Annotated in this window: 58 protein-coding genes and 7 pseudogenes; 27 read left to right on the forward strand and 38 right to left on the reverse strand. The window is 56.2% G+C overall.

Annotated elements, in window-relative coordinates:
• Nucleotides 1–124: 124 nt before the first annotated feature.
• A complete protein-coding gene (locus tag UB23_RS17670; RefSeq protein ID WP_045060596.1) occupies nt 125–1771 on the forward strand; it encodes an acetolactate synthase large subunit in 1647 nt (548 codons plus the stop codon).
• A gap of 398 nt (nt 1772–2169) precedes the next feature.
• Nucleotides 2170–2937: pseudogene (locus UB23_RS17675) on the forward strand (IS5 family transposase); the annotation flags it as partial.
• Nucleotides 2938–3123: 186 nt separating this feature from the next.
• Here UB23_RS17675 and hisC read toward each other — a convergent pair.
• The 12 genes from hisC to hutU all read right to left on the reverse strand — a co-directional run bounded on the left by hisC (nt 3124) and on the right by hutU (nt 17717).
• Nucleotides 3124–4251 carry a histidinol-phosphate transaminase gene (hisC, locus tag UB23_RS17680; RefSeq protein ID WP_045060597.1) on the reverse strand — a complete coding sequence of 376 codons (1128 nt, stop codon included), beginning with the start codon at nt 4249–4251 and terminating at the stop codon, nt 3124–3126.
• The gene (locus tag UB23_RS17685; RefSeq protein ID WP_045060598.1) at nt 4248–5072 is read right to left on the reverse strand and encodes an amino acid ABC transporter ATP-binding protein; all 825 of its coding nucleotides are present in this window, start codon (nt 5070–5072) and stop codon (nt 4248–4250) included. Before UB23_RS17685 ends, hisC begins: the two co-directional genes overlap by 4 nt.
• Before the next feature lie 83 nt (nt 5073–5155).
• Nucleotides 5156–5827, reverse strand: a complete 672-nt coding sequence (locus UB23_RS17690; protein WP_045060599.1) for an amino acid ABC transporter permease — start codon at nt 5825–5827, stop codon at nt 5156–5158.
• Nucleotides 5824–6486 (reverse strand): amino acid ABC transporter permease, encoded by a 663-nt coding sequence (locus tag UB23_RS17695; protein WP_045060600.1) that lies wholly within the window; start codon nt 6484–6486, stop codon nt 5824–5826. Before UB23_RS17695 ends, UB23_RS17690 begins: the two co-directional genes overlap by 4 nt.
• A gap of 100 nt (nt 6487–6586) precedes the next feature.
• Entirely contained in the window at nt 6587–7423 is an 837-nt protein-coding gene (locus UB23_RS17700) for a transporter substrate-binding domain-containing protein (protein ID WP_082069203.1), read from the reverse strand.
• A gap of 96 nt (nt 7424–7519) precedes the next feature.
• Entirely contained in the window at nt 7520–8896 is a 1377-nt protein-coding gene (locus UB23_RS17705; RefSeq protein ID WP_045060601.1) for an FAD-binding oxidoreductase, read from the reverse strand.
• A 55-nt stretch (nt 8897–8951) separates the two neighbouring features.
• Entirely contained in the window at nt 8952–10025 is a 1074-nt protein-coding gene (locus UB23_RS17710; RefSeq protein ID WP_045060602.1) for an aromatic ring-hydroxylating dioxygenase subunit alpha, read from the reverse strand.
• 727 nt (nt 10026–10752) lie between these two features.
• Nucleotides 10753–11556: an N-formylglutamate deformylase gene (gene hutG / locus UB23_RS17715; RefSeq protein WP_045060603.1), complete on the reverse strand. Its 804-nt coding sequence runs from the start codon at nt 11554–11556 to the stop codon at nt 10753–10755.
• 10 nt (nt 11557–11566) lie between these two features.
• Nucleotides 11567–12772 (reverse strand): imidazolonepropionase, encoded by a 1206-nt coding sequence (hutI, locus tag UB23_RS17720; protein WP_045060604.1) that lies wholly within the window; start codon nt 12770–12772, stop codon nt 11567–11569.
• Nucleotides 12769–14199, reverse strand: coding sequence for an amino acid permease (locus UB23_RS17725; protein ID WP_045060605.1), 1431 nt, complete (start codon nt 14197–14199; stop codon nt 12769–12771). The genes hutI and UB23_RS17725 overlap by 4 nt, the downstream gene beginning before the upstream one ends.
• Nucleotides 14200–14320: 121 nt before the next feature.
• Nucleotides 14321–15859 carry a histidine ammonia-lyase gene (gene hutH / locus UB23_RS17730; protein WP_138726074.1) on the reverse strand — a complete coding sequence of 513 codons (1539 nt, stop codon included), beginning with the start codon at nt 15857–15859 and terminating at the stop codon, nt 14321–14323.
• A gap of 184 nt (nt 15860–16043) precedes the next feature.
• On the reverse strand, nt 16044–17717 hold the full coding sequence (gene hutU / locus UB23_RS17735) for a urocanate hydratase (protein WP_045060606.1): 1674 nt from the start codon (nt 17715–17717) through the stop codon (nt 16044–16046).
• 227 nt (nt 17718–17944) lie between these two features.
• On the opposite strand from hutU, the pseudogene UB23_RS17740 reads away from it, so the two are divergent.
• Together UB23_RS17740 and UB23_RS17745 are read left to right on the forward strand one after the other, a co-directional pair.
• Nucleotides 17945–19483 (forward strand): annotated as a pseudogene (locus UB23_RS17740) (IS3 family transposase).
• Between the two features lie 204 nt (nt 19484–19687).
• A complete protein-coding gene (locus tag UB23_RS17745; RefSeq protein ID WP_269082906.1) occupies nt 19688–20179 on the forward strand; it encodes a GGDEF domain-containing protein in 492 nt (163 codons plus the stop codon).
• A gap of 62 nt (nt 20180–20241) precedes the next feature.
• Here the strand turns inward: UB23_RS17745 and UB23_RS17750 are convergent, their stop codons facing one another.
• Both UB23_RS17750 and hutC read right to left on the reverse strand, forming a co-directional pair.
• The gene (locus tag UB23_RS17750; RefSeq protein WP_045060607.1) at nt 20242–21039 is read right to left on the reverse strand and encodes a substrate-binding periplasmic protein; all 798 of its coding nucleotides are present in this window, start codon (nt 21037–21039) and stop codon (nt 20242–20244) included.
• Between the two features lie 514 nt (nt 21040–21553).
• Nucleotides 21554–22306 carry a histidine utilization repressor gene (gene hutC, locus UB23_RS17755; protein ID WP_045060608.1) on the reverse strand — a complete coding sequence of 251 codons (753 nt, stop codon included), beginning with the start codon at nt 22304–22306 and terminating at the stop codon, nt 21554–21556.
• A gap of 94 nt (nt 22307–22400) precedes the next feature.
• On the opposite strand from hutC, the gene UB23_RS17760 reads away from it, so the two are divergent.
• Entirely contained in the window at nt 22401–23765 is a 1365-nt protein-coding gene (locus UB23_RS17760; protein WP_045060609.1) for a formimidoylglutamate deiminase, read from the forward strand.
• Between the two features lie 395 nt (nt 23766–24160).
• On the opposite strand, the pseudogene UB23_RS17765 reads toward UB23_RS17760, so the two are convergent.
• Nucleotides 24161–25093, reverse strand: a pseudogene (locus UB23_RS17765) (tyrosine-type recombinase/integrase); the annotation flags it as partial.
• Nucleotides 25094–25163: 70 nt separating this feature from the next.
• On the opposite strand from UB23_RS17765, the pseudogene UB23_RS17770 reads away from it, so the two are divergent.
• A pseudogene (locus UB23_RS17770) lies at nt 25164–26140 on the forward strand (IS5 family transposase).
• Nucleotides 26141–26273: 133 nt separating this feature from the next.
• Here UB23_RS17770 and UB23_RS30585 read toward each other — a convergent pair.
• Nucleotides 26274–26621, reverse strand: coding sequence for an integrase arm-type DNA-binding domain-containing protein (locus UB23_RS30585; protein WP_330218107.1), 348 nt, complete (start codon nt 26619–26621; stop codon nt 26274–26276).
• 75 nt (nt 26622–26696) lie between these two features.
• On the opposite strand from UB23_RS30585, the gene UB23_RS17780 reads away from it, so the two are divergent.
• Nucleotides 26697–26939 (forward strand): hypothetical protein, encoded by a 243-nt coding sequence (locus UB23_RS17780; protein ID WP_045060611.1) that lies wholly within the window; start codon nt 26697–26699, stop codon nt 26937–26939.
• A 3-nt stretch (nt 26940–26942) separates the two neighbouring features.
• Here the strand turns inward: UB23_RS17780 and UB23_RS17785 are convergent, their stop codons facing one another.
• Complete coding sequence (locus tag UB23_RS17785) at nt 26943–27164, reverse strand: hypothetical protein (protein WP_045060612.1); 222 nt, start codon at nt 27162–27164, stop codon at nt 26943–26945.
• A 283-nt stretch (nt 27165–27447) separates the two neighbouring features.
• Here UB23_RS17785 and UB23_RS17790 point away from each other — a divergent pair, with 283 nt between their 5' ends.
• On the forward strand, nt 27448–27669 hold the full coding sequence (locus UB23_RS17790; protein ID WP_045060613.1) for a hypothetical protein: 222 nt from the start codon (nt 27448–27450) through the stop codon (nt 27667–27669).
• 524 nt (nt 27670–28193) lie between these two features.
• On the opposite strand, the pseudogene UB23_RS30315 reads toward UB23_RS17790, so the two are convergent.
• Nucleotides 28194–28364 (reverse strand): annotated as a pseudogene (locus UB23_RS30315) (nucleoid-associated protein); the annotation flags it as partial.
• A 120-nt stretch (nt 28365–28484) separates the two neighbouring features.
• On the opposite strand from UB23_RS30315, the gene UB23_RS17800 reads away from it, so the two are divergent.
• From UB23_RS17800 to UB23_RS17810, 3 genes are all read left to right on the forward strand, one after another.
• Nucleotides 28485–28703 (forward strand): hypothetical protein, encoded by a 219-nt coding sequence (locus tag UB23_RS17800; protein ID WP_045060615.1) that lies wholly within the window; start codon nt 28485–28487, stop codon nt 28701–28703.
• 586 nt (nt 28704–29289) lie between these two features.
• The gene (gene tnpA, locus UB23_RS17805) at nt 29290–29613 is read left to right on the forward strand and encodes an IS66-like element accessory protein TnpA (RefSeq protein WP_045060712.1); all 324 of its coding nucleotides are present in this window, start codon (nt 29290–29292) and stop codon (nt 29611–29613) included.
• 533 nt (nt 29614–30146) lie between these two features.
• Nucleotides 30147–31070 (forward strand): sensor domain-containing diguanylate cyclase, encoded by a 924-nt coding sequence (locus UB23_RS17810; RefSeq protein ID WP_045060616.1) that lies wholly within the window; start codon nt 30147–30149, stop codon nt 31068–31070.
• Between the two features lie 163 nt (nt 31071–31233).
• Here the strand turns inward: UB23_RS17810 and UB23_RS17815 are convergent, their stop codons facing one another.
• Nucleotides 31234–31398, reverse strand: a complete 165-nt coding sequence (locus UB23_RS17815; protein WP_330218108.1) for a hypothetical protein — start codon at nt 31396–31398, stop codon at nt 31234–31236.
• A 193-nt stretch (nt 31399–31591) separates the two neighbouring features.
• On the opposite strand from UB23_RS17815, the gene UB23_RS28655 reads away from it, so the two are divergent.
• On the forward strand, nt 31592–31807 hold the full coding sequence (locus UB23_RS28655; RefSeq protein ID WP_082069205.1) for a transposase: 216 nt from the start codon (nt 31592–31594) through the stop codon (nt 31805–31807).
• 296 nt (nt 31808–32103) lie between these two features.
• On the opposite strand, the pseudogene UB23_RS28660 reads toward UB23_RS28655, so the two are convergent.
• The 5 genes and pseudogenes from UB23_RS28660 to UB23_RS17840 form a co-directional block, all read right to left on the reverse strand.
• A pseudogene (locus UB23_RS28660) lies at nt 32104–32561 on the reverse strand (transposase); the annotation flags it as partial.
• A 218-nt stretch (nt 32562–32779) separates the two neighbouring features.
• Nucleotides 32780–34225 (reverse strand): tyrosine-type recombinase/integrase, encoded by a 1446-nt coding sequence (locus UB23_RS17825; RefSeq protein WP_045060618.1) that lies wholly within the window; start codon nt 34223–34225, stop codon nt 32780–32782.
• A gap of 297 nt (nt 34226–34522) precedes the next feature.
• Entirely contained in the window at nt 34523–35635 is a 1113-nt protein-coding gene (locus UB23_RS17830) for a phage integrase Arm DNA-binding domain-containing protein (protein ID WP_045060619.1), read from the reverse strand.
• Nucleotides 35635–35847, reverse strand: a complete 213-nt coding sequence (locus UB23_RS17835; RefSeq protein WP_045060620.1) for a hypothetical protein — start codon at nt 35845–35847, stop codon at nt 35635–35637. The genes UB23_RS17830 and UB23_RS17835 overlap by 1 nt, the downstream gene beginning before the upstream one ends.
• Before the next feature lie 36 nt (nt 35848–35883).
• Nucleotides 35884–36267: a hypothetical protein gene (locus UB23_RS17840; RefSeq protein WP_045060621.1), complete on the reverse strand. Its 384-nt coding sequence runs from the start codon at nt 36265–36267 to the stop codon at nt 35884–35886.
• Nucleotides 36268–36397: 130 nt separating this feature from the next.
• Here UB23_RS17840 and UB23_RS17845 point away from each other — a divergent pair, with 130 nt between their 5' ends.
• Complete coding sequence (locus UB23_RS17845) at nt 36398–36640, forward strand: hypothetical protein (RefSeq protein ID WP_045060622.1); 243 nt, start codon at nt 36398–36400, stop codon at nt 36638–36640.
• Between the two features lie 224 nt (nt 36641–36864).
• Here UB23_RS17845 and UB23_RS17850 read toward each other — a convergent pair whose 3' ends face one another.
• The 3 genes from UB23_RS17850 to UB23_RS17860 all read right to left on the reverse strand — a co-directional run bounded on the left by UB23_RS17850 (nt 36865) and on the right by UB23_RS17860 (nt 40137).
• The gene (locus UB23_RS17850) at nt 36865–37296 is read right to left on the reverse strand and encodes a hypothetical protein (RefSeq protein ID WP_045060623.1); all 432 of its coding nucleotides are present in this window, start codon (nt 37294–37296) and stop codon (nt 36865–36867) included.
• Between the two features lie 115 nt (nt 37297–37411).
• Nucleotides 37412–38095 carry a hypothetical protein gene (locus UB23_RS17855; RefSeq protein WP_152644286.1) on the reverse strand — a complete coding sequence of 228 codons (684 nt, stop codon included), beginning with the start codon at nt 38093–38095 and terminating at the stop codon, nt 37412–37414.
• Complete coding sequence (locus UB23_RS17860) at nt 38092–40137, reverse strand: DNA cytosine methyltransferase (protein WP_045060625.1); 2046 nt, start codon at nt 40135–40137, stop codon at nt 38092–38094. The genes UB23_RS17855 and UB23_RS17860 overlap by 4 nt, the downstream gene beginning before the upstream one ends.
• An 82-nt stretch (nt 40138–40219) precedes the next feature.
• Here UB23_RS17860 and UB23_RS17865 point away from each other — a divergent pair, with 82 nt between their 5' ends.
• Entirely contained in the window at nt 40220–41122 is a 903-nt protein-coding gene (locus UB23_RS17865) for a hypothetical protein (RefSeq protein WP_045060626.1), read from the forward strand.
• 19 nt (nt 41123–41141) lie between these two features.
• On the opposite strand, the gene UB23_RS17870 is transcribed toward UB23_RS17865, so the two are convergent.
• From UB23_RS17870 to UB23_RS17900, 8 genes and pseudogenes are all read right to left on the reverse strand, one after another.
• Nucleotides 41142–41957: a DUF2303 family protein gene (locus UB23_RS17870; protein WP_045060627.1), complete on the reverse strand. Its 816-nt coding sequence runs from the start codon at nt 41955–41957 to the stop codon at nt 41142–41144.
• A 26-nt stretch (nt 41958–41983) separates the two neighbouring features.
• Nucleotides 41984–42331 (reverse strand): hypothetical protein, encoded by a 348-nt coding sequence (locus UB23_RS17875; protein WP_045060628.1) that lies wholly within the window; start codon nt 42329–42331, stop codon nt 41984–41986.
• Nucleotides 42332–42422: 91 nt separating this feature from the next.
• Nucleotides 42423–42883: pseudogene (locus UB23_RS17880) on the reverse strand (hypothetical protein).
• Nucleotides 42880–43113, reverse strand: coding sequence for a hypothetical protein (locus tag UB23_RS17885; protein ID WP_052673001.1), 234 nt, complete (start codon nt 43111–43113; stop codon nt 42880–42882). The pseudogene UB23_RS17880 and the gene UB23_RS17885 overlap by 4 nt, the downstream one beginning before the upstream one ends.
• On the reverse strand, nt 43110–43472 hold the full coding sequence (locus UB23_RS17890; protein WP_045060629.1) for a hypothetical protein: 363 nt from the start codon (nt 43470–43472) through the stop codon (nt 43110–43112). Before UB23_RS17890 ends, UB23_RS17885 begins: the two co-directional genes overlap by 4 nt.
• 639 nt (nt 43473–44111) lie before the next feature.
• Nucleotides 44112–44402: a hypothetical protein gene (locus UB23_RS17895; RefSeq protein ID WP_152644287.1), complete on the reverse strand. Its 291-nt coding sequence runs from the start codon at nt 44400–44402 to the stop codon at nt 44112–44114.
• A 57-nt stretch (nt 44403–44459) separates the two neighbouring features.
• A complete protein-coding gene (locus UB23_RS29945) occupies nt 44460–44630 on the reverse strand; it encodes a hypothetical protein (protein ID WP_177328571.1) in 171 nt (56 codons plus the stop codon).
• Between the two features lie 2 nt (nt 44631–44632).
• Nucleotides 44633–45070, reverse strand: coding sequence for a tellurite resistance TerB family protein (locus UB23_RS17900; protein ID WP_045060631.1), 438 nt, complete (start codon nt 45068–45070; stop codon nt 44633–44635).
• A gap of 381 nt (nt 45071–45451) precedes the next feature.
• Here UB23_RS17900 and UB23_RS17905 point away from each other — a divergent pair, with 381 nt between their 5' ends.
• Nucleotides 45452–45763 carry a DUF1654 domain-containing protein gene (locus UB23_RS17905; RefSeq protein WP_045060714.1) on the forward strand — a complete coding sequence of 104 codons (312 nt, stop codon included), beginning with the start codon at nt 45452–45454 and terminating at the stop codon, nt 45761–45763.
• Nucleotides 45764–45810: 47 nt separating this feature from the next.
• On the opposite strand, the gene UB23_RS17910 is transcribed toward UB23_RS17905, so the two are convergent.
• The 3 genes from UB23_RS17910 to UB23_RS17920 are packed head-to-tail and all read right to left on the reverse strand — an operon-like array spanning nt 45811 to nt 47448.
• Nucleotides 45811–46260 (reverse strand): hypothetical protein, encoded by a 450-nt coding sequence (locus tag UB23_RS17910; RefSeq protein ID WP_152644288.1) that lies wholly within the window; start codon nt 46258–46260, stop codon nt 45811–45813.
• Entirely contained in the window at nt 46250–46603 is a 354-nt protein-coding gene (locus UB23_RS17915) for a hypothetical protein (protein WP_152644289.1), read from the reverse strand. Before UB23_RS17915 ends, UB23_RS17910 begins: the two co-directional genes overlap by 11 nt.
• A complete protein-coding gene (locus tag UB23_RS17920) occupies nt 46582–47448 on the reverse strand; it encodes a LexA family transcriptional regulator (RefSeq protein WP_045060634.1) in 867 nt (288 codons plus the stop codon). Before UB23_RS17920 ends, UB23_RS17915 begins: the two co-directional genes overlap by 22 nt.
• An 83-nt stretch (nt 47449–47531) precedes the next feature.
• Here UB23_RS17920 and UB23_RS17925 point away from each other — a divergent pair, with 83 nt between their 5' ends.
• The 12 genes from UB23_RS17925 (at nt 47532) to UB23_RS17980 (ending at nt 54016) form a co-directional block, all read left to right on the forward strand.
• Nucleotides 47532–47771: a hypothetical protein gene (locus UB23_RS17925; RefSeq protein ID WP_045060635.1), complete on the forward strand. Its 240-nt coding sequence runs from the start codon at nt 47532–47534 to the stop codon at nt 47769–47771.
• 66 nt (nt 47772–47837) lie between these two features.
• Nucleotides 47838–48260, forward strand: coding sequence for a phage regulatory CII family protein (locus tag UB23_RS17930; protein ID WP_045060636.1), 423 nt, complete (start codon nt 47838–47840; stop codon nt 48258–48260).
• 204 nt (nt 48261–48464) lie between these two features.
• A complete protein-coding gene (locus UB23_RS17935; RefSeq protein WP_045060637.1) occupies nt 48465–49388 on the forward strand; it encodes a DnaT-like ssDNA-binding domain-containing protein in 924 nt (307 codons plus the stop codon).
• A complete protein-coding gene (locus UB23_RS17940; RefSeq protein ID WP_045060638.1) occupies nt 49378–50172 on the forward strand; it encodes an ATP-binding protein in 795 nt (264 codons plus the stop codon). The genes UB23_RS17935 and UB23_RS17940 overlap by 11 nt, the downstream gene beginning before the upstream one ends.
• The gene (locus tag UB23_RS17945) at nt 50172–50381 is read left to right on the forward strand and encodes a hypothetical protein (RefSeq protein ID WP_045060639.1); all 210 of its coding nucleotides are present in this window, start codon (nt 50172–50174) and stop codon (nt 50379–50381) included. The genes UB23_RS17940 and UB23_RS17945 overlap by 1 nt, the downstream gene beginning before the upstream one ends.
• Nucleotides 50372–50674, forward strand: coding sequence for a nuclease domain-containing protein (locus tag UB23_RS17950; protein ID WP_045060640.1), 303 nt, complete (start codon nt 50372–50374; stop codon nt 50672–50674). The genes UB23_RS17945 and UB23_RS17950 overlap by 10 nt, the downstream gene beginning before the upstream one ends.
• 106 nt (nt 50675–50780) lie before the next feature.
• Nucleotides 50781–51209: a VRR-NUC domain-containing protein gene (locus tag UB23_RS17955; protein ID WP_045060641.1), complete on the forward strand. Its 429-nt coding sequence runs from the start codon at nt 50781–50783 to the stop codon at nt 51207–51209.
• On the forward strand, nt 51206–51511 hold the full coding sequence (locus UB23_RS17960) for a hypothetical protein (protein WP_045060642.1): 306 nt from the start codon (nt 51206–51208) through the stop codon (nt 51509–51511). The genes UB23_RS17955 and UB23_RS17960 overlap by 4 nt, the downstream gene beginning before the upstream one ends.
• A complete protein-coding gene (locus UB23_RS17965; protein WP_045060643.1) occupies nt 51508–52788 on the forward strand; it encodes a tyrosine-type recombinase/integrase in 1281 nt (426 codons plus the stop codon). The genes UB23_RS17960 and UB23_RS17965 overlap by 4 nt, the downstream gene beginning before the upstream one ends.
• 2 nt (nt 52789–52790) lie before the next feature.
• Nucleotides 52791–53012 (forward strand): hypothetical protein, encoded by a 222-nt coding sequence (locus UB23_RS17970; protein ID WP_045060644.1) that lies wholly within the window; start codon nt 52791–52793, stop codon nt 53010–53012.
• Nucleotides 53009–53326 carry a hypothetical protein gene (locus UB23_RS17975; protein WP_045060645.1) on the forward strand — a complete coding sequence of 106 codons (318 nt, stop codon included), beginning with the start codon at nt 53009–53011 and terminating at the stop codon, nt 53324–53326. The genes UB23_RS17970 and UB23_RS17975 overlap by 4 nt, the downstream gene beginning before the upstream one ends.
• 3 nt (nt 53327–53329) lie before the next feature.
• The gene (locus tag UB23_RS17980; protein WP_045060646.1) at nt 53330–54016 is read left to right on the forward strand and encodes a hypothetical protein; all 687 of its coding nucleotides are present in this window, start codon (nt 53330–53332) and stop codon (nt 54014–54016) included.
• Nucleotides 54017–54065 lie beyond the last annotated feature (49 nt).

Genomic DNA, 54065 nt, shown 5'->3' on the forward strand with positions numbered 1-54065 from the left:
TATTTAATACATTGCCGGTATTGTTGCTGGCGAAAAATTTAAGTTTTGCCTGTGAGAGCGCGAGATGAAGTTTAATTTCGTGTAAATGCGCGCCTGCGCGAACTAAAAGTACAAAGGTGATGTAATGGCTAAGGCCGCTGATGTTGTCGTGCAATGCTTGGAAACTGAAGGTGTCGAGTACGTATTTGGTATCCCAGGTGAGGAAAACCTTGATTTACTTGAGTCGCTACGGCGCTCCAAACAGATAAAGCTTGTTCTTACAAGGCATGAACAATCAGCTGGCTTCATGGCTGCTACTTACGGTCGTCTGACAGGCAAGACAGGAGTCAGTTTATCGACCCTTGGCCCTGGCGCTACAAACCTGGTGACGGCAGGAGCCTATGCTTACCTCGGCGGTATGCCGATGCTGATGATCACCGGACAAAAACCAATCAAAAAATCTAAGCAAGGTCGTTTTCAGATTTTGGACATTGTGGGCATGATGGCGCCCCTGACCAAATACACCCACCAATTAGCTTCAGCGGACAACATTCCCTCTCGTATCCGGGAGGCTATTCGCTTAGCTGAAGAGGAAAAGCCGGGGGCAGTCCACCTGGAACTCCCAGAAGATGTGGCTGCAGAGCATACAGACAGCACACCTATTCCGCCTAACCTGACTCGACGGCCACTGGCAGAGTGCAAATCCATACAAGCAGCAGTAGCGAAGCTCAAGGAAGCGAAAAGTCCAATTATTGTCATTGGTGCTGGTGCCAACCGCAAAATGACCGCAAGCGTGCTTCTTCAGCTTGTCGAGAAAACAGGGATTCCCTTCATTACCACGCAAATGGGGAAGGGGGTTGTCGATGAGCGCCACTCAAAGTTTCTTGGTAATGCTGCGTTGTCGTCGGGAGACTTTGTACATCGCGCACTGGATTCGGCTGACCTTATTGTTAACGTAGGCCATGACGTTATCGAAAAACCACCGTTTTTTATGGTGCGTGGTGGAACTGAGGTTATCCATGTGAATTTTCGGTCTGCTGAGGTGGATCCGGTCTACTTCCCGCAGATTGAAGTCGTCGGTGATATTGCCAATTCCATTTGGCAGATCAGTCAAGCGCTCACTGACCAGGAACAATGGAATTTTACTCGAATTCTTGCAATACGTGAGGCAAACGAGGCTCAGATTATCGAAGGGGCGGATGATGGACGCTTCCCGATGTATCCACAGCGTGTTGTGGCGGATCTGCGCAGAGCTATACCCTCTGAAGGTATTGTAGCGTTGGACAATGGCATTTATAAAATCTGGTTCGCCCGTAACTACAAAGCGCACATGTCTAACACCGTTCTGCTCGATAACGCGCTTGCGACGATGGGCGCAGGTCTACCCTCCGCTATGGCTGCTCGTTTGGTTTATCCAGACAAGCCAATCGTCGCGGTATGCGGTGATGGTGGATTTATGATGAACAGCCAAGAGCTTGAAACTGCGGTTCGAATGAAGATGAACTTGGTTGTGGTTATTTTGCGTGATGACGGTTACGGTATGATTCGCTGGAAGCAAGCTCAAATGGGCTTTGAGAATTTTGGTCTGGACTACGGTAATCCTGACTTTGTTTTGTATGCGCAAAGTTACGGCGCCACGGGACATCGCGTAGAAAGTGCGGAAGAGTTTCTACCTCTAATTAAACGTTGTATTGATTTGCCAGGAGTGCATGTCATTGACTGTGCTGTCGATTATTCGGAGAACGACTTCATCCTCAATAGTGCCTTGAAGGAGCGTAGCGCTGCGCTATAGGTGATTTATAATAGCCGCAACAAGTGGTGGGTGAGAGCGAAAACTCTCCAGGCTGATATAGCTTAGGATAAATAGCCGAAAAATTTCAAGCGTAGGTTGGCTAAACTTAGACAGTTGGTTAAAACGCCATGGCTAAGGGGTTTTTAAACTAAGTACACTGGCTATCCAATTGCCTCGGTTGTGTATACAGACTTTTTGTGTTGGCGCGTTTCCCATCGTTGAGTAATCATCGATGGGTTTTTTTTAGTCTTTATCTAGTCTGGATGCAGTTTGAGTGAAGTCTGGATTGCGACTTAATTAACGAACGGCTTTCGGCACAAATGGACTGGCGGACGGCGTTTCGAACAGTGTTTCAAATTTTACCTAACGGTAACTCTAAGATTTCAGTTCGAAGGTGCAACTTCTCCGATGAAGGTACCGAAGATGCCGTCTACGACAGCCAGGCTATTCGTGGTTTTATCGGCATCGACCTGGGCCGTGAGTCGGCACCGGATGCCACCACTTTGCTGCGATTTCGCCGCTTGATGGAAATCCATCAGCTGACGCGGGTGCGGTTTGAAACGATTAACCAGCATCTGGCCAGCCGGGGTCTGCTGCTCAGGGAAGGCGCTATCGTCGACGCGACCCTGATCGCCGCGCCGCCTTCGGTCAAGAACCGAGAAGGCAAGCGTGATCCTGAGATGCATCAGTCCAAAAAAGGCCATCAGTGGCACTTCGGGATGAAGGCCCACATTGGTGTCGACGCTACGTCGAGACTGGTGCACAGCGTGGTAGGGACGGCCGCCAACGTGGCGGATATCACCCAGGTCGACCAGTTACTGCACGGTGCCGAAACCTAAGTTTCGGGTGACGCTGGATACACCGGTGCGGCCACGCGACCGGAGCATGCTGAACGGGACGTTTTCTGGTCGATTGCAGCACGGCCAAGCAGTTACAAGCACCACGGCAAAGGCAGCGTGCTGTTCCGGGTCAAGCACAAGATAGAATACGCCAAGGCGCAACTGCGCGCCAAGATCGAGCATCCCTTCCAGGTAATCAAGGTGCGTTTCAATCATCGAAAGGTTCGCTACCGTGGACTGGAAAAGAATACGGCGCAGTTGTTCAGTCTGTTTGGGTTGGCCAATCTGATGCTGGCCAAGCGGTATTTGCAACGGGCGGCGGGATAAATCCGTCTGAAAGGCGAGGCTGGCCCGAAAATCAACAAAATGAGGGCAGAAATCGGCCCCAGAAACGCAGAATAAGGCCGATGGGTTGAAAATACGGCTTGAAAATGGAGGACGGCGCAAACGGGTTAATTGTTCAGCGTCTCCCTAAGAAATTGGTATAGGCCGCTAATGCGGCCCTACTTGAGTTCAGGCCAGTTCAGCCAGGGTCCTGCAGAGGGCTTCGAGGAACATATCGTTGTCTTCCGGGCTGCCCACTGATACCCGCAAGTAGCCAGTGTAGCCAGCATCTCGCCAGGGTTTGACGATCACCCCAAACTGCAGCAAGCGTTCATTGACGACTTCAGCTTCGTGCGAGGTTTCAAAGAACAGGAAGTTGGTCCATGACGGCGCCACCTTCAAACCCATCTCGTGCAGGGCAGCACACATGCGCCGGCGTTCGCTGGCCACTAGTTCTAGCCCTCGTTGCAGGTGCTGGTTGTCGGCAAGGGCGGCGACCGCGGCGGCCTGGGCGACCCGGTTGACGTTGAATGGGGTGCGCATACGATCGATCAGCTCGCTCAGCAACGGATCGCTAGTGATCCCGTAACCGACGCGCAGACCAGCCAGGGCGTAGGCCTTGGAGAATGTGCGCAACAGCACGAAGGGCTTGCCGCTAGCCTGCAGCAGAGCCAGGCAGTCAGGGTATTCGGCCTCTACCTGGGCATATTCGAAATAGGCTTCGTCGAACACCAGCAGCGTATGCTCAGGCAGGGCATCAAGTAGGCGCTGCAGTTCGGCCGTGAAGAGGATACTGCCGACTGGGTTGGATGGGCAGGAAAACATCAGCAAGCGGGTACGAGGTCCAAGGGCGGTGATCATACCGTCCACATCAAAGCTGCCGTCAGCTAGCAACGGCACACCGCGGACCTCGGCGCCGACCGCTTGCGGGTAGATCAGATGCAGGCCGAACGCCGGCAGCACAGTGACCACTTCATCGCCGTGATCAAGGAAAGTGCGCGCCAGGATGCCCAATAAGTCTTCCGACCCGTTGCCGAACACCAGATAAGCTGGATCAACATTCAGCTCGATGGCCAGGGCGGAGCGAAGCTCAGCGCATTGCGGGTCGCAATAAATCGCGCAGTCAGCACCGGCACTGGCGATCGCTGCCGCCACAGCGGGCGCTGCGCCGAGGGGATTTTCGTTGCTGCCAAGCTTGGCGATGCGGGTTAACCCGTAGCGCTGGCGCACTGTCTCGCTTGACAGGCCGGCGTTGTAATTGGGCAGGGCGCGTACTTCGCAGCGGGCCAGGGCTTTCAGTATATGTGGCGCGGTCATATGATCTGTTCCTCTTTCTTGTCCTGCCAGAAGGCATTGCGGTCCAGGTAGTTCTGCAGAAACTGCTGCAGGCGCGGGTGTTCGTTGTTGTGAAAAATTTTCTCCGGCGAGCCACAAACGGCGATCTTGCCTTGGTCGAGGAATGCCACTCGGTCGGCGACCTGGGCGGCAAAGCCCATTTCGTGGGTGACCACCACCATGGTCATGCCATCGGCAGCGAGGGATTTCATGACCTGCAGTACCTCGCCGACCAGCTCCGGGTCGAGCGCGGAAGTGGGTTCGTCGAACAGCATAATCTTCGGCTCCATGGCCAGGGCGCGGGCAATCGCCACGCGCTGCTGCTGACCGCCGGAGAGCTGCGCTGGATAGGCATCGGCCTTGTGCACTAGACCGACCCTGTCGAGCATGGTCAGACCCTTGGCGCGCGCCTCGGTCTGAGGCAGCTTGCGCACTTGCACCAAGGCCTCGATGACGTTGCCGAGCACGCTCATGTGCGGCCACAGGTTGAATTGCTGGAACACCATGCCGACGTTACGTCGCACCTGGTTCAGCTGGCTGCGGCTGGTGAGTCGGCGTAACGGGCCGGGTTGCCAGCCGAGCAATTGGCCCTCGATATAGATCTCACCTTCGTCGTATTGCTCAAGGAAGGCCATGCTGCGCAACAGTGTGCTCTTGCCTGAACCGGAGGGACCGATCAGGCAGATCACCTCGCTGTGGTGGATGTCCAGGTCGACGCCTTTGATCACCTGCAGGCTGCCGAAGTGTTTGACCACCCCACGCAGTTTTAGGATGGGGTCGACGTTTTTGGTGGAAGTGTGCATGCGCTTACCTCATTGAGCAGCGGGTAGATAGCCGCCGCCGTCATGGCAGTTTCGTGCCGCTGCGCCGGGCAGCGGCGCCTGTCTCAAAGCACTTCGCGGGCGATGAAACGGCCTACGCGTTTTTCCATCCACATGCCGGTGCGCGAGCACAGCTCGACCAGCAGCAGGTAGCTGATACAGAGCACCAGCAGGGTTTCAACGAATGCGAAGGTGGAGGAGCCGATGCCGGTCAGGACCATGGTCAGTTCTGGAATGGTGATGATCGACAGCACGGCGGTTTCCTTACACATGATGGTGATCAGGTTGATCAGTGCCGGCAGGATGATCACCAGCATCTGCGGAACCTCGATGCGCAGGATACATTTCCAGCGGCTGATGCCCAGGCAGTTGGCAGCCTCCAGGTGACCCTGAGGGATGGAGAGGAAGCCGCCGCGGAAGATCTCGGCGAAGTACACACTGCCGTAAATGCCCAGGGCGATTACGCCGGCCGGTACCGGCGCAAGCTCCAGGCCCAGGCTTGGGCCGCCGTAGTAGAGCAGGAACAACTGCACCAGAAACGGCGTGCTGCGGATCAGCTCGATATAGACCCGCAGCACACCGCGCAGGAACCGACCACCGAACAGCTGAAGAAGCGCGACCAGCAGGCCCAATGCAAGGGCGAGCGCCACACCGCTGGCCCAGGTGGCGAGAGTGATACCGAAGCCGCTGGCGATTTCTGGTAGGCGATTGGTGATGATCGAAAGGTCGAAATTCATGTGGTCTTACCTCCCATGCGCCGTTCCAGCCAACTGCCGCAATAGGCCAGGGGCAGGTTGATCAGGCAATAAAAGCTCGCTAGCAGCAGGTAGTTCTGCAGGAACAGGTAATCGCTGGCGGCCAGGTTCTGTGCCGTGCGGGTCAGGTCGGCGATACCTACCACGGAAATCAGCGAGGAGGCCTTGATCAACAGGATCATCTCGTTGATCAGCGCAGGCAGCGTTAGTCGCACCGCTTGTGGCAGCTTGATTCGGAACAGCATCCGCAGGGGACTCAGCCCCAGCATCCCTGCCGCTTCAAGCTGACCTTCAGGAATGGCGAGAAAGCCGCCACGCAGGATTTCCGCGATATAGGCACCGGCTGCGAGTGACAGGCCGATGATTGCCGCGGTCATGGGGGCAATGTTCGGCAGGCCAATACGTGGCAGGAAGTAGTAAATGAACAGCAGTTGGACCAGCAGCGGAATACCGCGGAAAACAAAGATATAGGCGCCGCCGAGCCGAGTGAATAGCGGCCGGCGCGATAGGCGCAGGCTACAGATGCCGACGCCAATGACGAAGCCGAAACCCAGGCCGGCCAAGGCAGCTTCCAATGTCACGATCAGGCTCGCTGCAAGCAGCGGCACGTTCTGGATCAAGATTTGCCAATCAAAAAGCATGACTCTCACTCCAAGCGTTCAAGACCATCCGACAGCAGCCCTCAAGCCCGGCGGGTACGGCGCGGGCTCAAGGAAATGTTTTTACTGCGTGTGCGGGGTCTTACAAGCTTGGGTCAACTTCGACCGTCGGTACCTTCATCTCGGCACCCAGCCATTGCTTCTGCAGGCTGGCCAGACGACCGTCGGTATTGAGCTGGAGGATTGCCTGATTGACTGCGGCGATTAGACTTGCGGAGTCTTCACCCTTGCGGCCGACGAAGGCGAAGTAGGAGGGTTTGCCGAACGGTGGCTGCACCACCTTGAAGGCCTGCGAGCGCTGGGAGGCGACGAAGGAAATGTTCGGCAGCGAATTGGCGACCGCTGCGATGCGACCGGCGCTGAGGTCGGCGTAGGCCTGGTTGTTGTCGACGTATTCGCGGATGGTTACAGGTTTGGGTAGGGTGGCAGCGTAAGCCTTCAGCTCGTCCAGTTGCGCTGAGCCCTTACTAGCGCCGACGGCCTTGCCGGCGATGTCGGCAGGTTGGTTGATGCTGTTATCATTGGCGCGCACCATCAGCGCCACGGTGGCTTCGGCCATTGGCAGGGTGAAATTGTAACGCTCCTTGCGTGCCTTGGTGACGATCAGTGGGCCGCCGACCAGGTCGAATTTGTTCGCTTCCAGACCGGGCAGTACGCTTGCCCAAGGCAGGTCGAGAAATCGCACCTTTACCCCTAATTGCTCGCCGATCAGCTTGAACAGGGCGGGATTAAGCCCTTGCTGCTGGCCTTTTTCTAGATAGTCAAAGGGGGCAAACTGCATTTCTGTGCCTATCACCAGCTCGCCGGCCTTTTTCACTTCGGCCAATTGGTCGGCTTGGGCGGCGAAGGGCAGCAGAGTCATCAATGTGGTGATGCACAGGCCACGCAGGATTTTACGGTGTTGGCTCTTGCTTTGCATCGAGTAGCTCCTCAGAGGATTGTCAGGTTGTGACTATTGTTGTTATCGCTTCGATGAATCAGCAGTAAGGCGGTTGTGGGTGGATCCGGTGTTGGCTTAAGGCAGCACTTTGCCGGGGTTGAGTAAGTTGTAGGGGTCGAAGCTCTGTTTGAGTTGGCGCATGACCGCAAGCGTCTGTGGGTCGACCGAGTGATGTAGAAAGTCGCGTTTGAGCAGACCGATGCCATGCTCGGCTGAGATCGAGCCGCCCATGTCGCCGACGGCGCTATACACCAATTCTTCCACGGCAAGTAGCGGTGCTGGTTGTGGCAGCGAGTTACAGTCGAGGGTCAGGTGCAGGTTACTGTCGCCGATATGGCCGAAGTAGTAGCTACGCTGGCCCGGCCACTGTGCCTCCAGGCGCTGGCAGATGTCGTCGACGAACTCGCCGATCCGGCCGATCGGCAGGCTGACATCGAAACTCAGTGGGCGCATGCGGGTGGGGAACTCGCCGGAGGCTTCGCGGATTTTCCACAGATGACGGGCCTGGGATTCAGAGCTGGCAAGGACCGCATCGAGGACCTGCTCACCTTCCATGGCCCGATCCAGGAAACTTTCCAGGGCCTCACGCGTGGCGCAAGTGTCGAGCAGGACATAGAGCGGGTAGTTGTCATTGAGCGGGGCATGGGGGTTTTCCAGCCAGCTCACTCCCAATTGGTAGTAGTCCGGCCACATGAGTTCGTAGGCTTCTGGGGTGCCCAGTTCCCGTTGCAGGCAGCGCAGCAGGCTGACGGCGCTGGCATAGTCTGGCAAGGCGCACAGGGCGGTGGCCATGCTGCTGCGGGCAGGCGCCAGCTTGAGTACGGCGCGGGTGATTACACCCAGGGTGCCTTCGGAGCCGATGAAGCATTGCTTGAGGTCATAGCCGGTGTTGTTCTTGATCATTTTGTTCATCAGGTTGAGCACCCGACCATCGCCGAGCACCACCTCTAGGCCCAGCACCTGGTCGCGGGTCATGCCGTAGCGGATCACGCTGTTGCCGCCAGCGTTGGTGGCGATGTTGCCGCCGATATGGCAGGAGCCGCGTGCGCCGAGGTCCAGCGGGAACAGGAAGCCGGCTTCGGCCGCGGCCTGCTGGATTTTTTCCAGCCGAGTGCCGGCGCGCACGGTGATAGTGGCTGCCGCGCTGTCGATTTCCTCGATCCCTTCCAGGCGCTCAAGCGACAGGGCGATATCGTAGGCGCGGGGCTCTGCGCCAGCCGCCAGCCCGGTCAGGCCACCCTGCGGTACCAGGCTCTGGCGCGCTGCGTGGCAGATGCGCAGTGCACTGGCCACCTGCTCGGTGTTGCGCGGCAGCAATAGGGCGGCCGGGCGTGCCGGCGCATTGTTGGTCCAGTCGCTGTGGTGCTGTGGGCTGATTGCCTCTCCCGTGAGTACGGCAGCCTCGCCCAGCGCTCCACGTAATTGGGTGAGGGTCTGTTGCAGTTCGCTCATAGGACTCTCTCTGACAAGAAGGTTGGCGTGCCGGTGGTGTTGCTTGAGGTTTACTTCAGGCTTGTACCTTGGAGGGGTCGGCGTGTTGTTGGGTCAGTGGAATCAAACGATCAGACTGTTCTTCGACAATCAACTTGGCCAGGTGACGACGAAAGCGCAACGGGCCTGAGTCAGTGGCTAGATCAATGTTGGGCGTCTGCTTGTTGGCCATACCTAGGTGCACGGCACTGAGAACGACCCGATCTTCGGCAAAAGCATGACGCACGTCCTCGTCGAACTGGCGTGAGATCTCTTCATTGTCCTGGTCGAAATTTCGTACTTGGAACCAGTAGTAGCGAGTGCTTGCTTCGTCGATGGGGGTCATGAAGTTATAGGAGTTCATCAGGAATACCTGCTCGTGCAGCTCTCCCTCATCGGAGCCAGTCCCTGCCGGGGTGAACAGCGCCTTGATAATGGCCTGTGCAGGGTAGTGCACCTCATAGTGCTGTTTGCGATCGCAGTTACCGCTGAATTTGACGAATTTTGCATAGAAGGGCGCCACTTCGACATCGCGCATCCAGCGAGACACGACCACACCGACATCACTGACGGTGGTCTGTAACGGTTCTTCAGCACAAGCCGCGTTACCAAAGGAGGATTGATGCACCCAGGCCACATGAGAGGGGTCAAGCAAGTTGTCGGTCATGTACAGATAGTTACAGGGGATAACCATGCTATCGCCACGATTGAGTCCCCATGCAGGATCACCCCATTCCGGCACATGGCAGATTTTTGCTTCGTCAGCCAGATCGACATCACCCATCCAGATCCAGATGAGCCCGTAGCGCACGGCAAGGGGATAACTGCGTACCTTGGCACCTTGTGGAATGCGCTGGCTACCGGGGGCGCGGACACAGCTGCCGGAGCAGTCAAAGGTCAGGCCATGGTAACCACACTCAAGGTTATCGCCCTGGCGACGACCCAGTGACAAGGGAAGCTTGCGGTGCGGACAGGCATCCTCGAGGGCTACCGGGGTGCCGTCGCTCTTGCGGTACAGCACCACCGATTCACTGAGCAGAGTGACGGGGTACAGATCTTCGCCCAGTTCGGCTTCGCTGGCGGCGACATACCACGCGTTTCGCAAAAACATAGAACCATCCTCATTATTCTTATTTTTTCGCCCTGTTCAGCAGGGGCGACTGTTATGCAGAATACGGGAATGGATTGTTGCGAACAGATCAGAAAATCTGTCGAGTTGTTTAGATAAATTAAACTGATGTGATATTTGATCAGGCTAGTACGGCTGTGTGGAACCCTCTAACGTCGCCCGAGCCGGCATCTTGCGAATGGGAAAGCGTATCGCTTGATACTAATATCCGTGCAACTGCACCTGTGGGTAGCAAAAAACCGGATGATAATAGTTGGCCACCAAAGGACGAAAATGGCGTTAAGCGACACTAGCTCGTGCGCGCAGCACCTATGGCAGAATAAGCAGATTGGGCGGATGGCTGTAGCACTGCAGGTATCATTTTTACAGGGTGAACAATGAAGTTCGGTAATAAACGCCAACGAGGCGCCGAGCAAGAAAATTGTGAATGCCATTCATTGAAGGATTGTAAGTCTCTCTTCAAGCCGTATTGTTAAGCCAGTTTAGGTTGGTTTAAAAGTTGCACTTCAAGCCATTAGGTGGAATGGTAATCCACCTGACTGGCCGGTAGCAATTTTTCTAGGAATAGCTCATCGCTAGTTGAGCATGTAGGTCTAATAAATAACAGGTAAGCTGAGCAGCCAATCCTTTTGGGTGTGGCTGGTTTTTCACGCGCATACATAGGTAATATATGCACTCGATTGTAGGCTTTGTAGTGCTTCAAGACAGCTTACTTTCGATATTGCTCAATTCCCCAAGAAAGCATACGTTCTAACAGAACTGTTAACACTGCCTGGGTCGGAGTCGCCAGGTCTTCGCGGTAGCAGAACGGCTCAAACTCTTCCATATACGTGCACTGGCCCAACTCCAGTTGCACGGCATGGATGTTTTGCGCCGGGTTGCCGTAATGCCGGGTGATGTGGCCGCCCTTGAAGCGTCCGTTCAGCACATGGCTGTAGTCCGGGTGTGCGGCGCAGATCGCTTCCAATTGAGTCGCAAGCTGTGGATCGCAACTGGCGCCATTGAAGGTGCCGAGGTTGAAGTCCGGCAGTTTGCCGTCGAACAGGTGCGGGATGATCGAGCGAATCGAGTGGGCATCGAACAGCAGCGCATAGCCGAATTCGGCTTTGAGGCGCGCCAGCTCCTGCTGCAAGGTGCTGTGGTAGGGCGTCCAGATCTGCTCCAGATAAGTCGTACGCTCTTCTTTCGAAGGCTCCAGACCTTCACGGAACAACGGCACACCGTCAAACAGCGTCGCCGGGTACAGACCGGTGGTCGCACCCACGTACAACGGTTTGTCGTCGGACGGCCGGTTCAGGTCGATGACGAACCGCGAATACTCGGCGGCCAGGGTGCTGGCGCCCAGTTCGGCGGCGAAATCGTAGAGCTGCGGGATGTGCCAGTCGGTGTCCGGCAGGCTTTTCGCGGCCGGGATCAACCCGGCCTCGACCGCCGGGGTCAGGCGCACACCGGCGTGGGGCATGCTGATCAGCAGTGGCACGCGGCCTTGTTTGAAGTTCAGAACCTTATCCACAACTGCTCTCCTACAGACTCGTTTCGACGCCGTGACGCACGACGCGTTTTTCCAGATCACCACCCAGCCAATACGACAGGTCGGCCGGACGATCGATTTGCCAGGCGACGAAATCCGCGACCTTGCCCACCTCCAGCGAACCGTGAGTGTCGGCCATGCCCAGAGCAGTGGCGGCGTGAATCGTGGCGCCGGCCAGGGCTTCTTCCGGGGTCATACGGAAACAGGTGCACGCCATGTTCAGCATCAGGCGCAACGACAGTGCCGGAGAGGTGCCGGGGTTGAGGTCACTGGCGATGGCGATTTTCACCCCGTGCTTGCGCAGGGCGTCCATCGGCGGCAATTGAGTCTCGCGCAGGAAGTAGAAAGCGCCAGGCAACAGCACCGCGACCGTGCCGGACTTGGCCATGGCGATGGCGTCGTCTTCGGTCATGAACTCCAGATGATCGGCGGACAATGCGTGGTAACGCGCCGCCAGGGTCGAACCGTGCAGGGACGACAATTGCTCGGCATGCAGTTTCACCGGCAACCCCAGTTCCTGAGCGGTGATGAACACCCGCTCGACCTGCGCCGGGGAAAACGCCAGGTATTCGCAAAACGCATCCACCGCATCCACCAGCCCTTCGGCGGCCAGGGCCGGGAGCATCTCGGCGCAGATGTGATCGATGTAGTCGTCGGCGCGATCCACGTACTCCGGCGGTAATGCATGGGCGGCCAGGCAAGTGCTGCGCACGCTGATCGGCAGCTCGGCGCCGAGGCGACGGGCCACCCGCAGCATCTTGCGTTCGTTGGCCAGGTCGAGGCCGTAACCGGATTTGATTTCGATGCTGGTGACGCCATCGCGCATCAGGCTTTTCAGACGCTTGGCGGCGCTGGCGAACAGCTCATCTTCGCTGGCCGCGCGGGTGGCGCGTACGGTGCTGGCGATGCCACCACCGCTTGCTGCGATTTCCGCGTAGCTGACGCCTTGCAGGCGCTTCTCGAACTCACCGCTGCGGTTCCCGCCGAACACCGTGTGGGTGTGGCAGTCGATCAAGCCCGGCGTCACCCAGGCCCCGTTCAAATCAGTGACCGTCGAGTACTCGCCCGTCGGCAGTTCAGCGCGCGGGCCAACCCACTCAATGTGCGCACCGGACGTCACGATGGCCGCATCCTCGATGATCGAGTAGACGCCTTGCGCCATGGTTGCAACGTTACAGTGTTGCCATAGAGTTTTCATCCGTGGTCTCCGTTAGGGTATTGACGGGGCATAGAAAGATCACGGGACCCCTGGACCTTACGTCCTGACGCCGGTTTCACCCACACTAAATAGGCGACTGCGAGTAAGGCAATCCAAATTACTCCGACGATTAATGCTGGTTGTGTATCCGAGAAATATCCCAGTACACCAATGATAAACAACATGAAGGTAATGGCTGCTAGAGGGGCAAAAGGCCAGAACGGCACCGGGAATTGCAACTGGGCGACTTGTTCGCTGCTCATGGAGCGACGCATGGCCACCTGAGTGACTAGAATCATCAACCAAACCAAGACCGTGGCAAATGTGGCAATCGAGGCGATCACCAGGAAAACCTTTTCCGGGATCAAGTAGTTCAATGCCACGCCACCGAGCAAGGCTGCGCCCATGACTAACACAGTCATCCAGGGCACGCCATGTCGAGATAGTTTGCCAAAGACTTTTGGTGCATGACCTTGCTGCGCTAGGCCGTACATCATCCGACCGGCCCCGAATATCTCGCTATTGATCGCTGAGACTGCTGCGGAAATCACAACGATATTGAGGATGGTTGCCGCCGAACTGATCCCCAGATTGTCGAAAATCTGCACGAAGGGACTGCCCTGACTGCCGATCTGCGGCCAAGGGAAAATTGCCATCAATACAAACAAGGTCAGGACATAAAATAGCAGTATTCGTATTGGTACCGCGTTGATCGCCTTCGGCAACACCCGTTGCGGGTCTTTGGCTTCACCGGCAGTCACACCGATGATTTCGATACCGCCGAAGGCAAACATCACCACCGCAAACGAGGCGATCAGGCCACTGAAACCGTTGGGCATGAAACCGCCGTGTATCCAGAGATTGTTGATACCAATGTCCGTCGAAGGGTTCGCACTGTACATACCAAACAGAATGATGCCGAATCCACCAAGTATCATCGCGATAATGGCCCCGACTTTGAGCAACGACAACCAGAATTCCATTTCCCCGAAAACTTTCACCGTGCACAGGTTCAGTCCACCAATCAGGCATACAATGCCAAGTACCCAGATCCAGCGTGCAACCTCCGGAAACCAAAAGCCCATATAAATACCGAAGGCGGTGACGTCGGCCAAACCAACGATTATCGTTCCAAAAGCGTAAGTCCAGCCGAGGATAAAGCCGGCCATTGGCCCCAGATAAGTACTGGCATACTGCCCGAACGAGCCAGCCACCGGGTCGCGTACTGACATTTCACCCAGTGCGCGCATCACTATAAACACCGCCGCACCACCAACCAGGTACGCTAGCAGTACCGCTGGGCCGGCCATCTGGATGGCCGAGGCAGAACCGTAAAACAGCCCGGTGCCGATAGCTGACCCCAGAGCCATGAATCGAATATGTCGAGCCGAGAGCCCGCGTTTCAAGCCTGTTGCTTGCTGTTGCATTGCGCATCTCTATTTATTTTTATGAGCGTAAATTGACTTAAGTGAAAACCCGCTCCTTGATGGGAGCGGGTAGGACTTCTATCAGCTTGTCTGCGCAAAGGAGCCAAAGGCCCCTCCCTAATTACAGGCTGGGCAGCAGCTGGACCGGTACCAGCTCATTCAGGCAACGCGAAGCCAGCAACTCGGTGGCCGCGTTGATGTCCGGCGCGAAGAAACGGTCTTTCTCATAAAACGGCACTTCTTTACGCAGAATCGCCCGGGCCTGCTCCAGTTTCGGCGAGGTCTTTAGACCGTTGCGCAGGTCCAGGCCTTGAACCGCTGCCAGCCATTCAACGGCGAGAATCCCGCGGGTGTTTTCGGCCATTTCCCATAGACGCTTGCCAGCAGCCGGGGCCATGGAAACGTGGTCTTCCTGGTTGGCGGAAGTCGGCAGGCTGTCCACCGAGTGCGGATGCGCCAGTGCCTTGTTTTCGCTGGCCAGTGCCGCTGCGGTCACCTGGGCGATCATGAAGCCGGAGTTCACGCCGCCGTTGGCCACCAGGAACGGTGGCAGTTGCGACATATGTTTGTCCATCATCAGCGAGATACGACGCTCGCTCAGGGAACCGATTTCAGCAATGGCCAATGCCATGTTGTCCGCGGCCATGGCCACCGGTTCCGCGTGGAAGTTACCGCCGGAGATCACGTCGCCTTCAGCGGCGAACACCAACGGGTTGTCGGACACCGCGTTGGCTTCGACAGCCAGCACTTCGGCAGCCTGGCGGAACTGGGTCAGGCAGGCGCCCATGACTTGCGGCTGGCAGCGCAGGGAGTACGGATCTTGAACCTTTTCGCAGTTCTTGTGCGAATCGGAGACTTGACTGCGCTCGCCCAGCAGGTCGCGATAGGCGGCTGCGGCGTCGATCTGGCCTTTCTGGCCACGGGCAGCGTGGATACGTGCGTCGAACGGAGAGCGCGAACCCAATACCGCTTCGACAGTCAGGCCACCAACAGCCACAGCACCAGCGAACAGATCTTCACCTTCGAACAGACCACGCAGCGCGTAAGCAGTGGAAACCTGAGTGCCATTGAGCAGCGCCAGACCTTCTTTCGCAGCCAGGGTCAGCGGCGTCAGACCAGCAACTTTCAGTGCTTCGGTCGCTTCCATCCACTCGCCTTTGTAACGCGCCTTGCCTTCACCCAGCAGCACCAGCGACATGTGCGCCAAAGGCGCCAGGTCACCAGACGCGCCCACTGAACCTTTCAGCGGAATGTGCGGGTAAACCTCAGCGTTGATCAGGGCAATCAGCGCATCGATCACCACACGGCGAATACCGGAGAAACCACGGCTCAGGCTGTTGACCTTGAGCACCATGATTAAGCGCACCAGGTCGTCGCTGATCGGTTGGCCGACACCGGCGGCGTGGGACAGCACCAGCGAGCGCTGGAGGTTTTCCAGGTCTTCGCTGGCGATGCGGGTCGAGGCCAGCAGGCCGAAACCGGTGTTGATGCCGTAAGCGGTGCGGTTCTCGGTGAGGATTTGTTCCACGCAAGCGACACTGGCTTCGATCTGGGCCGAAGCGCTGTAGTCGAGCGTCAGTTTCACCGGCTGCTGATAGACATCACGCAGTTGGGCCAAGCTCAGTTGACCGGGAATCAAGTTAAGCGCAGTCACATTCATGCTCCTTTCGAGGGTTCTTTAAATCACTAACCAGACGTTCCGGGTGATTCCGTTATCAATCGCTGCCCGCATTTGCGGTGTAGCGCGTTGGCACGCTGGTTTATTTTGAAATCAAGTAGTGGTTAGCTGCGTATTTACAGCGATGCGTGGCCGTGGACCGCTATTACATTGCGGTCCGCTTTTATCAACCGGTAATCATTGGCAGGTTCAGGCCCTGTTCCTTGGCGCAATCAATGGCGATCTGGTAACCGGCATCGGCGTGACGCATGACACCGGTGGCCGGGTCGTTATGCAGCACGCGAGCGATACGCTCGGCCGCTTCGTCGGTACCGTCGCAGACAATCACCATGCCCGAGTGCTGGGAGAAGCCCATGCCGACGCCGCCGCCGTGATGCAGGGACACCCAGGTCGCACCGCTCGCGGTGTTCAGCAGGGCGTTGAGCAGTGGCCAGTCGGACACAGCATCGGAACCATCCTGCATCGATTCGGTTTCACGGTTCGGGCTGGCAACCGAGCCGGAATCGAGGTGGTCGCGACCGATCACGATCGGCGCCGACAGCTCGCCGCTGCGTACCATTTCGTTGAACGCCAGGCCGAGTTTGGCGCGCAAGCCCAGGCCGACCCAGCAGATACGTGCCGGCAGGCCCTGGAAGCTGATGCGCTCGCGGGCCATGTCCAGCCAGTTGTGCAGGTGCGCGTCGTCCGGGATCAGTTCCTTGACCTTGGCGTCGGTCTTGTAGATGTCTTGCGGATCGCCCGACAGGGCCGCCCAACGGAACGGGCCGATGCCACGGCAGAACAGCGGACGGATGTACGCCGGTACGAAACCCGGGAAGTCGAATGCGTTTTCAACGCCTTCTTCCTGGGCCATCTGACGGATGTTGTTGCCGTAGTCGAAGGTCGGGATGCCTTGCTTCTGGAAGTCGAGCATCGCTTTGACGTGCACCGCCATCGATTGCTTGGCGGCCTTGATCACGGCAGCAGGTTCGGTCTTGGCGCGAGCGCGGTATTGCTCCCAGGTCCAGCCGGCCGGCAGATAACCGTTGAGCGGGTCGTGGGCGCTGGTCTGGTCGGTGACCATGTCTGGACGCACACCGCGACGGACCAGTTCCGGCAGGATTTCCGCCGCGTTGCCCAGCAGCGCGATGGAGATGGCCTTGCCTTCGGCGGTGTACTTGGCGATACGGGCCAGCGCGTCGTCGAGGTCTTTGGCTTGCTCATCGACATAGCGGCTTTTCAGACGGAAATCGATGCTCACCTGTTGGCATTCGATGTTCAGAGAGCAAGCGCCAGCCAGAGTTGCAGCCAGAGGTTGAGCGCCACCCATGCCACCCAGACCTGCAGTCAGGACCCAACGGCCTTTCAGATCATCGTTGTAGTGCTGGCGACCGGCTTCGACGAAGGTTTCGTAGGTGCCCTGGACGATGCCCTGGCTGCCGATGTAGATCCAGCTGCCGGCGGTCATCTGGCCGTACATGGCCAGGCCTTTGGCGTCCAGTTCGTTGAAGTGTTCCCAGTTCGCCCAGTGCGGCACCAGGTTGGAGTTGGCGATCAATACGCGCGGAGCGTTGGTGTGGGTCTTGAACACGCCGACCGGCTTGCCGGATTGCACCAGCAGGGTCTCGTCGTCGTTCAGGTGGGTCAGGCTCTCGACGATTTTGTCGTAGCACTCCCAGTTACGCGCCGCACGACCGATACCACCGTAAACCACTAGTTCTTTAGGGTTCTCGGCGACTTCCGGATCGAGGTTGTTCATCAGCATGCGCAGAGGTGCTTCAGTCAGCCAGCTTTTGGCGGTCAGCTTGTTACCACGCGCAGCGCGGATTTCGACATTACGGAAATTGGATGGCTTGCTCACCAGGAATCCTCTTGAAATGGCCGAATAGCCCTATTTTTTTGGTTTGTCACCAGATTGCCTATACATGTAATCATGTATATACAAGCGTAATCAAGAGAAATCTATGTTGCTTGTTCTTGTTTCTGGGGGGGGGGCAGCAGATTCAAAAACCGACCTAAGCCCGTTGCCGCTTACCGAAAACTGACCCAGGGGGGCGGTAGAAATCTTGGACTACCTGAAGGTAGTTCATGTATTCATACGAAGATCGCATCCGAGCAGTCAAGCTCTACATCAAACTGGGAAAGCACACCGGGGCAAATATTCGTCAGTTGGGCTACCCGACGAAAAGCTCTCTGAATAGCTGGTATGAAGAGTAGGAGCGATGCCACGACCTGTTGCGTGGCTACGTGCTCTCGAAGCTGAAGTACTCATCGGCCCAAAGGGAAAAGGCTGTCGGGTACTATCTCGACCACGGGCGCTGTATCGCCTCCACCATCAAGGCTTTGGGCTACCCTGCACGGGATTCGTTGCGTGCCTGGATTCACAAATTGCACCCCGAACTGCACGCGCGCGTCGTCGGTCAATCTGACGGGCTAGCGCGCCCGCCAGTGATGAAGCAGGCCGCGGTCATCGCGCTGTGCACGCGACAAGAAAGTGCGAACGCCGTGGCTCAAAAGCTGGGCGTGTGCAGGCCGCGTTGTACAACTGGAAAAATCAGCTATTCGGCCCAGAGGCATCCGCATCCATGAAGCGGCGACAAGAAACTCCATCGTCACCGGAGCGAGAAGAGTTGGAGCGGCAACTTGAATCTCTTCGGCTCGACGTGCGCCGTCTGCAGCTTGAGCACGACCTGTTGATGAAAGCGAATGAACTCATAAAAAAAGAGACGGGCATCGACCTGCAAGTCCTGACCAATCGGGAGAAGACATTGCTGGCTGCCGCCCTGAGGCAGGCATGCTCGTTGTCAGAGCTGCTTGAAGCGCTGGGCTTGCCCCGAAGCTCCTATTTCTATCATCGAGCCCGAATGCAGGTCGCGGAAAAATACACCGAAGTGGGTTGTGCCATGGCGGACATTTTCGAGCGCAATCATCGCTGCTATGGCTACCGCCGGATGCGGGCTTCGTTGATTCAGGCAGCGTGTGCGTCTGTCAGAGAAGGTGGTGCAGCGCTAGATGAAGCAGGAGTGCCTAGTCGTCGCCAAGCCGAAACGGCGTCGATACGGTTCCTACCTCGGGGAAATCACTCCATCGCCGGAAAACCTCCTCAGCCGCGACTTCAAGGCTGTTGCTCCGAATAATAAATGGCTCATTGGCATCACGGAGTTCCAGATCCCGGCCGGCAAGGGGTACCTGTCCCCCATGATTGACTGCTTCGATGAAAAGGTCATCAGTTGGTCGATCGGCACGCGCCCGGACGCCGGGCTTGTGAACACGATGCTGGATGCCGCCGTCGAAACGGTGGCCCGCAACAGCAAACGGCCTGTAGTTCACTCCGATCGCGGCGCCCACTACCGCTGGCCCGGCTGGTTATCGCGCATCGCTGATGCGAAGCTGGTTCGTTCGGTGTCGCGGAAGGGATGCTCACCTGACAACGAGGATTATGAAGGCTTCTTCGGCCGGCTGAAAACGGAACTGTTCTATCCTCGCAACTCGCAGTCAACGAGCATCGAGCAGTTCATTCAGGCCCTGGATTCATACATTCGCTGGTACAACGAGAAACGAATCAAGATTTCTCTCGGCGCTCTCAGTCCTGTTGAGCATCGTGAGAGCCTGGGCCTCGCGGCATAACCAGTCCAAGTTTTTTGCCGCACCCCCGGTGGGTCAATCAGCGCCAACAGTTTAGGGGATATTCTGACTGCGGAAGCATTGATAATCCTTGCGATTCTCGCAGGTGCATTCGTACTAATGCCGGTGGTATTGGTTCGACATTTCAACGTGATCTAAAGAGCAGAGGTCGATCACGAACGCTCGGCCTATCTCGAACCCCGTGATATTCTAACCAAATTGCCGAAACACTACCTCTTCGCCGATCGTTTTGATCAGGCCCTTTCAAACTGGACAGTGAGTGGTACTGCGTTTGCCGTACTGTTGTTCGATCTGGATCATTTCAAGGAAATTAACGACAAGCATGGCCATGAGGTCGGTGACCAGGTTCTCAAGGCAGTCGCCAATCGCATGCTTCAGGTCACTCGTTTTTGTGACACCGTCGCGCGTTACGGTGGCGATGAATTCGTGATTCTGATCACCGATCTAATCAGCCCGGAGAGTGCTGAACTGGATGCTGAGAGGGTGCTGCAAGCCATCGCACAGACCGTGGCGACAAGCGCAGGAAAGCTATTACTGTCGTGCAGTCTCGGAGTCTATCTGTGCCCTAATCATGGCCAAAGTCTGGGCTCGTTGCTGAAAGCGGCGGATCAGGCAATGTACGGCGTTAAACAACTGGGATGCAAAGGAGTTGCGATGATTGAGTCCTCAGGAGCTTGAGATGCTTACAAGCACTACGTTTTTCCCGAACACCGCAGTCGGATAGTCAAGGCCACATGAGGCTAAGGAAACCAGCGCATGTGAATATCCTTGAGGGAGCCGTTGGCCTCGATGCGGCGATAGCCCTCGTCATACATTTCCAGCGCTCGCAATCCGTCTGGATGGGCCAGGCTAAAGCCTATCGTCAAGGTTGCCACTCCGCAATTGAAGGCAAAGCGCACTACATCCTCTGTGCCTGACTGTATGGCTTTTTGATTCCTGACCTCCAGGTCATTGCTCATTATCAATGCTGCCTGAAAACGCCGAGCTGCGAGTTTTTGCAGGCTTATCAAGTCCGAGAGGGAATTCTCGAATACCACCCCTGAGGTTTGGAGTGCCATTGCTTGGGTTGAGTATTCGTAATCTCTGGTGATTCCAACGACAGTGCTAGGCGGCAAAATACATTGCCCATCTGGCGGCTTCGGCAATGGAGCATTGATATGTTCAAAGATGTCGTTCCTCACTTTGAAGATTGGTCGCGCAGCCAGCTTGATCCTGGCTTCGAATTCTGGTTGCCAGCTCATGTTGAAGCAGGCGGTGACTTGGCCGCTGAGCACCAAGTATTTGCAGCGTGAGTAAGGCACTACTCTTAGTTGAATCTCTACACCCATCTCTTTGAAGGCGGCAACAACCACGTCATTAGCGTAACCGGTGCCATCGCTCCTTGACCATGGTGCGGCAGCATCTTCCACCATGATTGTCAGTGTCTCGCGCACCTCCTGTGCGATGCAGGCGCTTACTGCCAGCAGCTGGAGTGTGCATGCCATAAGGGTCGGCGCAACATGTGGCCACATTCGGTAGTGAGTCTTTTTATTATACATGCGGGCTTCGTTTAATCGTTGATTTCACCTTAGGTGAATAGAGTATTTAACTACAGTCTAAAATCGAGCGGCTATTTGCACGGTAAAATACAAACAGTACTGCGAGTGCTAGTGGTTATATTCGAAAGCGATTGATCAAGGGTTTAACCGGCATCGATCCGCAGCTTGGGCAGTGACGAATTCCGGCGGCAAAGCAGTGGAGACATAAGCAGTTCCAACACAAATGCTATGCGCCAAGCGACTCATCGGCCAGCGAGCGTAGCTAATCGCCGACAATGTCAGTGATTCCGGCGATGCGGACATTGAACAGTATCAACAGCGCTGCGCCAGTGCCGATCTGTAAACTACCCGGCGGTTCATGTTGGTGACTTGGCTATACGCATCTTCAATTCCATCGCCTTTCAGGATGGCTTTGATGCGTTCATTGAGTGTAGAGATAGCATCCAGGGCAATGTCGAGAGTACTGCTCGAGTCGGAATATGCGCAGATATCCGGCGGCACGATTCGGAACTGATCATGAACTGAAGCGCCCCTCAAGGCGATGTCGTGAGCCCGGATGTATCAGTCGCGCAGAGGTGACGGCCTGATTGCCGGACCAAGTACGCCGACGAATCAACAGGCAGGGCTCATTGTGATCAATCTGCAATAGCCTGCACTCTTCCGCCTCAGCGAGGATCGCTTCGACCACATGCTCACCCTCGGTCAGGGGGGCGACCCTTGACAGGTAGGCATAGGGAGTCTGCACGACGAAATCCTGCTGGAGATAATCCGGAGCCAGTACAGCATTCACGTAGCGATCTTCAAGTTGCACCGCCACGTCGTCCTCATAGTGTACGAGCAAAGAATGAAACACCCTCTGCCCTTCGCGCATGTTCAATGCGAAGGCCCGCTCAGGGCTAGCCGACTCCTCGGTTAGGAGAATCACCTTGCAATGATGGCGATGGTCGCGTGACTTTATTTCATCGGCAATGTTGTTGACCTCAAATAGAGCCGAATGACCCTTGCGTTCCGCGACGAAAGTACCCACCCCTTGCATGCGCATCAACAATCCATCAGCTGTGAGTTCACGAAGGGCGCGATTGATCGTCATACGACTAAATCCTAGTGCGTCCACCAGTTCGCTTTCCGAGGGTATCCGTTGATGGGCCAGCCAAGTGCCACTCTGTATCTGTTGAGTGATCATCCGTTTGACTTGCGCATAGAGCGGCGCTGGCACATCGCTGATTTGATCTGCCAACGAGGATGAGTTTTGTGGCTGCTTCGACATGTGGTTCTCCTTGTCATGCTGAGTAGTAGTTTACTCTTATCTCAAACATCTGTATATGTATATACAATCTAATTCCGTCTCATAGGTTGTCTTTATGCCTGCATTCATAGCTCCCTGCGCATTGTTACCCGAAGGCTGGGCGCACGACGTACATTTTGAGGTTTCCACCTCCGGCCACTTGGAAAAAATCACCATTGGCGGCTCATCTGAAGGGGCTGAACGCTTACGGGGACCTGTGCTACCAGGTATGCCAAACGTTCATTCGCACGCATTCCAACGCGCGATGGCGGGGCTTGCCGAAGTTGCCGGTAACCCAAACGACAGCTTCTGGACTTGGCGTGACCTGATGTACCGAATGGTGGGTCGCCTTTCTCCCGAGCAAATGCAGATTATTGCGCGGCAGCTTTACATAGAAATGCTCAAGGCCGGCTACACGAGCGTGGCTGAGTTTCACTATGTGCATCATGATGTCAACGGCATTCCCTATGCCGATCCAGCCGAGTTAGCTTGGCGTATCAGTGAAGCCGCTAGTGAGGCGGGTATAGGCCTAACTTTGCTCCCTGTATTATACAGTTACTCTGGTTTTGGCTCTCAGGAACCGAATCAGAGTCAACGACGCTTCGTAAACACCACCGATAGCTATCTTGACTTGCTGGAGCGTTTAAAACCACATCTGGCTCTAAAAACGGCACAGCGTCTCGGTATCTGTTTTCATTCCCTCCGAGCGGTCTCACCCGAGCAAATCAACGTCGTGCTAAACGCGGTGCATCTTGATCAGCCGATCCATATCCATATTGCCGAACAGTTGAAAGAAGTAAGCGATTGCCTGGCCTGGGCTGGTCGCCGTCCGCTGCAATGGCTTTATGAAAATGTTTCTATCGATAAACATTGGTGTTTAGTACATGCAACACATGCTAACAGCAATGAGATTGCTGCCATGGCACACAGCGGAGCTGTGGCAGGACTATGCTTAACTACAGAAGCTAATTTGGGAGACGGTATATTTCCGGCCGTTGACTATTTCAGGCAGGGAGGGCGCTTCGGAATCGGGTCAGACAGTCACGTATCGCTTAGCGTGGTTGAGGAATTACGTTGGCTGGAGTATGGACAGCGCTTGCGCGACCAACGACGTAATCGACTTTACTGTGACGACCAACCAATGATCGGTCGCAATCTCTATGACGCAGCTTTGAGTGGTGGCGCTCAGGCGCTTGGGCAGTGCGTCGGGACGCTCGAGGTAGGCAAACGGGCCGATTTATTGGTTCTGAACGGTGATAACCCGTATATAGCAACTGCCAAGGGCAATGAAATTCTCAACCGTTGGTTGTTCGCTGGCAGCGACTCTCAAATATGTGATGTCATGGTCAATGGTCAGTGGGTGATCAAGAATGGTCACCATGCTGAGGAAGAGCGTAGCGCTCGAGATTTCACCAACGTGCTGAAAAGTCTTTTGGCTTAAATAGGTGTGGTTGGCCAAAAAACGCGGAACTAATAAGTTGGAAGGCATGATAGTGCGTAAACAAGATGTCAGCTCGATACCAGAAATATTTAATTTAAAGAGAAAGCGGTGAGCGCTCAGCTGGAATCTGTTGGATTACTAAGGCGGAATCGCAGTCAGTTCAATTGACTGACTGCTTTTGGCTATTGGATGCTGACTGAGAGTGCTATCGATTCCAAATTGCTAATCGATATGGATCTCAGCGGCTCACAGTGCCAGAACAATCCGAGCTTTCGTTCTAATTAGATTGGCTTTCTCAAGGCTGACTTGCGCCAAATATTCGGTTAAGCGTGTTTAATTGGCACCACTTCCTCGGCATCGGGATTGGTCAACATTTCCAAGCGTTCCCCTAGTAATCACCAGGCGTCACGCTTTTCGTTGGCATAGTCATGGTGCAGGTAATGGCGGCGCACTTTGGAGCCGCCTAGCAGGTCATGCTAGGAGCGGTCGATAATTTCCAAGATTACGCCAAGTTCTTGCATCATCGTTGCGCCTGTGCGGCGTAGGTCGTGCGGCGTCCATTTACCTTTAGTGCCGTTGTTCAGCACCAACGCGTTGTCATGGCGGCGGCCTGATGGCGGCTTGCTACGGTTTTTGAACTTCTCCTGCTGGTCGCCCAAACGCTTGGAAATGCTTTTGAGGTCAACGTGGCCGGCATTGTTGGTGGCGGGGAACAGGTACGAGGACTCGCCTGTCAGGGTATGCAGTTCCTTGAACTGACGCTGGGCGAAGGCGGAAAGAAAGACGTGGTGGTCTTGGCGTTTGCCTCGCTGCCTTTTGGTGTTCTCGGCTGGGAGAAGCCACGTTTCCTTATCTAGATCGACGTGTTGCCACTCACCCTTCAATAAATCACCGATGCGACATAGAGTACTCAGGCATATCCACAATGCGAGCTGAGCTTTTCGTTCCAGGGGGCGCACGCCGGAGTATTTCCGGCCGCCGGGGAGGGCGAAATAGTTTCGCTCCATGCGTTTTAAAATGTTGTGCAACTCCCTGATTTCATCGAAAGACAGTACTCGGTCGCGCTGTTCCTGGTAGTTGTGGTCGAGCAGTTTTTCGACTTCCACCAACTCGGACGGGTTGCCGTCAATCATCAAGCCGCGCCAGGGCTTTCGCTTTTCCGCCCAGCGCAGCATCTGCCCTATATCATTATTCAGAATAACCACGGCCCGGTTCAGGCCGCGAGCTCGTAAAGCGCGTAGAACAGCCAGTAAGTCCTTCTCGGTCAAGTCTCGCAGCGCCTTCTTACTTATGGTGGGCAGCACGTTCTTGCTTAAGCTGCGCCTTAGGGAAACTCTGAAAAAGACTTTCAGATTTGGTGAAATAGCCGCCTGATCCGAACACGACGGTTGAGCCCCGATGAAACAGATGTCCTTCGCCGATGCCGAGTACGCCGGCAAACGTAAGCAGACCCGCCGCGAGCGTTTTCTGATCGAGATGGATCAGGTCGTGCCCTGGAAGGGTCTGATTGCCTTGATCGAGCCGTATTATCCGAAAGGCGAAGGTGGTCGTCCGGCGTATCCGCTGATGGCGATGTTGCGAGTTCATCTGATGCAGAACTGGTTCGGCTACAGCGATCCAGCGATGGAAGAAGCGCTGTACGAGACCACTATCCTGCGCCAGTTTTCGGGACTGCATCTGGATCGGATTCCCGATGAAACCACGATCCTCAACTTCCGGCGCTTGTTGGAGAAACATGAATTGGCCGGCGGATTTTGCAGGTCATCAACGGTTATCTGGGCGACCGTGGCCTGATGTTGCGCCACGGTACGGTGGTCGATGCGACGATCATTCATGCGCCGAGTTCGACCAAGAATAAAGATGGCAAACGCGACCCCGAAATGCATCAGACGAAGAAGGGGAACATGTATTTTTTCGGGATGAAAGCGCATATCGGCGTCGATGCCGAGTCGGGTTTGGTGCATAGCCTGGTGGGCACGGCGGCCAATGTGGCGGACGTGACGCAGGTCGATCAGTTGCTGCATGGCGAGGAATCATACGTGTCTGGCGATGCTGGTTACATCGGCGTGGACAAGCGTCCTGAGCATCAGAATCGCAAGATGATCTGGTCGATTGCCGCCCGGCCCAGCAGCTATAAAAAACACGCGAAAAAGAGTTTGATCGGGCGCCTGCGGCGCAAAATCGAATATGCGAAAGCACAAGTGCGGGCGAAGGTTGAGCATCCATTCCGAGTGATCAAGCGTCAGTTTGGCTATACGAAAGTGCGCTTTCGCGGCCTGATGAAAAACACCGCGCAACAGGCCACGCTATTTGCCCTGTCGAACCTGTGGATGATGCGAAAACGACTGCTGGTCGCGGGAGAGGTGCGCCTGTAATGCGGGAAGAGCGCCTTGAAAAGGCGTCGCTCAAGGGTGAAACGATGAGTTAAGAACAGGAAAGGTCTGATTTCTGACCAGCCAGCGCTTTTTGAACCTCTACCAACGAGGGCATCAAAAATCGCTGACTACTTCAGACCTTCCTTAGTTCTGCATTGCCATCCTGACGGGCCACACCGTCCGTTAGCCACTCGTTGAATAGATCGGCTACTGTCAGGTTCTCGGTGGCCTTGCGCTCGGCTTCGGCAATGATGGCCTTGTTGGCTGCCTGTTCTTTAATTCTATTAGCCGTCTTGTCGTCGCTGGGGTTGATGCCCTCGGCCACCTTCTGGCGTGCCCGGTCGCGTACTGTGCGGATGCTGGCTATCCCAGAGTCAGGGAATGTCCCGCATTGATGCCACGCTACCTTGCCATTCCAGCGGAATCGCCAGGCTCGGCCGGTTTGTTTTCTGTGGGCATGGGGTGTCCTTGGGCGGGTCATGCCCGGGCTGGCGTGAAGTTAGTTTGTGGGCTATTGGTTGATGGTCCGGCATAAGGCCGGATCAAGGAGCGATTTATGAGTGAAGTTTGGCCTTCTTACGTCTGCTCCTATCGAGAAGAAAATTTGCTCATCTCTTTTTCGGTGAGGGGGAATTACCAGAGGATCTTCGTCTCTCCTGACCAGCAGCCCGATAGGCCTACTGATAGCCAGCTGGTTGTGTACGATGTGATTTTCGGAAGCTGGCCGACGTATGAAGAGGCGCTTCACTCGGGAATAAAGGCGGCCGAGAAGTTCGTCGACGATCACTGGGCGACTTGAATTTCAATATGCGAGGGAGAGTCCCTGCGACATCTCCTTCGCCCGCTTATTCGACCAGGCCAGCAAATCCGCAATAACGTTCTTCTTGAACATGCTGCGCTGGCGGTAATAGTCCACAGCGTGGCGGGACACGGAGAAGCAAATCCCCTCTTTGAATACCTGCTTCACCAGCTCGTCGTGCATGTTCTTCTCGATGAATTCATGAGGTGTCATAGCGGCACCCATTCGTGCACGTCGTTGGGGTGATCGCGCCATTCGTCAAGCTTGAATACCAGAGTGCCGGGAGTGCACAGCCATGCGCCGATAATCGGTTCGCCAGTTAGGCTGTAACCCGATTTGATAGCCCGCAGGACGCGCCGGCGGATGCGCGGGCACGACAGATCAATCCGCTTTATGGGGGGTAGACATTGAGTGCCTCCAGGTGCGCGCCTGCCTCGCCGGCTGGCGTGATTCGTTGAAGTGGCGTATTGGTTAAGGCGAGATATGGAATCGGGCCGAGGATGCCTCAATGATTGACGAGCATAAAAAAATAATTGGAATTCCAGAGGGCCATAAGCTAGTCCGCAATGACTTTGAATGGTTGGGACCGGATAGCGAGAAAGATACCGAAGTGCACTATTACGAAGAGCTCAATGCTTTAGGCAAACCAGTGAGGAAGTACGAGGTTTCTGTGGTCACATCAATGCGTCCTCCATACGGAACCAGAACGCACATCTCCATAGCTGGCTGAACAAATGTTGCCGGACGCCTTCGCGCGTCTTCTAGTTGGTATTCGGGGGCAGTAGCTGAGGGCGGGTTAGGCGAAGATATCGAGCTGAGCTGCCTGATACTCACTCTGGCCCGAGGCAGGCGCTCCAGCTCCTGCCGCGCAGCTTCAATCTCTCCAGTGTGCTGGCCTCGTTCACTATCGATGCTCACCGCCGATCCGTCTGGACGGCGAATCGTCCGTACTCCGCGCGGCTCACGCTCAACGGCGTAACCAAGACGCCGCCATAGCCCATTGGGGCTTTCGAATTGTGGGGTCGAGGTTATCCCCAGTCAGGCGCCGCCCTCCATCCAGAGCGCAGCGTTGCGGTAGGTGTTAGGCGGCGGCACGCATCAGCTGATCGGTAGGCCTTCGGAGCGGCCGGTGAAGTGCCGGAATTTGTTCAGGGTCTTCTTGTCAGCGGGAATGGTCGATGACCGTCCACACCTTCTTGGCAGTCGATGAAGTCTCGGAAGTAGTCGTTTGCCTTCCGACCATTCTTGCCCTTGGAAGAAGCCCCAAGCCTTGCCGGTCTTGGCGTTATAGCTTTCATTGAACTGGTTGACCAGTTCGTCGCGAGCTTGGTTCTCTGCCAGCTCGCTGACACTGCAATGCAGGATCGCTGGGCTGCCGTCGGGCTTCTTGTCGATCTTGTGGATGATGCTGTGGAGAATAGGCATTGCGCTTACCTCGGGTAGGCGCCGCCCTCCGTGACCGGATGCGACAGTGAGTAGTGGCATTTTGGGTGTGTGTGGAGTATTTCTGTCCTCCCTGTATTGAGCCGGAAGGAGGAAATGCGGATGATTACTGATCGAGAAGTTGCGCTTGAGCAAGCGTTGGTAGCCATCATTGGGGCGGCCATTGCCAGTGGGCTCGATGTAAAAACTCTGCTGGATAATGCGGCAGCGGGCTTGTTGGGTAACGCACCATACCTCTGCGTAGGGCACCCGCATGTATCAAATGCAATTCAAGTGATGAGCAAAGCTCATGAGATGGCGTTGGCCGCTGCAAGAGCGTAATTGCTCAAGCGAGATTATTCATCGCGGTAGATGCGCAGGGCTTCGCGGTTTTAGGCGAGCTCAAGCTTTCGCGCCACGGTCTCGGGTACTACCTATTTTTGTTTCGGTGGTGGTAGCAGGAAGCAAAGGACGTGCTCACGCCGGACTTCGTGAAGGGGAGGGATTATCAACCTCATCGCCGCGCTTTGATCGTTTGCGCCAGTCCATTTCACCAAGTCATCCAGTGCTGCCAAGGTTACAGGCCAGGCACCAGACCTAATCGGCGCACTGTCTGAAATGCGCGCCACGTTTTGGCAATCTTCGATTTTGTGGCCCGGGCCAACAAACCGCACAAAACCTTCCGTGCCCAGGTCTTGGACATGATGAATCATCAATGTAAGCGCCTCGCCCTGCTCAGTGATCCCGACCCACTACATCAGTTCGGCCAGCCCCAGCTTCAGGGCGGCAGGTGAATTGATGATCTTCTCAATGCGCAGGCCGACCAGTGTAAGCGTCCGGCGAAGTCACCTACCCGATCCCAACTATAAGGGCGATGGTGTCAGTTCAAAAATACGTGGACACCATCGCCCTTATCGTCAGGATTACTATGCGCCAACGAACCTCTTATCCCAAACCCTTTAAAGCCCAAGTCGTCCAGGAATGCCTGCAACCTGGCGTGTCGATGGCCAGCGTAGCCTTACGCCACGGCATCAACGCCAATCTCGTTCGTAAATGGATACCTGCTTATCGTGATCGTCAGGCGCCGGCGTTGCCCGCTTTCGTTCCGATGAAACTAGAGTCCCGAACCCAGCCCGATCAGCAAGTGTCTGTCAGCATCGAGGTTCCTTTTGGGCAGCAAAAACTCACCTTGAAGTGGCCATCCTCAGATCCTGATGGTTGCGCCCGTTTTATCCGTGAGGTTGCCCAGTGATCCGCATCGACGCTATGCCATGGTGTGTTTTTGGTGGCCGGCTTAAGGCATGCGCAGCAGCGGCCACCCTGCTGTAGCCTCACCCGATAAAGCTTGGCTCGACCCTTTGGAGAGATAAGCATTCTTTTGCCCCATCGGGACTCGAAGTTCTCATCCCATGCAGGGGCGTGAGGGTTTGCAGCGGCCTTGATCTTGATATGTCGCACAATCGGCGTGTCCGAGGCGTCTACTGACGCTTCCGTGTTGGCGCCGATGCCGAATTGATCCAGTTACCGAGATGCCACTGACCCAGTCTGATTCCTCGCGAACCATTTCCTGTGCTGGACTTCTGCCGATTGGAGTTGGGTCAGTCTTGCGTCGGCACGTAGGTCAATTCGGCGTTGGCGCCTATATGTAATGTTCTGCGATACCCCCAACCTGCGCGGCTTATGTATTCTTACGGTGCTTAGCACTATAACCTTCAGCCAACCAGCGGCAGTGGAGGCTCTTCACTTTATCGTGTTTGTGATTGGTTAACCTTATTGGGAGTGATCATGGATGGTTTTGAAAGCGCGTCTAAAAAAGCGCTGGCGTTTCTTCGCCGCAAATTAGGCTTCCAGATGTGTATGGTCACGAGAACTGAGGGCAATGACTGGGCAGTTATTCATCGCGACGATCAAGGCTATGGCGTCGCTCCTGGTGATGTCTTTAATTGGGGCGATTCCTTTTGTAGCGAAATGGTGGCAGGGAATGGTCCCAATATCGCCCCCAATTCAAGTCGAGTGCCGGCCTATGCTGCGTCGGAAATAGGTCGGAAAATTCCGATAGGTGCCTACATAGGCGTGCCCCTTCTACTCTCTGATGGCAGCTTGTTTGGCACCTTGTGTGGCATTGATCCCAAGCCGCAGCCAGACAGCCTTGCTGATAATCAAGATCTGATCGAGTTGGTTGGCAGCATGCTTAGCACGATTTTGCAGATGGAGTTGAAAGCCGACGAGGAAGAACGAAGAGCTGAGCGCTATCAGGCACAAGCAATGACGGATGCGCTTACGGGGCTTTATAACCGCGCGGGATGGGATCAGCTTCTTGTAAAGGAGGAGGCACGATACCAGCGCTATCGCCAATCCTCGGTCGTCATCGTTGTTGACCTAGATGGGCTGAAGGAGACTAACGACTGCCTCGGCCATGCTGCCGGCGACGCACTAATAAAACGTGCAGCAACTGCATTGTTGAAAGCCTCAAGGGCGGAAGATGTTGTGGCAAGGCTAGGGGGTGATGAGTTCGGAATTATCGGAGTTAACTGCGATCTAGAAGGTGGCCTTGCACTGTGCGAGAGGATAAAACTAGCGCTCGAGAGTGAGGGAGTCAAGGCTTCCTATGGGCTCGCTGCAACCAACAAGACGATACGAATTTCTCAAGCTCTCACAATCGCGGATCAGGCGATGTATCAGCAGAAGCGTCAAAAAAAGTCGGCGTAACAGTAGCCTACAGACAAGCCAAGGTTGTTCAAGTGTTTCGGCTCACACGAAAACCCTGCACTTGACCGGGCTGCACTCATTGGGCTGGTTTCAGTCTTCCGGGTCAATCTTTTCCTGCGGTTTTCACCTGGCTACGAGGTCAGCCATCAACTTGGCAATGGCATCACTCTTGTCTGCCAGCACCTCTTAGATGCTCGTTGACTCGGTCATACGTATCCGCGGAGCCGCGCTGATCGATCCGGATGCGGATCTCTTCGATGGCGCATCCGAGCGCCATGGTGTTCTGGTTAAGGCGGTAGATCAGGGCAGGGGTTTGATCTTCAGGCATGGCCACTTCTCCTTTTAATTAGGGAAGCGCAGCAGCCAAAAGCAAACACCCTACTTTTGCTGATGTAGGTATTTCTGAATTGCATCAATTGTATCCGTCCTGCCAAGTCATCTACCCAGCCCCGCAAAGCCAAGACATGGTGTGTACTTAAATTTAAGTGGGCACCAGTTCTAGCCTTTTAAGCGGGTATTTCATGCAGCTAACACGCCGTTCCTATTCAAAATCCTTGAAAGCACAGGTCATTCAAGAGTGTGTCCAGCCCGGTGCTTCGATTGCCAGCATCGCGCTCAGCCATAGCCTCAACGCGAACCTCGTCCAAAAATGGATTCGGGTACACACGCAGCAAAATACGGCGCTGCAACCTGCATTCATTCCGCTATCTATGCAACTGGCCGAAGTGAATTCGTAAGCTGGATCGCCGAATATCTGCGTCGAAATCCTGCACCCACGAGGCACCGTCAAAGTAAGCTGGCCAACTGAAAGTGTTGCTGCTTGCGCGAGCTTTCTTCGAGACTTGCTGCGATGATCCGCATCAGCTCCATCAGGCTCGCCATGGAGCCGATGGAAATGCGCGCTGGTACCGAGACTGCATTGGCTAGAGTGATCGCGGTGTTCGTTGCGGCGAAGCCGCACTGTGCTTATCTATGCGCCAACCGCCGCGCTACTCGGATGAAAGTGCTGGCGCATGTGTAACCCACACCGGCTCTGCCGACTCGCATCCGCGTCAACGGCAAAGCCTTCGCCTTTGACCTGGCCTGCGTCTATGCAGTGACGCAGCACTTCATTGAACAGCCAGTGAAAGAGATCGCTGTCCCGAAAACGGCCGTGTCGTTTTTTGGAAAAGGTCGAATGATTGGGGACTTCATCTTCAAGGCTTAACCGGCAGAACCAGCGATACGCCAGGTTCAAATGGGTCTCCTCGCACAGCCGCTGCTCGGAGCAAATACCGTAGCACTAGCCCACGATCAGCATGCGGATCATCAGCTCAGGGTCAATCGAGGGGCGCCCGATCGGGCTATAAAAATCGGCGAGGTAAGGGCGCGCAGGTCGCTCAGATCGAGACACCGATCAATGCGGCGCAGAAGGTGATTGGCTGGGATGTGATCTTCAAGGTTGAACGAGTAAAAAAGTCGCTCGTGCCCACTCGATAACTGTTCCATCATGCTGTGCGATCCCCGCCGGCCAATGCAGAGATTTTGCCGCAGCCCAGACTGGGGAGCTACTTTTTCAACAGAATCGGCTATTGGATGCTGACTAAGAGTGCTATTGATTCCAAGTTGCTGATCGATATGGGGCTCTGCGGCTCACAGTACCAGAACAATCCGAGTTTTCATTCGAATTAGATTGGCTTTCTCAAGGCTGACTTGTGCCAAATATTCGGTCAAACGTGTTTAATTGGCACCACTTCCTCGGCATCGGGATTGGTCAACTTTTCCAAGCGTTCCCCTAGTAAGCGCCAGGCGTTACGCTTTTCGTTGGCGTAGTCATGGTGCAGGTAATGGCGTCGTACTTTGGATCCGCCTAATAGATGATTTTGGCAGCGGTCGATAATTTCCAAGGTGACGCCAAGTTCCTGCATCATCGTCGCGCCCGTGCGGCGCAAGTCGTGGGGTGTCCATCCACCTTTGGTACCATGGCTCAACACCAGCGTGTTGTCATGGCGGCGGCCAGATAGTGGCTTACTACGATTCTTGAATTTCTCTTGCCGGTCGCCCACACGTTTGGAGATGCTTTTGAGATCAACATGGCCGATGTTGTTGGTGGCGGGGAACAGGTACGAGGACTCGCCTGTCAGGGTATGCAGTTCCTTGAACTGACGCAGGGCGAAGGCAGAAAGAAAGACATGATGGTCTTGCCGCTTGCCTCGGTGTCCTTTGGTGTTTTCGGCTGGGAGAAGCCACGTTCCATTTTCTAGATCGACGTGTTGCCACTCACTTTTTAGCAATTCACCGATGCGGCAGAGGGTACTCAGGCATATCCACAATGCGAGCTGGGCTTTTCGTTCCAAGGGACGCACGCCGGAATATTTTTGGCCGGCTGGCAGGAAGGCATAGTCGCGCTCCATGCTCTCGAAAATGTCGCGCAACTCCCTGATTTCATCCGCAGACAGAACCCGATCACGCTGTTCCTGGTAGGCGTAGTCGAGCAGCTTTTCGACTTCCACCAGTTCGGCTGGGTTTCCGTCAATCATTAAGACGCGCCAGGGCTTTCGCTTTTCCGCCCAGCGCAGCATTTGACCCATATCACTGTTCAGGATGACCACGCCCCGGTTCAGGCCGCGTGCTCGTAATGTTCGTAGCACTGCGAGCAAATCCTTCTCGGTCAAATCTCGCAGAGCTTTCTTGCCGATGAAGGGCAGCACGTTCTTACCAAAGCTGCGCCTCAACTCTGCATTGCCGTCCTGACGGGCTACACCATCCTTTAGCCACTCGTCGAAGAGGTCGGCTACTGTCAAATTTTCGGTGGCCTTGCGTTCAGCTTCGGCAATGATGGCCTTGTTGGTTGCCTGCTCTTTAATCCGGTTAGCCTTCTTCTCGTCGCTGGGATTGATGCCTTCGGCCACCCTCTGGCGTGCCCAGTCGCGTTCGCTGCGGATGCTGGCTATCCCGGAGCTAGGGAATGTTCCGCATTGATGCCACGCTACCTTGCCGTTCCAGCGAAATGCGTATTTAAAGCGGATGCTGATTGAGCCGTCCGCATTGATGCGAATCTCTCCAGATAGCCCGCCCCCGTCGCTAATAGTGTCGCCTTTCCAATCAGCAGGGATGACTTGCAGTTCTTTTACTTTCCACACTCCACCTTTGCCTGCTTTGGGGTATCTGGTCATATCGATCTCAGGGGTAAACAAAGGGGTAAACAGAAATGGTAGCTAATGCTGGGCGTTTATGAAGGTTGATAGACAAAGATTCTAGTATTTAACCTTTAAATAGCTGACTTTAAGCGGTCTGTCGGTGTTTCTGGACGTCCAGTGAGATCCATAAGTTAATGGCATGGGGTGCTAGGGGTCGAGTGTTCGAATCACTCCGTCCCGACCATTATTCCTGAGTAAAATCAGACACTTAAGCCGATCAGATGGATCGGCTTTTTTGTGTCTGCGCAAAACCCGCGCAAAACTGGCGCAAAACTATCCGGTGATTTCGCTGATGTTTAGGTCCGGAATTGCCTCGGACCAGACGATTTCCTCGTGGTCCCGTTGATAGTTTCTGGTCATGCCCTCGCTCGCATGGCCAGCTATTTTCTGACCATCCTTTCCGGCTCTCTTGTACAGGTGCAGCGATAGCGCTCGCACTTCGTGGAAGCCCGGCATCTCTTTCTCTTTCCATCCCGCGTAGCAGTTCGCCGCCTCCCTGGCCTCCTTGAAAGCTCGCGTCAAATACCTCTCCTCAACCTTTGTCCAATGGTCCTTGGTCTGCGCCTGTTTCTGTTTCCGGCGATCTGGCTTCCGGTGCACCAGGTAGGGCGATACGACATCGTCACGGCATCGGCTGATGACCGCCTGCAACTCCGGCGTTATCTGAAATCGAATCCATGCCGCGTCGCTGGCCTTGGCCGTCTTCTTCTGCACCACGTAAAGGTAACCCTCCCGGCTGCCATCAAAACGCATATCGAGGATGTCTGTCCGGCGCTGGGCGGTGATCAACGCCAGGTCGATTGCGTTCTGCAGCCAAGCCGGCGACTTTTCCCGGATGGCTTTCAGCCCTTCAACGGTGTGGCGTTTGCGCTGCTTCTTCTCAATCCGGTTGATGGTGCTGGCCGCCGGGTTATCGGGGCACAGTCCTTTGGACGCAGCGTGATTGAAGATGTCTATCAGTAGCGCCCGGCACTGGTTCGCCGTGCGCGGAGTGAGCGCGTCCAGCATCTCCGCGACCATGCGAATGGTTATTTGATCGACGGACTTGCCCTCGAACTGCTTGCGGAAGCGCCGGAAGTGCACTGCGTAAAGGCCCAGTGTTCCTTTGGCCAGCTCCCGCGGTGGAAGAACGTCGCGTTCGTAGGTATCGAGAAAGCCGGAAAATGACTCTGATGAGTTGCCCATCACAGCGCCGATCAGATCAGCGCCGCGCATGAATTCCAGGTTCAATTGCTTCGCGGCATCGATCGCCTTGATTCGGTCGCTGCCAAATTGGAACCACTTACCGTCGGTTGGCCGCCGGTAGCGATAAGTCGAGCGCCGCGGATCGAAATACAGGTTCTGCGGGAGGCTCTTGTTCGCCTTGTTGCGCGGCCGTGGGACCATCATGCAGCTCCTTTCAATACCATCGCCACCAGGTCGTTGCCGTCCGAGCGATTGAATGCTGTCCAGTCAACGTACCAGAGTTTCCCGATCTGCTCCCCGGGCACCACGCCGTTACGGATATGGTTGCGGATGGCTTGCGGGCATTGCGGGGTGCCGTTCTCGCCCCAGCGCCGGCGCTGGAACTCACTGATTTTGATCAGCTCTCGTTTCATTGGGTGCTCCATGCCGCGCGTGGCGGCAGAGGGTGGTTATTCGGGTTTTGCGGGGAACCACTCGGTTTCGTATTCGAACTGAGTCACGCGCTCGATTTCAATGCTTGGCAGCTCTCGGCGGAAGGTCTCGGTGCCGTAGGGCTTTTTCACGTAGTCCGCTGCCTCGTCCATGAATTTCGCCTTGAAGATGCGCAGCAGGTGGTCGGCGGCCCCCTCGTATTGTTCTTCCTGGTAGTTGGCTTCACACACGCCACCGCGACATACCCGCCAGACGATCCGCTTTGGCTGCGCCTCGGCAGCTTTGATCTTGTCGTCCATGGCATTACGGGCAAATCGGAGCTGGTCGAGTGTCAGGGTGGCCACCCAATCGGTGGTGCTGACGCTCTGGGTGTGGCCCATGTGGCACTTGATTTCAGGCATGCGAAGTCCTCGCCAGCCATTCACTGGCATGCTTATAGGGGAATGGATTAGTAGCCTTTTGCCCTGATTCCTCAGGCTTCAGGATGGGTGTACAAATGAATGCTCATTTCAATAAGACTTCGGAGGACGCGTGTCACACAATCTGGATGTGCCGATAGCCCACAAGTACCGAGGCCATATTATTTTTCTGAAGTTCGACTGGAGCCGGCCAAACGATAAAGCGCCTGCTTCTGCGAAGATCATCGAGCCGGCACCAATCGATGGGATGGGCGATGTCGCAGCCGAGCTGTTAGGACCATGGCCCGATTATCCGACCGCATTGGATGATGCAATGGCCGCGGCTGAGCGGTGGGTTGATAGTCAGTTGCCTTAACGGCTGTCACCGGCAGGCTGGTAGGTCGATCATGGAAATCAGATGAGGGGTGCGAAGCGACAAAATGCGAAAGGCAAATTCTTTGGGTGAGCTATCCTTGAGGCTTGCGCTTCATCAGTTGCCGAACTCCTGTCCGGTTCATTCGGTGGCTGATGGGGCGGTTTCTATTCACCGTGGCCCCGTGTAGATGAGCCAGGCCATGTAGGCGAGGGCGGGGATGATCATCAGCACTCGCTCCAGTTCATGGCCTGGATGTATTCGCACGGCACCACCAGGCTGTCTGGTGGGACAGTGCTTTCTGTCTTGGTGTCGCCGAAATACGCAATGGCAGCCTGGGCCCGCTCAAGCGAAAGCTGGGCATGGCGCATCTGCCAGGACTTGCGCTGTTTGTACGATCGCAGCGCCAGGGCCTTGTCGGTGTAGGCGAATCGACGTCCGTGCTCGCCACCCTCCTTTAGGACGCGCTTGCGGTACTGCTTAAGCAGGGATTCACGCTGCGAGCCACCGAAGAGGTTGTTGTGGAATTCATCCACGATGTACCAGCACTGCTCGGTCTCACCGATAACTACGTACTTTTTACAGGTTACTTCCAGGCCTTTGGGATCCATCTCGTCGACGTAGCGATAATGGACCGGACCGAGCTTTTTCTTTTCCATGGGCGTACTCGTCCTTGCCGATATAGCGGCTGACTTTGAAGGGGGAGGGAGTTACAGAGGGGTGGAGTACGGATGTACTCCTATCGGGATTCGGCTGACTTCTGGCGGCGCAGAGTCAAAACAGAGCGAGGAGCTTTGCGTGAGCGCGGGCGGCGCTCATTTCCGCTTCAGTAGCCTTTCGTCCTGACACCCACATGCCATCGGGATGGCGCTGAAAAGTCCAGCCGTAGTGACCGTTGGCTTCATCGATCATGATGGCGAACGTGCCGCAGGCGGTCTCGATCATGCCCTTGAATTTCACTTCCCCGAGTGGAGCGAGACAGCGCACGCATTTCCCGCAAGCGGTACCGAGGGCGGTTGAGCCTCTGCACACAGGGGTGTCCGGGACTGTCTTCGAAGTCAGCTTATCAATCCGCCGCTCTGCCGCCTGAGCATTCTCGAAGTGCGACCGGCTGGATTGCTCAAGGTTATTCAGCTGCTCGTCACGGTCGTTCAGTAGCAGCTGCAGGGCCTGTTCGCGGGACTTCGATTCCTCAAGAGCCCGCGACAACCAGCGGATTCGATCCTTGCCGGCGGTGAGCCAGATAACCGCTGGATGATAGCCGGGAGTCTTGCGCACAACAGCGTTGATGTTCAGCGGCTCGTTGCCATGGAGGAAGACGCCGTTGGCCAGTTCATCGTCCGTGTACTCGCCAAGAGTCAGCGCCGCGCGCTGACAGCTGTAGTGATCGCCATGCGGATCAACTTCGCCTTCTTGCCGCCACTTCGCCGCTGGGGTTTTCTGAGCTTCGCTCATCATGCAGCCTCCTGTTGTTGCGCAGATTGCTTCCAAGGATCGTTGGCGCGGGCCAGAGCAGCCATCGGTGGAGGGCTGACGCTGTTGCCGCACATGTGGACCTGCTGAGTCTTGGTGAACGGTTTGCCGTCGGCGCCATGGCTGATGATGTAGTCCGCTGGAAAGCCTTGTGCCTTGTACAACTCGGCGGGCTGCAGCATCCGCAGGCAGATGTCGACGATCACGTAAGGCGTGCCTTTAATCGTGACGGTCACCAGGCCCAGGCGATCCTTGGTGGTGATGGTCGGTGCAGGCTCGCCGGCGGCGCTCACGTTCTCGGTGCCGTAGTAGCTGATCAAGAAGGCCGCGACCCGCAGTGCGCCTGCTTCAACCTCAGGCGAAAGCTGGAGTTCAACCAGTGAGCTCTTGCCTCCACCACCGGCAGTGATGGTCGGTGCTGGCTCATCAACCGCCTGGCCGACGCTGGCGCCGAACTGTCGCTCCATGAAGGCAGTGACCAGCCCGTGGTGAGTTCCGCCGGCGCTGATGGTGTGCAGTGGATCCGCTGTGTCCCGCGCATCGCAGTTACCACGCAGGTGCACTAGGTTGGCAGTTACCAGCTGCTGCTGGCTGCCGGTGTTCGTCACCGTGGTCATGGGGTCTTCAACGCTCTTGGCGTCGGTGGTATTGAAACCCCCATTCATCTGCGCCATGAACACCGTCGAGATACCCATCGCATGGGCGGCACCGGCGGGGCGCTGGTAGTTGCCACCGCTGGTGATGGTCGGCAGCGGCTCGTCGAGCGCCTTGCCTTCATCAGCAAACCGGAACTTCACCAGGTGTGCCGCCGCGATCGCGCGATGGTTCTGGGTCATGAGTGTCCCGGCTGGTTGGTCGGCAGCCACCGGCTTGCCTGAATACTCGGGCCCACCAGCACCGACAAGCACTGGGCCGATCAGCGTCAGTTCGCCGCGGTTGGCGCAAGTCACCGTCGGCAGCGGGGCGTGCGGGTCGTTGATGCGGTCGCTGCCCTGGTGCGTGGCTGGCGCGATGATGGGGCTGGCCATAGCGAACGATCCTCCGCGCGGCCAAGAGGTGACGGTGCGCAGCGGGTCGTGTGCTGACTGCACGCTTTCGCCGGACCAATTCGCGATCGGTACGATGAACGGGTCGGCGGCATCGATGACGAACTTCTTCATGCCCTTGGCGATCCGCCGAAGCGTGGCCGGCGCCAGAGGCTTTGGCCGGTCGAAGATGCTTTTGCTTGGGATGGTCCAGTCGATGCACTCGGCTGCGGTGCGCCACTTTTGCTGGCCCTTTACCGGGTACTTGGCGTGGGTCGGCGATGGCCACACAATCGGCTCACCGTCGCAACGGGCGATCATGAACAGTCGCTCGCGGCTGGTGGGCGCTCCGAAGTCGCAGGCTTTGATCACGCGCCATTCAACCACGTAGCCCAGATGCTGCAGCTCGGCGACAAAGGTTGCCCAAGTCTGCCCGCGGCGTTTCGGATCGGGCACCAGGAACTGCTGGTGGACCGGGACGACTTCGCCTGGCTCGGCGATGGCGCCGCCAAGCTTCATGACCCGGCCGGTCACCTTGCAGCGCTTGGCGATCAGCGGCCCCCACTGGAGGATCTGCTTCACGTTCTCAAGGCTGATGACGCGGGGCTTCTTCTTGCCGGCCCACTTCAGGCCGATCCACGACAGGTTTCGAATTTCACGCTTGCGAGGCTGGCCGCCCGCGGCCTGGCTGTGATGCGTGCAATCCGGCGACATATGGAACCAGCCAACTGCCTTGCCACCGCACTCAGTATCCGGATCACCCTCGAACACGTCGGTGGTGTAATGCACGGCGCCCGGGTGGTTGACGGTGTGCATGCTGATTGCCTGGGGGCTGTGGTTCTTCGCGACATTCACCGCGCGGCCCAGGCCCATCTCCAAGCCGGTACCAGCGCCGCCACCACCGCAGAAGAAGTCGACCACGATCTCATCGTCCTGAGAGCTGAAGCCAAGTCCATATTGGGTTTTGAAATCGAAGGGGTGTTTCTTCTGATGTGCGGACATAGAGGATCCTCGCCGGCTGGCGTGATTCGTTGAAGTGGGGTATTTGTATTCGGCACGGCATGGGGCCGGTGGGTTAAAAAATATGGCGATCAACTTCGAAAAGGCAGTGGGCCGGGCTACAGCAGATTTCGCAAAGATGACTGCAGAAGACCTGGACACATGGAACGAGATGAATGATGCGGAACATCGCTCTCAGTATCTGAGGTTCATCGATGGTTATCAGAGAGACCATTGTTATCTTTGCGATAAAGATTTTAAAACCGTTAGTAAGGAGTCTCCGTGCGTTCACTGGTTGCTCAGGAGAGGGAAATTTAAGAATAAAGATATTGTGCTAATCGCTCAAAAATTTGGCTATATAAATATTTGTGCGTATCTAAGGTGGTGCGCCAACGCTGAAAGATTCGCTGCAAATATAAATGACCTAAAAGATGAAGCGCCTGAAGGTAAAATTCTAAGTTCAACAATTAAATGGAAAAACATTGAGTGGTCGTTCGATTGCGCGCCTAGCGATTTTTCTGGACATGGCGGCTCACATTCGAATTTCCCCCATTACCATTTTCAGATGCGGATCGACGGTAAGCAATTTATAAACTTCAACGACTATCACTTGCCCTTCAGTGATCATGATCTCTTCATGCTGCGGCTATCAAAAGAGCCTGGAATGCATTTTGATTTCGGGAGTCATGGCATCGGGATGCAAGATGCTATGGAAATTGATCCGGAGGATATAGTTAATCACACGTCGCCCACTGAAAATGAAGAAGAGGCTGCATTCAATATACAAACCATGATAATTGCGCCTAATGAGCCTCTCAGGGGAGAGGACATTTCTGCAGCGTTTGAGGAAAGTAAGAGAACAGGTAGAACGATGGCTTCTATATTTCGAGAAAGATTTGAGGGGGCCGACGTAGAAGTGAGTTCTATCGTAAGCCCCTCCGAAACCGTACCTAAAATCACACCAAGAACCGAGCATAAACCAAGGTAAGAGCCTCGTTCGACCGACGCTATTTAGGATCAAACGCACCCAGCGCGAGTGCGGCATTGTCGCCGATCTGCTGCTGCAATACGGCCTTGAATTCTTGCGCAATGTCCTCTCGCTGAACCTCTTCGCCTACCCAGCGCAGCTTAAGCGCCGGCACCGCGCCGCTGGTGATCACCGAGATTCGCAAGTTGATCTGCTGCTCGGTCAGGCCTTCGTACGGGATGGTGCTGAACAGCAGCGCTGCCGGCAGTGTTTCTTTGCTGCGGGCCTCGATCTGATCCATGGCGCTGCGGCTGGCGCTGGTATCACCGACTGTGGTTTCGGATTCGCTGGTCGCTTTGATGGTGATCGTGCGAACGGCCGCGATAGCCTTGGCAACAGGAATCGCCTTGCCTTCGTCATCAACCGGTGTCAGGTACTGATGCCAATCTTCGATCCAATCGCTCAAGTCTTTCTGCGACATTGCCCGCCCACCGATTGCCTGAGCTGCCTTGTAGCCAGCGGAGGCCTTCAATCGCAGAACCGCGCGATCATCAGCGTGGCCGGGAGCAAAATCATTGCCCAGGTTGAACAGCAGCGTGCAGGTCATCTCGTCCTGGTCAATGAAGCCCTTGGCGGTTGAGATCGCGCGGTCGGCGACATAAGTGCTGAAGTCAGCCAGCGAATGGGTGGAGTAGATGCCACGGAAACGGCTGCGGCCGGCCTGCCATTTTTCCAGAGTGACCACCTGACAGCCTTCCGGTAGCACGATGGTAGGCGTTTGGGTGGCCAGCGCTTTGCCGCTCGCTTCGAGCGCGGTGTCGGTGATGAGCTGGATCGCTTCTTTGGTCAGAGACATTGTTCAGTTCCTTGATGGTCGAGCGATTAGGTGCGGCGAGTGATAGGTGCTTGGTCGCGGCTGAAGAGCTGATCGTGCTTTTCAGCGAAGAGGGTGATCTTCCCGCCGGAGCCAACGTGCATCGGTGTGTCCAGGCTTGTGTTCTCGCTGCGGGTCCCGCGCTTGGTTGGCACCTTGTAGTCGAGCTTGTGCTTGATCTTCACCTGGCTGGATTCGCCGATCTGGCTGAAGTCCAGGGTGATCACCAGCTTTCCGACCTTGCCGTGATCCACTACGCCGGCGGCGACTTCGGAAAGGGCGTGGCCGATTTGGCTGGCGAAAGCGCCGCCGTTGAGCTCTTCGAGGAACTCGGCGGTATCAGTAGGGGTGGACATGGCTGTTTCTCCTGAATGGCCAGCAGGCCGCTGGGTGGAAGATTGAATTGCGATTGGCGTAGGCGCTGGCGCACTTGGTTGCTGAGGCGTCTCATGCTGCGAGCTTCACCTGATGCCAGGCGCCTGCGGCGTAGAAAAGCTTCGCGGCCTGGGCCTCCTCGAGAACGACCTCGGCGGGGACGGCTATCCATCCAGAAGCCACCAGGTGGTTCGGGTTGCAGCTGTCTCGCAGCTCCAGGTAGTAATGCTCGATGGCATCCGTCAGGCGTTCGACCTTGTAGATACCCTCTGGCGATATCTCCACCGACTTGACGTACTCAACGCCGCGCTCGTCTCGACACATGGCGCTGAGGTAGATCGTCCAGTGGTAGGAGAAGTCGAACAGCGCGTTGGCGATCGCCAGGCTTCGGATCTGCCGGCAGCTTTTCCAGTTCGCATGATTTGCGTGCCGCTGGGATCGATGTTCACCACCGCAACGTGGTTGGTGTTGAGCAAGGCCCGGCACGCGCGTTCCGCCCGGGCGAATCCGTTGTTCGGTTTGCGCTTGCTCATAGCGCCTCCGTGATCCGCCGTAGCGCAATGCGTTCTGCCTGAGTAGGAGAGGGCCGGCGGCGCTTGAGGACGGTGTCCGGGTCGATCTTGTCCGAGCGGGCCGGAAGCGGCTTCATTTCGGCGCAGGGTTCGGCCTGGGGTTTGCCGCCGGCGCCGAAGAACTGTTCCAGCTTCTGGTTGAGGTGCGCGGTGACCGCGTCTTTCGGGTGGGGCATTGGAACGCCGATCATGGCTGGGCTCCGTAGTAGGCAAAGACGGCCAGAAGAACGGCGCCGCCGATGGTCCAGCGCAGAAGCGTCCGAGCGAAGACTCGACCCGATTCCCGAATCTCTTCGAAGTAGACCGCTTTCTTTTCGAGTTGCTTAGCGTAGTCGCAAGCCAGCCCGTGCCCCTCACGCTCACCTTTCGAGACGCCGGTGTCGTGATCGATCACGTCGAACTTGTTGCCGCCCAGCGGGATGACGTTGAAGCGTGGCACACGCACTGGCTCTTCGCGACCGATCATCTGGTACATCTCCGAGGTGGACAATGAAACGCGAGCCCGCAACACCTGCAGGACCGCTTGTTTTTGGCGAATGGTCTGGTTCATGACGATTCCTTATGGTGGGTTGCGGTTATTCGTCAGCACTCGGCCTTCCTGCTGGTTGCCGTTGGGCGCAGGGGGAGAGTGCTGACGGATAAAGGCAGGCGTAAAAAAGCCCGAGATCACCCGGGCTTTTGTTTGCGTCACGGGTACCACCCTACGTGACAGCCTCCCAGGCCCGCTGCTGGCGACGGCCCGGGTTTGAATCATCAGCGGTGATCTTGAACTTGGGGTGGCCTACCGATTGCTCGGCCGGTGCGCGGTGACACCGTCGGCCCAGATGCCGCTGCCTGTCAGGATGTTGGGCGCAGCCTTCAGGCTTACTGCACCGCACAGGTGACTCGGTCACTTACTTCATGGTAGTGATCTCCATGTAATGGTGATGATGGTGAGCATTAATTCTGATAATGCGCACCACGCTGAGCTTTATCTCAGCTGACGCAGGTGGCCGGCACATGGCCGGGTGTTCGTCCGCATCGGTCTGCCATCTCTGGGTAGTGCCGCAGTGCAAGTGCGGCCTCTTCGGGCGCCGGCAGCGCTACCGGTTGGCCTGCCCAGTAAGGCAGATGGCAGACCGATGCGGCCTGGTGCTGGGGAGTACCAGGTGCTCGGGCAGTTATCGTCAGGCTGACGTGGCGCTGGTTGTTAGGCTGCGCACCGCCGGGCTCGGGTCTTGGCGTCGAGCGCCTTGAGCTTCTGCACGGCTGTTGCGTATTGAGGATGATTCGAACCCAGGCGGCTCACCTCGCCCAGAATGCTCACTCGGGCGGATCGGATATGCTTGAGTGCCTGGCTGATGTGGTAGGAGCGAACGCCGGCGCGGTGTGCGAGTTCCCGAGCGCTGCGGCAGTGCTCTTTTGCAAGAATGGTGTGGGTATCGATTGACCATTGATTGATCGAGCTTGCTGTCTTGCCAGCATGGTCCTGGACTTTCATCTTTGTGCCCTCGGTTGTCATCCCGCTGCCCACTCAGTGAATGGGCAGAAGTGATGACTACGGTTTGTCTTTCGCCTTGCCAACCATCAGCACCATCAACAGCAACGCGACCAGTACCAGGTCACCGACCATTGAAAGGATGCGGCTTGCCGAGTCCACGAAGACGACTCCGCCAGCGAGCCCGTAGGCGGCCAGCGAGCGTGCTTTGTTGCTGAGCCTGCCGAACATGACTACAGGTAGTCTTTGAGGTTGAGGTTCATGATCTTGGCGGCCTTCTCCAGCACGGCCATTTCGGCTGGCTCGATCTCGCCGTCAGCCTCGGCCACGGTCAGCATGAAGTTCAGCACTGTGGCTGCGTCGTCAACGCTGTGGGCCAGGTCCTTCAGTTCCTTCTCGGCGTTCTGCCGGATGATGCGGGGGCCGCCGTCGTTGAAGTCAGCCTTGGCCCGGTCGATGGTGTTGCTCAGCTCGGCGCCGAAGCCTTTAAGAGCTGCCGAGTTGTTGATCAGCTTCTCGATCTTTTCGAGCTCTTCCTTCTCGATGTCACCATCAGCGGAAGCGACGTAGAACACGCCGTAGACCGAAGCCTGCATCAGATCGCGGTTGGTCATCACGGCCAGGGCCTGACGGGCTTCGCCGGATTTCTTGCCAAACAGTTTGCCGAACATGGTGAATCCTCTGGGTTGGGTTGCATCCCGCTGCACCCTGTCGCCAAGGTGCAGAAGTGATGCTGTCCATCAGCGGCGAACCTTGCGTGCCGAGTTACCGGACACGGAAGCGCGCCGTGTTGCGTTGTTGTTCCCTGATCGCAATCAGGGTTTGTCTTCAAGCTGTTAAAGAGCGATGGTGCTCCGCTGCGGCTGTGTGTCGCTGCGATGGGCTAAATATGAACCATCAGTTCATATTTGGTCAAGTACCAAAAGTACATAATTTTCTGAAAGGTACACCGATACGAAAAAGATCATGTGAATGCTTTAGGTATTTACCGCTTGGAGTCGCTTCGTTATAGTTCATAACACTGGATGCATATACAGCAATTGGAGGACGCAATGGCAAAGGCGAGCAAGCAGTCAACACCGGCACAAAGACAAGAAGTAAGCGGGATAGAGCGGCTTGGCTTGCGCGTGTCGTCTATGATTAACCACCCGGTCGCGCAGGTTCAGCGCTGGGTGACAATCCATCGCCTGGACACGGATGGTGATCGTGAGTGGGAGGAGGTTATGGGGCTTCTAAACGAGACGAATGGCATAGACATGACGTTCAACGACGATGAGTCAGTGACGCTGAAGTGGGAGGCGAGTGCGGAAATGGATCGGTCGGTTGAGGTTTGCGAGCCAGTCGAGGAGCCGGCGCCTTTCTGATATACACAAAAAAGCCCGCACGGCGGCGGGCTTTCGAGCACCAGACCCTATTGCTTCGAGGTCTGCTGCGCTTTGATTTGCTCAAGCAGTAACCTGGTTTCTGCGGACTGCTGCTTCATATCTTGAAGAGCTGCCGAGGTATCCCGCCCCGAATCGAAATTCGCGACACCATAAGCCATCACCGCGATCACGATGCCCACAATAGCTATCACTGAAAGGATCGAGTTTAAGACTATCGTGCCCTTAATGCCTCTAACGCCTGCCAAGTCCTTGTCGAGTAGCTGCAGACTATGATTCATTTGAGTCAAGCCATCAGTGACCTTTCCCTCAAATTCCTTGAGGCGCGCATCAACCTTCAGCTGCTGAAGCTCGATCCTAGCGTTGAATTCTTCGCGAGTAATATCGTTCATATTTTTAGTATGAGCATCCGCACCAGATCTGTCATTAGTCCGACCATCATGAACGCCCTGAAACCAGACAGGTTTTTCATTCGGCATTTTTCGAATACTCAAATTTCAAAAAGTAGAGAATTCGGGCCCATGCGAATGATCGCAAATTCCCACAATTCATGCAGCTAATGACGAAAACAGGGTTCAGCACGCCGCGGGAGAGAGGTTCCTCCCAGCCAGCAACTTTCATGTCGGGAATCATGAACCAATTGTCAACGCCGCATGCTTCGCATGGGCGATTCTGAATTTTTTGTAAAAAAGCTGTCGCGGCCTCATCGGTCAATGACTCGATTTCTCGCTTCAGCTCTTCGGGTGCCTGTAAAGAATCGTCCAAACTGTCGTACCTTTGAGGGGCCAAATCGTGAATAGCTATACTAGGCTTGCGTTCCACACCAAAAGCACCCGGGCCTGAATAAAGGTCTCGTCGGCCCTGATTGTCTCTGGTGGATGCATGGTGTTATCGGAAATCATTTTGAGTCTATCTTCGCCCATCCACTGTAGTCGCTTGATGTACAAGTGCCCCTCCCAGGAGAACATGTAAATCCCATCTCCGACGAACTCGCGGACGCTGACATCGACCAGGAGTGGGTCGCGATGCTTGATCGTGGGCGCCATCGATTGGCCCCAGCCTGTCACCATCTTCAGGTGAAAGTGTTCTTTGAATTCAACGCCCATCTCTCGCAAATGCTGCGGACTAACACGCACGTCCTGAAACATCTCAGGGTAGTCGTGGGGGATCTGTCCACCGCCCATTGCAGCTCGCACGTCGTAGTGGGCAATCCACACTTCGTCGCCCACGGCGCCCGGCCGGTAGTAGTCGATCTCTATTCCGCCGCCACTATCATCGGCCTCAGCAACCGCAAGTAGCCGTTTACGGGCTTCTTCAGTCAGACCTTTTCCTTGTTGGGCAAGCATATTCCGAACAATAGCCGCTGCTGATTGAGCTGGCTGTTCAGTAGCGTTGGTCTCGACCGTAGGGAGCTTCGAAAAGCTGGGTTCATCGCCTGAACCATGCTGCAGCCATTCGATTTTTACCCCAAGAGCATCCGCAACTGCACTCATCTTAGCCGGCCCTGGTAGGGACTCTCCGTTTAGCCATTTACTGGATGCTTTCGGCGTGACCTTGGCTATTTCAGCCAGACGAGCACCTGCCCCCCATTGGTCAATTCCATGGGCGGCTAAGGCTTTTTTGAGCCGGACAACGAACGCGGCGCGAATATCTTCTATGTGAACCATAGGTTCAGCATGGCACGCCCTTGCATGTACTTTCAGTTCCGACATAATATGTACTGTAAGTTCATATTTGACTCGGAGGCCTTATGCGGCCGCTCAAGAAATCGATTGAAGATGCTGGCGGCGTACCTGCTGTGGCCTTGGCCTGCGGGAAAACTCCGAGAGCTATTTATAAGTGGCTCGTAGCGGACGCGTTGCCGCGCACCGAGTACACGGGCGAAACCCAATACGCAAAAAAAATTTCCGAATTGGCAGCGGCCAAGGGCAAGCCGTTCGACGCGGATTGGCTCCTCACTGAAGCGCATCCGAAAAAGTCAGTCGCCTAAGCCGCTGAACAAATGATCGCTCAAGCCCTGCAAGGGCTCCACGGAAACAAATTTGAGGTTTTACGAATGGAAGATTTCTTGAGGGCTTGCCACACCACCATCAAGGAAAGCGGGGCAGAGGAGCTGGCGGGGAAGATGTGCATGGCGCACGTGAGCCTGCTACAGCGCTCGAACCCAGACAACGCGGCGCACCACCTGACCATCGAGCATTTGTTTGGGGTCTTGCTGCACACCGGCGACATGCGTCCGCTGATGACCCTGGCTGACCAGTTCGGTTTTGAGCTGACCGCGAAAGTTGCGCCGGCTCCGAAAGCGTTGACCACCTCGCTCATCCATGTGGGTAAAGAAGTGGCTGATCTGACGATCGCCATCCACGAAGCATTGGACGACAGCCACGTCTCCACCAGCGAGAAGTTCGAAATCCTCACGGAAATAACTCACGTCCGCGAAAGCCTTGCGGAGCTGGAAAGCTCGGTGAAGGCCGCCTGAATTTCAGGCACAAAAAAGCCGGGCTGCAACCCGGCTCTTTCAACAACTTGTAAAACACAGTGGGGCCATTATGAACACGATCGTTACTCCCGGCAATACCCCCCATGTCGTGACACTTTTCGAGCCTTCGAAAATTGTGTCGCGACAAATCACAGCAGCACATCACGGGCATCAACTCCCTGCGCTCATTCGGGAGCGGACGTAATGGCCCGCGCTCGCAATGTTAAGCCTGGGCTGTTCAGCAATGAACTGCTTGTAGAGCTGCCCGCTTTCGACCGCCTGATGTTCATCGGCTTGTGGTGCCTGGCAGATCGAGAGGGCCGTCTCGAGGACCGGGTGAAGCGTATCAAGATCGAGCTTCTTCCATGTGACGACTATGACGTCGACGCAGGACTCAATCGTCTCGCGGGCTCTGGCTTCATTTCCCGATATCAGGTTGCCGGTCAGTCGATTATTGAGATCGTCAACTTCCAGAAACACCAAAGCCCACATGGGTCGGAGAAGGACAGCACGCTCCCCGACATCAACGGGTATCTCACTGTTAATGAACGGAAAAAGAACGTTGTCGTTGCAGGCTCCCAAACGAAGGTCCACGTATCAGAACAGGGTTTTAACGTTAAAGCACCGTTAGAGCCTGTTAACCCACCGTCTAGTAACGCCCTGATTCCTGATTGTGGATTCCTGATTCCTGATTCCGGATTCACTGATTCTCCGAATCAAGATCAACACCACTCTCTCAACGCGGGCGAAGAAACTCCGCCAGTTGAGCCAGAACCAACTGCTGAGGAATCCTCGGTGGTTGACCCGAAGTCTCCGGTGGAGATGACGCTGGACTGGATACCTGACGAGAACCTCCTGAAAACCTACTGCGTCCACTTCGGCGTGTCGCCGGACTTGTTCACCCATGAAGCCATGGCCTCGTTCACGGCTCATCACGAATCCATCGGTGGACTCAACACGCAATCCAAGTGGGTATCTCTGCTGGTCGGCTGGGTGAAGTCGGACAGGGCAAAGGCAAGCAATGTCCGTCAACTCAAGCCTGTTCAGCCATCGCGTCACAGCGGCTTCGCTGACCGCAACTACACCGCTGGCTTGACCAAGCGGGAGGACGGTACCTATGGCATCTGAAAACGTGATAGCCATGCCAAGCGCATCGGCCGCACCCCGCCAAACGACAGGGATTTGCGAAGACCACGGACAGTTTCCGCAAACCACCAACGTGATCTTTGGTCGTGAATTCAAGACTGCCTGCCCAGAGTGCCAGCTCATCGCGAAAGCGGAAGAACAGGAGCGGATCAAGGCTCAGGCCCGCCAGGAGCTCGCGCTGAAACTTGGATCGGCGCTGATCCCGAAACGGTTCGCAGGCAAGACTCTTTCCGGGTATCTAGCCGCCTCGTCAGGGCAAAAAGAGGCGCTGCGGATATGCAGCAAGTACGCAGACAAGTTTGCCGAAATCGCTCCTACCGGTCGGTGCTTGCTGTTGCTTGGCAAGCCAGGCACTGGGAAGACGCACCTGGGCGTGGGCATTGCTGCCGAAATCATGAAGAAGACAGATGCGACCGCCGTATACCGGACCATCGGCACGGCGCTGCAGGAAATTCGTGCGACTTACGCGAAAGGCAGTGAGCGCACCGAAAACCAAATCTTGTCCGGTCTGATTGGGCCGTCACTGCTGATACTCGACGAAATTGGAGTGAGCAAGGAAAACCCCAGCGATTTCGAGTTGACGACGTTGTTCTCGATCATCAACGGCCGTTACGAGCAAATGCGCCCGACGGTAATTATCTCGAACCTCGACGCCGCCATGCTCCCAAGTGCCATGGGCGAGCGCTGCTTTGATCGTTTGCGGGAAGGCGGGGCGATTGCCGTTCCTTTCGACTGGGAATCGCAGCGCGGGAAGGAGGGGTTTTGATGGCTCATTCCAGGCTCTCCCCAACCAATCCTGCCGAGTACCGCTTCGCCGTGCACTGCTGCGGTTACAAGTGGGAGCTGTCCGACAAGCCCGACCGTGCCGTCGCCCTGTTCGAGCACCCTTCTGCGGCACTCAAGTTCGGCCAGATGATGTGGCCGTCTACCTACGAAGTCATCGACTTGAACACTGGGGAGCAGGTATGCGCGTGACCTCGAAGAAACTCCGCGCCTCGGCCAACGGCCAGGAATGCACCGTCCGCCTGCCGGGCACCTGCAACTTCAACCCGGACACTACCGTTCTCGCGCACCTGCCGTGCGGCCAGAAGGGCATGGGCATGAAGGGCTTCGACACTGTTGCCGTCTACGCGTGCAGGGCCTGCCATGACGTGATCGACGGGCGTGGCACTGGCGATGTGGATTGGCAGGACATGCCCCGCGCGATCGCCGAAACACATGAGGCCTTGATCCGGGCCAGAATACTCACCGTGAAGGGGGCAGCATGATTGACCCACGAACTCTACTCATCCTGATGATCCTCGCGACGTGGGCGCTCTTTGAAGTGTGCCGCCGCATCAACGACCGGCACCGCAAAGCCCGGGGTGACCGCCGATGAAGCCTCTTTCGCTGAAGCCGTACGGTGTGAAACCGACACGCAAGAAGTCAATCGACCGCGAGGGCCAGGAGCAGGCCGCGCTGCTGTCCGAGATCGAGCTGCGCTATCCGCAGGTTTTTGAACTGATCTACCACGTCCCAAACGGCGGTCACCGTCACAAGCTGGTGGCGATGAAGTTGAAGCAGCAGGGGGTGAAGGCGGGTATTCCTGACCTGGTGCTGCCGATGGCGCGCGGCGGGTTCTTCGGGCTGTATATCGAGTTCAAGGCCACGGTTGATCCTGCAGCAGTATCGGCGAGCCAGGCGGCATGTATTCGTCGACTGAATGAGCAGGGCTATCTCGCAGTGGTCTGCCGTGGTCACTTCGACGCGATGGAGCAGATCCGCGCCTATCTTCGGCTCGCTCCTACAGTGGTGGCCGCATGAACAATCAATTCAAGCCGGGCGATCTGGCTCTAATAATCAGTTCGATCAAGCGGCCTGAGAATGTCGGGAAAGCCTGCGAGCTTGTGGCCTTTATGGTTCCAGGCGAGCGACTTCTATTCGAGTTCGATGGGCGCAAAGCGATCAAGCACATTGGTGCTAACCCAGCATGGCTGGTGGCCGGGGATGACGTGATTGGAAGTGGTGGTGAGGTTGGGTTTGCGCTTGTGCGACCTGACAATCTGATGCCACTGCGTGGCGACTTCGCACCTGAGCAGCAAAAGGCGATGGAGCGGATCGCATGAGCAGTGCTGCCGTGAAGATCACCGATGCCGAAATCAAGCGGCAGGCCGCCGGCGCCGTGCGCGACCTGCGCGACATCGAGAACCGGGGTCTGTACCTGCGCTTCACCCGCGATCGCGCCCGGGCATCGTGGTACCTGGTGCGCAAGGGCAAATGGAACCTCGTGGGTAGCTTCCCTGACCTGAGTGCCAAGCAGGTCGTTGCGGCGCTGCCAGGCATTCGCCTGCGCCTCGAAGCCGGTACTGGCTCCAATCTGTCGAAGTGGGTCACCACCGGCGAACTGCTGGAATGGTACGCCGACCGGATGGCCCGCGACCGTAGCCTTTCGACCAAGCGGAAGAAGACAGGCGCGTCGCTGATCAAGTGCCACCTCAAGCCGCTTCTGGGGGCCGTGCCATTGGCCTCAATTGACAAGGCCACCCTGGACGATCAGTTCATGTGGCCCGCGCAGGAAGCCATCGGCATCGACTACGTCCGATCAGCATTCCAGCTGCTGGCCTTGGCCTTCCGCCAGGCGTTCAAGCTTCGGCTGATCGCGACCAACCCGATGAAGGACGTCAAGTTCAGCGACTTCTCCAAGGCCAAGGTCGGGATCAAGCCGTCACGGCTGCGCGGTACCCAACTGCAGGACCTGATTGCCCGCCTGCTTGACGCAATCGACAGCGCCCCGGCAGACGGCCTGCTGGCCCTATTGATGCTTTGCCATGGCACTCGCATCGGGGAAACCCGGCAAGCGCGATGGGCCCATATCAGCTTGGCAGAGCGGGAGTGGTTCATTCCAGCGGAGCACACCAAGACTGGCGTCGAGCACCACCTGCCGTTGACCGAGCAAGTGCGTCAGTTGCTGATTAGCTATCGCGACATTCAGCGGGCGGGCGGGTATGACGGGCAATTCCTGTTCCCGTCTCGCAGTGGCAATGCACTCAGTGAAGGCCAGGCCAGCGCCGTATTCGTGCGGCTGGGGCAGGGCGAGTGGACCAGCCACGACCTGCGCAAGGTGGCCCGTACCGGCTGGGCAGACATTGGCATCGACCATCTGATCGGTGAACTGCTGATCAACCACGCCATGGGCCACAACGTGAAGGTGTACATCCAATCGGACGTGATGAGCCGCAAGCGTGATGCCCTTGAGAAGTGGCACGCGCATCTAGATTCAAAGGGCCTTGACCGCATTCAGACATTGACCGGCTTTAGATCGGGAGATTCTGGTAATGCGCTGCAAGCCGCAGAACATAAGGCTTGCGAGCCTATTCAAGAATCAACCATAGGCGAGGTTTAAAAATGGATAAAAGCTCGGGAACAAGCCTCGCTATTGGCGGCATAAGCGTCACCCATTGCCCTCGTTTCGACAGAGCGGAAGTGTCGATGATCGTCGATGCGCGTTTCGATGACTGCCGGATTCTGGACGTCGTGCTGAAGGATGGGCACCGCACCAGGATCGACAGCCGTACATCCCCCGTATCCATCGACGCCGTTTTGTTCTGGCTCAAGGAGGCCAAGTGAATAAGGTTCACGGTCCAGCCTTTCGCAGAGAAATGAAGCCGCTTCGCGGATGCTACGACTGCCGTGGTAGTGGGCTTCGCCTTGGCATGTTTCACGAGATGGAATGCGCCACCTGCAATGCATCTGGCTGGGTTTGTGCCGAAACGGGCGATGCCCTGCCGCTGGCCGACCTGGTGCTGCAACTGAATATGAAGCTGCGTGCCGTGACTCGCGATCTGGATCTGGCTTTGGCTGGTCCTGCGCCAGGCGCTCAGCAGCAATACGAACAGAACAACCGCCGCGGTGCCGGCGGATCGAACTACACAGGGGATTGATCGATGGGCATCTATAAAGACGTGATGGGCACCCTGGTACGCGTACTGGCCGCCGACAACATCGACAACAGCACTAAGCAGTCATGGCAGAAGCTGATCGATGCTGACGTTCGCCAGGGCGGTACCGGCAGTTCGATTTCGGTCCGCGACAAATTTGATTACGACTGCTGCTTGCACGCGCTGCTGCACAAGCACCTGGCCCCTGCGCAGTGGGATGTATTAGTCGCCAAGTACTCGACGCACAAAGGCAACAAAGTCGCTTCAATCGGTCGCCTCATCAGCCGGATCCAGTCGCCAGCGCCGCAGCTGTTTATCTATAAGGCAGTGACGGCCTGGGCGATCCCCAAGCTGAAGGGCGTACAGGTAGTGCCGCGCAGCGGCCGTGAAGTGGTGTCCCGCAGCCTTCGGGATGAATTGGAGCACAATGCAGTCGGCGAGATGATCGCTTCCGGCTGGAGGACTGAGGTGAAGGTCGAGCGCGGCGAGTACGTGAAGAGATCCACCGACATGATCGTGCTGCCGGCCGACTTCTACGACATCAACACTTGGGATCTTGATGGCAAGCCAGAGTCGACTCGTCGCCGCTGGAAGACGGGGATTGCACGCTGCCTTGAGCGCCTTGAAGAGCAGGCAGTGGTGCACGCGACCGAGATATTCGATCGGGAAGAAATCTTCATTGATGCCGCTTGACTGTAGTGGCGCTTTGATCGTAAATTAACCCCATCATGTCGATCTTACG

It is taken from the genome of Pseudomonas sp. ES3-33, assembly GCF_000952175.1.
Lineage (GTDB): Bacteria > Pseudomonadota > Gammaproteobacteria > Pseudomonadales > Pseudomonadaceae > Aquipseudomonas > Aquipseudomonas gregormendelii.

Excerpts from the sequence above, each read along its gene's own strand:
- hutH (WP_138726074.1), bottom strand. The coding sequence starts at position 15,859 with ATGAATGTGACTGCGCTTAACTTGATTCCCGGTCAACTGAGCTTGGCC.
- UB23_RS17865 (WP_045060626.1), top strand. The coding sequence starts at position 40,220 with ATGGCGATCAACTTCGAAAAGGCAGTGGGCCGGGCTACAGCAGATTTC.
- UB23_RS17690 (WP_045060599.1), bottom strand. The coding sequence starts at position 5,827 with ATGAATTTCGACCTTTCGATCATCACCAATCGCCTACCAGAAATCGCC.
- UB23_RS17870 (WP_045060627.1), bottom strand. The coding sequence starts at position 41,957 with ATGTCTCTGACCAAAGAAGCGATCCAGCTCATCACCGACACCGCGCTC.
- UB23_RS17705 (WP_045060601.1), bottom strand. The coding sequence starts at position 8,896 with ATGAGCGAACTGCAACAGACCCTCACCCAATTACGTGGAGCGCTGGGC.
- hisC (WP_045060597.1), bottom strand. The coding sequence starts at position 4,251 with ATGACCGCGCCACATATACTGAAAGCCCTGGCCCGCTGCGAAGTACGC.
- UB23_RS17685 (WP_045060598.1), bottom strand. The coding sequence starts at position 5,072 with ATGCACACTTCCACCAAAAACGTCGACCCCATCCTAAAACTGCGTGGG.
- UB23_RS17885 (WP_052673001.1), bottom strand. The coding sequence starts at position 43,113 with ATGATCGGCGTTCCAATGCCCCACCCGAAAGACGCGGTCACCGCGCAC.
- UB23_RS29945 (WP_177328571.1), bottom strand. The coding sequence starts at position 44,630 with ATGTTCGGCAGGCTCAGCAACAAAGCACGCTCGCTGGCCGCCTACGGG.
- UB23_RS17855 (WP_152644286.1), bottom strand. The coding sequence starts at position 38,095 with ATGATGAGCGAAGCTCAGAAAACCCCAGCGGCGAAGTGGCGGCAAGAA.
- UB23_RS17830 (WP_045060619.1), bottom strand. The coding sequence starts at position 35,635 with ATGGTCCCACGGCCGCGCAACAAGGCGAACAAGAGCCTCCCGCAGAAC.
- UB23_RS17900 (WP_045060631.1), bottom strand. The coding sequence starts at position 45,070 with ATGTTCGGCAAACTGTTTGGCAAGAAATCCGGCGAAGCCCGTCAGGCC.
- UB23_RS17960 (WP_045060642.1), top strand. The coding sequence starts at position 51,206 with ATGAACAATCAATTCAAGCCGGGCGATCTGGCTCTAATAATCAGTTCG.
- UB23_RS17760 (WP_045060609.1), top strand. The coding sequence starts at position 22,401 with ATGCCTGCATTCATAGCTCCCTGCGCATTGTTACCCGAAGGCTGGGCG.
- UB23_RS17790 (WP_045060613.1), top strand. The coding sequence starts at position 27,448 with ATGATTGACGAGCATAAAAAAATAATTGGAATTCCAGAGGGCCATAAG.
- UB23_RS17860 (WP_045060625.1), bottom strand. The coding sequence starts at position 40,137 with ATGTCCGCACATCAGAAGAAACACCCCTTCGATTTCAAAACCCAATAT.
- UB23_RS17895 (WP_152644287.1), bottom strand. The coding sequence starts at position 44,402 with ATGAAAGTCCAGGACCATGCTGGCAAGACAGCAAGCTCGATCAATCAA.
- UB23_RS17905 (WP_045060714.1), top strand. The coding sequence starts at position 45,452 with ATGGCAAAGGCGAGCAAGCAGTCAACACCGGCACAAAGACAAGAAGTA.
- UB23_RS17800 (WP_045060615.1), top strand. The coding sequence starts at position 28,485 with ATGATTACTGATCGAGAAGTTGCGCTTGAGCAAGCGTTGGTAGCCATC.
- UB23_RS17980 (WP_045060646.1), top strand. The coding sequence starts at position 53,330 with ATGGGCATCTATAAAGACGTGATGGGCACCCTGGTACGCGTACTGGCC.
- UB23_RS17925 (WP_045060635.1), top strand. The coding sequence starts at position 47,532 with ATGCGGCCGCTCAAGAAATCGATTGAAGATGCTGGCGGCGTACCTGCT.
- UB23_RS17910 (WP_152644288.1), bottom strand. The coding sequence starts at position 46,260 with ATGCCGAATGAAAAACCTGTCTGGTTTCAGGGCGTTCATGATGGTCGG.
- UB23_RS17965 (WP_045060643.1), top strand. The coding sequence starts at position 51,508 with ATGAGCAGTGCTGCCGTGAAGATCACCGATGCCGAAATCAAGCGGCAG.
- UB23_RS17970 (WP_045060644.1), top strand. The coding sequence starts at position 52,791 with ATGGATAAAAGCTCGGGAACAAGCCTCGCTATTGGCGGCATAAGCGTC.
- UB23_RS17950 (WP_045060640.1), top strand. The coding sequence starts at position 50,372 with ATGCGCGTGACCTCGAAGAAACTCCGCGCCTCGGCCAACGGCCAGGAA.
- UB23_RS17875 (WP_045060628.1), bottom strand. The coding sequence starts at position 42,331 with ATGTCCACCCCTACTGATACCGCCGAGTTCCTCGAAGAGCTCAACGGC.
- UB23_RS17815 (WP_330218108.1), bottom strand. The coding sequence starts at position 31,398 with ATGCCTGAAGATCAAACCCCTGCCCTGATCTACCGCCTTAACCAGAAC.
- UB23_RS17670 (WP_045060596.1), top strand. The coding sequence starts at position 125 with ATGGCTAAGGCCGCTGATGTTGTCGTGCAATGCTTGGAAACTGAAGGT.
- UB23_RS17835 (WP_045060620.1), bottom strand. The coding sequence starts at position 35,847 with ATGAAACGAGAGCTGATCAAAATCAGTGAGTTCCAGCGCCGGCGCTGG.
- UB23_RS17780 (WP_045060611.1), top strand. The coding sequence starts at position 26,697 with ATGAGTGAAGTTTGGCCTTCTTACGTCTGCTCCTATCGAGAAGAAAAT.
- UB23_RS17700 (WP_082069203.1), bottom strand. The coding sequence starts at position 7,423 with ATGCAAAGCAAGAGCCAACACCGTAAAATCCTGCGTGGCCTGTGCATC.
- UB23_RS28655 (WP_082069205.1), top strand. The coding sequence starts at position 31,592 with ATGCAGCTAACACGCCGTTCCTATTCAAAATCCTTGAAAGCACAGGTC.
- tnpA (WP_045060712.1), top strand. The coding sequence starts at position 29,290 with ATGCGCCAACGAACCTCTTATCCCAAACCCTTTAAAGCCCAAGTCGTC.
- UB23_RS17890 (WP_045060629.1), bottom strand. The coding sequence starts at position 43,472 with ATGAACCAGACCATTCGCCAAAAACAAGCGGTCCTGCAGGTGTTGCGG.
- UB23_RS17930 (WP_045060636.1), top strand. The coding sequence starts at position 47,838 with ATGGAAGATTTCTTGAGGGCTTGCCACACCACCATCAAGGAAAGCGGG.
- UB23_RS17945 (WP_045060639.1), top strand. The coding sequence starts at position 50,172 with ATGGCTCATTCCAGGCTCTCCCCAACCAATCCTGCCGAGTACCGCTTC.
- UB23_RS17840 (WP_045060621.1), bottom strand. The coding sequence starts at position 36,267 with ATGCCTGAAATCAAGTGCCACATGGGCCACACCCAGAGCGTCAGCACC.
- UB23_RS17940 (WP_045060638.1), top strand. The coding sequence starts at position 49,378 with ATGGCATCTGAAAACGTGATAGCCATGCCAAGCGCATCGGCCGCACCC.
- UB23_RS17725 (WP_045060605.1), bottom strand. The coding sequence starts at position 14,199 with ATGCAACAGCAAGCAACAGGCTTGAAACGCGGGCTCTCGGCTCGACAT.
- UB23_RS17955 (WP_045060641.1), top strand. The coding sequence starts at position 50,781 with ATGAAGCCTCTTTCGCTGAAGCCGTACGGTGTGAAACCGACACGCAAG.
- hutI (WP_045060604.1), bottom strand. The coding sequence starts at position 12,772 with ATGAAAACTCTATGGCAACACTGTAACGTTGCAACCATGGCGCAAGGC.
- hutC (WP_045060608.1), bottom strand. The coding sequence starts at position 22,306 with ATGTCGAAGCAGCCACAAAACTCATCCTCGTTGGCAGATCAAATCAGC.
- UB23_RS17935 (WP_045060637.1), top strand. The coding sequence starts at position 48,465 with ATGGCCCGCGCTCGCAATGTTAAGCCTGGGCTGTTCAGCAATGAACTG.
- UB23_RS17850 (WP_045060623.1), bottom strand. The coding sequence starts at position 37,296 with ATGGAAAAGAAAAAGCTCGGTCCGGTCCATTATCGCTACGTCGACGAG.
- UB23_RS17810 (WP_045060616.1), top strand. The coding sequence starts at position 30,147 with ATGGATGGTTTTGAAAGCGCGTCTAAAAAAGCGCTGGCGTTTCTTCGC.
- UB23_RS17750 (WP_045060607.1), bottom strand. The coding sequence starts at position 21,039 with ATGTATAATAAAAAGACTCACTACCGAATGTGGCCACATGTTGCGCCG.
- UB23_RS17695 (WP_045060600.1), bottom strand. The coding sequence starts at position 6,486 with ATGCTTTTTGATTGGCAAATCTTGATCCAGAACGTGCCGCTGCTTGCA.
- UB23_RS17920 (WP_045060634.1), bottom strand. The coding sequence starts at position 47,448 with ATGGTTCACATAGAAGATATTCGCGCCGCGTTCGTTGTCCGGCTCAAA.
- UB23_RS17785 (WP_045060612.1), bottom strand. The coding sequence starts at position 27,164 with ATGGGTGCCGCTATGACACCTCATGAATTCATCGAGAAGAACATGCAC.
- UB23_RS30585 (WP_330218107.1), bottom strand. The coding sequence starts at position 26,621 with ATGACCCGCCCAAGGACACCCCATGCCCACAGAAAACAAACCGGCCGA.
- UB23_RS17710 (WP_045060602.1), bottom strand. The coding sequence starts at position 10,025 with ATGTTTTTGCGAAACGCGTGGTATGTCGCCGCCAGCGAAGCCGAACTG.
- UB23_RS17825 (WP_045060618.1), bottom strand. The coding sequence starts at position 34,225 with ATGACCAGATACCCCAAAGCAGGCAAAGGTGGAGTGTGGAAAGTAAAA.